65 protein-coding genes and 6 pseudogenes (1 of these 71 cut by a window edge) are annotated in these 56,153 nt (G+C 34.1%); 47 read left to right on the top strand and 24 right to left on the bottom strand.

All coding sequences use genetic code 11. The annotated features are described in order from the left end of the window. From DPQ31_RS28185 to DPQ31_RS28175, 3 genes are all read left to right on the top strand, one after another. Positions 1-509: the 3' portion of a replication-relaxation family protein gene (locus tag DPQ31_RS28185; protein ID WP_261797488.1), read on the top strand. 37 nt of this gene lie to the left of the window's left edge; only the last 509 of its 546 coding nucleotides appear in the window; its start codon lies beyond the left edge, outside the window; it ends in the stop codon at positions 507-509. Between the two features lie 19 nt (positions 510-528). Further along, complete coding sequence (locus DPQ31_RS28180) at positions 529-1,017, top strand: hypothetical protein (protein ID WP_208731371.1); 489 nt, start codon at positions 529-531, stop codon at positions 1,015-1,017. Between the two features lie 130 nt (positions 1,018-1,147). Beyond that, entirely contained in the window at positions 1,148-1,828 is a 681-nt protein-coding gene (locus DPQ31_RS28175) for an S-layer homology domain-containing protein (RefSeq protein ID WP_208731370.1), read from the top strand. Between the two features lie 248 nt (positions 1,829-2,076). On the opposite strand, the gene DPQ31_RS28170 is transcribed toward DPQ31_RS28175, so the two are convergent. Beyond that, entirely contained in the window at positions 2,077-2,406 is a 330-nt protein-coding gene (locus tag DPQ31_RS28170) for a hypothetical protein (RefSeq protein ID WP_208731369.1), read from the bottom strand. 337 nt (positions 2,407-2,743) lie between these two features. Between DPQ31_RS28170 and DPQ31_RS28165 the strand changes: the two genes are divergently transcribed. The 4 genes from DPQ31_RS28165 (at position 2,744) to DPQ31_RS28150 (ending at position 4,653) form a co-directional block, all read left to right on the top strand. Beyond that, positions 2,744-2,938 carry a hypothetical protein gene (locus tag DPQ31_RS28165; RefSeq protein WP_223268703.1) on the top strand — a complete coding sequence of 65 codons (195 nt, stop codon included), beginning with the start codon at positions 2,744-2,746 and terminating at the stop codon, positions 2,936-2,938. Positions 2,939-3,030: 92 nt separating this feature from the next. Beyond that, the gene (locus tag DPQ31_RS28160; protein ID WP_208731367.1) at positions 3,031-3,621 is read left to right on the top strand and encodes a DUF3967 domain-containing protein; all 591 of its coding nucleotides are present in this window, start codon (positions 3,031-3,033) and stop codon (positions 3,619-3,621) included. 168 nt (positions 3,622-3,789) lie between these two features. Further along, positions 3,790-4,200 (top strand): hypothetical protein, encoded by a 411-nt coding sequence (locus DPQ31_RS28155; RefSeq protein WP_208731366.1) that lies wholly within the window; start codon positions 3,790-3,792, stop codon positions 4,198-4,200. A gap of 141 nt (positions 4,201-4,341) precedes the next feature. Then, entirely contained in the window at positions 4,342-4,653 is a 312-nt protein-coding gene (locus DPQ31_RS28150; protein ID WP_208731365.1) for a hypothetical protein, read from the top strand. Between the two features lie 120 nt (positions 4,654-4,773). Here the strand turns inward: DPQ31_RS28150 and DPQ31_RS29565 are convergent. From DPQ31_RS29565 to DPQ31_RS28140, 3 genes and pseudogenes are all read right to left on the bottom strand, one after another. Continuing rightward, positions 4,774-4,980, bottom strand: a pseudogene (locus DPQ31_RS29565) (hypothetical protein); the annotation flags it as partial. 109 nt (positions 4,981-5,089) lie between these two features. Continuing rightward, on the bottom strand, positions 5,090-5,464 hold the full coding sequence (locus tag DPQ31_RS28145) for a DUF5388 domain-containing protein (protein WP_016084098.1): 375 nt from the start codon (positions 5,462-5,464) through the stop codon (positions 5,090-5,092). Between the two features lies 1 nt (position 5,465). After that, the gene (locus tag DPQ31_RS28140) at positions 5,466-6,287 is read right to left on the bottom strand and encodes a ParA family protein (protein WP_001018640.1); all 822 of its coding nucleotides are present in this window, start codon (positions 6,285-6,287) and stop codon (positions 5,466-5,468) included. Positions 6,288-7,934: 1,647 nt separating this feature from the next. Here DPQ31_RS28140 and DPQ31_RS28135 point away from each other — a divergent pair. Together DPQ31_RS28135 and DPQ31_RS28130 are read left to right on the top strand one after the other, a co-directional pair. After that, positions 7,935-8,483, top strand: a complete 549-nt coding sequence (locus tag DPQ31_RS28135) for a hypothetical protein (RefSeq protein WP_208731364.1) — start codon at positions 7,935-7,937, stop codon at positions 8,481-8,483. Beyond that, positions 8,473-8,946 (top strand): hypothetical protein, encoded by a 474-nt coding sequence (locus DPQ31_RS28130; protein ID WP_208731363.1) that lies wholly within the window; start codon positions 8,473-8,475, stop codon positions 8,944-8,946. Before DPQ31_RS28135 ends, DPQ31_RS28130 begins: the two co-directional genes overlap by 11 nt. Before the next feature lie 498 nt (positions 8,947-9,444). Here the strand turns inward: DPQ31_RS28130 and DPQ31_RS28125 are convergent, their stop codons facing one another. The 3 genes from DPQ31_RS28125 to DPQ31_RS28115 form a co-directional block, all read right to left on the bottom strand. Then, on the bottom strand, positions 9,445-10,359 hold the full coding sequence (locus DPQ31_RS28125; RefSeq protein ID WP_208731362.1) for an NADP-dependent oxidoreductase: 915 nt from the start codon (positions 10,357-10,359) through the stop codon (positions 9,445-9,447). Then, complete coding sequence (locus tag DPQ31_RS28120; RefSeq protein ID WP_208731361.1) at positions 10,356-10,520, bottom strand: hypothetical protein; 165 nt, start codon at positions 10,518-10,520, stop codon at positions 10,356-10,358. The genes DPQ31_RS28125 and DPQ31_RS28120 overlap by 4 nt, the downstream gene beginning before the upstream one ends. Before the next feature lie 91 nt (positions 10,521-10,611). Continuing rightward, a complete protein-coding gene (locus DPQ31_RS28115) occupies positions 10,612-10,950 on the bottom strand; it encodes a VOC family protein (protein WP_208731360.1) in 339 nt (112 codons plus the stop codon). 243 nt (positions 10,951-11,193) lie between these two features. Between DPQ31_RS28115 and DPQ31_RS28110 the strand changes: the two genes are divergently transcribed. Both DPQ31_RS28110 and DPQ31_RS28105 read left to right on the top strand, forming a co-directional pair. Then, positions 11,194-12,066, top strand: coding sequence for a LysR family transcriptional regulator (locus tag DPQ31_RS28110; RefSeq protein ID WP_208731359.1), 873 nt, complete (start codon positions 11,194-11,196; stop codon positions 12,064-12,066). Positions 12,067-12,266: 200 nt separating this feature from the next. Beyond that, on the top strand, positions 12,267-13,223 hold the full coding sequence (locus DPQ31_RS28105) for a VOC family protein (protein WP_208731358.1): 957 nt from the start codon (positions 12,267-12,269) through the stop codon (positions 13,221-13,223). A gap of 262 nt (positions 13,224-13,485) precedes the next feature. Here DPQ31_RS28105 and DPQ31_RS29920 read toward each other — a convergent pair. The 4 genes and pseudogenes from DPQ31_RS29920 to DPQ31_RS28090 all read right to left on the bottom strand — a co-directional run. Then, positions 13,486-13,554: pseudogene (locus tag DPQ31_RS29920) on the bottom strand (XRE family transcriptional regulator); the annotation flags it as partial. A gap of 174 nt (positions 13,555-13,728) precedes the next feature. Further along, the gene (locus DPQ31_RS28100) at positions 13,729-14,430 is read right to left on the bottom strand and encodes a hypothetical protein (protein ID WP_208731357.1); all 702 of its coding nucleotides are present in this window, start codon (positions 14,428-14,430) and stop codon (positions 13,729-13,731) included. A gap of 63 nt (positions 14,431-14,493) precedes the next feature. Then, the gene (locus tag DPQ31_RS29560; protein ID WP_261797487.1) at positions 14,494-15,219 is read right to left on the bottom strand and encodes a hypothetical protein; all 726 of its coding nucleotides are present in this window, start codon (positions 15,217-15,219) and stop codon (positions 14,494-14,496) included. Between the two features lie 143 nt (positions 15,220-15,362). Continuing rightward, a complete protein-coding gene (locus tag DPQ31_RS28090; RefSeq protein ID WP_208732129.1) occupies positions 15,363-16,148 on the bottom strand; it encodes a coiled-coil domain-containing protein in 786 nt (261 codons plus the stop codon). Positions 16,149-16,975: 827 nt separating this feature from the next. Between DPQ31_RS28090 and DPQ31_RS28085 the strand changes: the two genes are divergently transcribed. After that, positions 16,976-18,040, top strand: coding sequence for a hypothetical protein (locus DPQ31_RS28085; RefSeq protein WP_208731356.1), 1,065 nt, complete (start codon positions 16,976-16,978; stop codon positions 18,038-18,040). 345 nt (positions 18,041-18,385) lie between these two features. On the opposite strand, the gene DPQ31_RS28080 is transcribed toward DPQ31_RS28085, so the two are convergent. Continuing rightward, entirely contained in the window at positions 18,386-19,861 is a 1,476-nt protein-coding gene (locus DPQ31_RS28080; RefSeq protein ID WP_395933146.1) for a peptidase G2 autoproteolytic cleavage domain-containing protein, read from the bottom strand. A gap of 561 nt (positions 19,862-20,422) precedes the next feature. After that, positions 20,423-20,551, bottom strand: a pseudogene (locus tag DPQ31_RS29550) (Tn3 family transposase); the annotation flags it as partial. Positions 20,552-20,690: 139 nt separating this feature from the next. Here DPQ31_RS29550 and DPQ31_RS28070 point away from each other — a divergent pair. Together DPQ31_RS28070 and DPQ31_RS28065 are read left to right on the top strand one after the other, a co-directional pair. Next, complete coding sequence (locus DPQ31_RS28070) at positions 20,691-21,020, top strand: 6-aminohexanoate hydrolase (RefSeq protein WP_208731354.1); 330 nt, start codon at positions 20,691-20,693, stop codon at positions 21,018-21,020. 511 nt (positions 21,021-21,531) lie between these two features. After that, positions 21,532-22,167 carry a hypothetical protein gene (locus DPQ31_RS28065; protein ID WP_208731353.1) on the top strand — a complete coding sequence of 212 codons (636 nt, stop codon included), beginning with the start codon at positions 21,532-21,534 and terminating at the stop codon, positions 22,165-22,167. A gap of 647 nt (positions 22,168-22,814) precedes the next feature. Here the strand turns inward: DPQ31_RS28065 and DPQ31_RS28060 are convergent. From DPQ31_RS28060 to DPQ31_RS28050, 3 genes are all read right to left on the bottom strand, one after another. Continuing rightward, the gene (locus tag DPQ31_RS28060; RefSeq protein ID WP_208731352.1) at positions 22,815-23,264 is read right to left on the bottom strand and encodes a DUF5065 family protein; all 450 of its coding nucleotides are present in this window, start codon (positions 23,262-23,264) and stop codon (positions 22,815-22,817) included. A gap of 300 nt (positions 23,265-23,564) precedes the next feature. After that, entirely contained in the window at positions 23,565-24,836 is a 1,272-nt protein-coding gene (locus DPQ31_RS28055) for a helix-turn-helix transcriptional regulator (protein ID WP_208731351.1), read from the bottom strand. Between the two features lie 76 nt (positions 24,837-24,912). After that, positions 24,913-25,437 (bottom strand): hypothetical protein, encoded by a 525-nt coding sequence (locus tag DPQ31_RS28050; RefSeq protein WP_208731350.1) that lies wholly within the window; start codon positions 25,435-25,437, stop codon positions 24,913-24,915. Positions 25,438-26,093: 656 nt separating this feature from the next. Between DPQ31_RS28050 and DPQ31_RS28045 the strand changes: the two genes are divergently transcribed. After that, positions 26,094-27,248 carry a restriction endonuclease gene (locus tag DPQ31_RS28045; RefSeq protein WP_208731349.1) on the top strand — a complete coding sequence of 385 codons (1,155 nt, stop codon included), beginning with the start codon at positions 26,094-26,096 and terminating at the stop codon, positions 27,246-27,248. Between the two features lie 553 nt (positions 27,249-27,801). On the opposite strand, the gene DPQ31_RS28040 is transcribed toward DPQ31_RS28045, so the two are convergent. Next, positions 27,802-28,719 carry a hypothetical protein gene (locus DPQ31_RS28040; protein ID WP_208731348.1) on the bottom strand — a complete coding sequence of 306 codons (918 nt, stop codon included), beginning with the start codon at positions 28,717-28,719 and terminating at the stop codon, positions 27,802-27,804. A 526-nt stretch (positions 28,720-29,245) separates the two neighbouring features. On the opposite strand from DPQ31_RS28040, the gene DPQ31_RS28035 reads away from it, so the two are divergent. Next, complete coding sequence (locus DPQ31_RS28035) at positions 29,246-30,061, top strand: hypothetical protein (protein ID WP_208731347.1); 816 nt, start codon at positions 29,246-29,248, stop codon at positions 30,059-30,061. 169 nt (positions 30,062-30,230) lie between these two features. After that, on the top strand, positions 30,231-31,289 hold the full coding sequence (locus tag DPQ31_RS28030; protein ID WP_261797485.1) for a PD-(D/E)XK nuclease family protein: 1,059 nt from the start codon (positions 30,231-30,233) through the stop codon (positions 31,287-31,289). Between the two features lie 189 nt (positions 31,290-31,478). Here DPQ31_RS28030 and DPQ31_RS28025 read toward each other — a convergent pair whose 3' ends face one another. Then, a complete protein-coding gene (locus tag DPQ31_RS28025; RefSeq protein ID WP_208731345.1) occupies positions 31,479-33,194 on the bottom strand; it encodes an MORN repeat-containing protein in 1,716 nt (571 codons plus the stop codon). 212 nt (positions 33,195-33,406) lie between these two features. Continuing rightward, positions 33,407-33,681: pseudogene (locus DPQ31_RS29545) on the bottom strand (helix-turn-helix domain-containing protein); the annotation flags it as partial. Between the two features lie 97 nt (positions 33,682-33,778). Here DPQ31_RS29545 and DPQ31_RS28020 point away from each other — a divergent pair. Beyond that, the gene (locus DPQ31_RS28020; protein ID WP_208731344.1) at positions 33,779-34,021 is read left to right on the top strand and encodes a hypothetical protein; all 243 of its coding nucleotides are present in this window, start codon (positions 33,779-33,781) and stop codon (positions 34,019-34,021) included. Between the two features lie 1,082 nt (positions 34,022-35,103). Here the strand turns inward: DPQ31_RS28020 and DPQ31_RS28015 are convergent. Then, the gene (locus DPQ31_RS28015) at positions 35,104-36,351 is read right to left on the bottom strand and encodes a DNA cytosine methyltransferase (RefSeq protein ID WP_208731343.1); all 1,248 of its coding nucleotides are present in this window, start codon (positions 36,349-36,351) and stop codon (positions 35,104-35,106) included. 107 nt (positions 36,352-36,458) lie between these two features. Here DPQ31_RS28015 and DPQ31_RS28010 point away from each other — a divergent pair, with 107 nt between their 5' ends. From DPQ31_RS28010 to DPQ31_RS28000, 3 genes are all read left to right on the top strand, one after another. Further along, positions 36,459-37,331: an NgoPII family restriction endonuclease gene (locus tag DPQ31_RS28010; RefSeq protein WP_208731342.1), complete on the top strand. Its 873-nt coding sequence runs from the start codon at positions 36,459-36,461 to the stop codon at positions 37,329-37,331. 546 nt (positions 37,332-37,877) lie between these two features. Next, positions 37,878-39,221: a DarT ssDNA thymidine ADP-ribosyltransferase family protein gene (locus DPQ31_RS28005; RefSeq protein WP_208731341.1), complete on the top strand. Its 1,344-nt coding sequence runs from the start codon at positions 37,878-37,880 to the stop codon at positions 39,219-39,221. Between the two features lies 1 nt (position 39,222). Next, positions 39,223-40,368, top strand: coding sequence for a macro domain-containing protein (locus DPQ31_RS28000; protein ID WP_208731340.1), 1,146 nt, complete (start codon positions 39,223-39,225; stop codon positions 40,366-40,368). A 148-nt stretch (positions 40,369-40,516) separates the two neighbouring features. Here DPQ31_RS28000 and DPQ31_RS27995 read toward each other — a convergent pair whose 3' ends face one another. After that, positions 40,517-40,756 (bottom strand): YolD-like family protein, encoded by a 240-nt coding sequence (locus tag DPQ31_RS27995; RefSeq protein WP_208731339.1) that lies wholly within the window; start codon positions 40,754-40,756, stop codon positions 40,517-40,519. A 445-nt stretch (positions 40,757-41,201) separates the two neighbouring features. Between DPQ31_RS27995 and DPQ31_RS27990 the strand changes: the two genes are divergently transcribed. The 3 genes from DPQ31_RS27990 to DPQ31_RS27980 all read left to right on the top strand — a co-directional run bounded on the left by DPQ31_RS27990 (position 41,202) and on the right by DPQ31_RS27980 (position 42,802). Then, a complete protein-coding gene (locus DPQ31_RS27990) occupies positions 41,202-42,329 on the top strand; it encodes an AimR family lysis-lysogeny pheromone receptor (RefSeq protein ID WP_208731338.1) in 1,128 nt (375 codons plus the stop codon). 34 nt (positions 42,330-42,363) lie between these two features. Next, positions 42,364-42,516 carry a hypothetical protein gene (locus DPQ31_RS27985; RefSeq protein ID WP_208731337.1) on the top strand — a complete coding sequence of 51 codons (153 nt, stop codon included), beginning with the start codon at positions 42,364-42,366 and terminating at the stop codon, positions 42,514-42,516. A 148-nt stretch (positions 42,517-42,664) separates the two neighbouring features. Then, entirely contained in the window at positions 42,665-42,802 is a 138-nt protein-coding gene (locus tag DPQ31_RS27980) for a hypothetical protein (protein WP_208731336.1), read from the top strand. Positions 42,803-42,831: 29 nt separating this feature from the next. Here the strand turns inward: DPQ31_RS27980 and DPQ31_RS27975 are convergent, their stop codons facing one another. Then, positions 42,832-43,191 (bottom strand): helix-turn-helix domain-containing protein, encoded by a 360-nt coding sequence (locus DPQ31_RS27975; RefSeq protein ID WP_097927689.1) that lies wholly within the window; start codon positions 43,189-43,191, stop codon positions 42,832-42,834. A gap of 170 nt (positions 43,192-43,361) precedes the next feature. On the opposite strand from DPQ31_RS27975, the gene DPQ31_RS27970 reads away from it, so the two are divergent. The 18 genes and pseudogenes from DPQ31_RS27970 to dut all read left to right on the top strand — a co-directional run bounded on the left by DPQ31_RS27970 (position 43,362) and on the right by dut (position 50,456). After that, on the top strand, positions 43,362-43,559 hold the full coding sequence (locus tag DPQ31_RS27970; RefSeq protein ID WP_097927690.1) for a helix-turn-helix domain-containing protein: 198 nt from the start codon (positions 43,362-43,364) through the stop codon (positions 43,557-43,559). 62 nt (positions 43,560-43,621) lie between these two features. Beyond that, positions 43,622-43,720 (top strand): annotated as a pseudogene (locus DPQ31_RS29915) (DNA-binding protein); the annotation flags it as partial. Further along, positions 43,721-43,843: a hypothetical protein gene (locus tag DPQ31_RS29535; RefSeq protein ID WP_261797483.1), complete on the top strand. Its 123-nt coding sequence runs from the start codon at positions 43,721-43,723 to the stop codon at positions 43,841-43,843. 653 nt (positions 43,844-44,496) lie between these two features. Then, positions 44,497-45,027, top strand: a complete 531-nt coding sequence (locus DPQ31_RS27965) for an HNH endonuclease (protein WP_208731335.1) — start codon at positions 44,497-44,499, stop codon at positions 45,025-45,027. Positions 45,028-45,040: 13 nt separating this feature from the next. After that, positions 45,041-45,247, top strand: coding sequence for a hypothetical protein (locus tag DPQ31_RS27960; protein WP_208731334.1), 207 nt, complete (start codon positions 45,041-45,043; stop codon positions 45,245-45,247). A 1-nt stretch (position 45,248) separates the two neighbouring features. After that, positions 45,249-45,425, top strand: a complete 177-nt coding sequence (locus DPQ31_RS27955; RefSeq protein ID WP_208731333.1) for a hypothetical protein — start codon at positions 45,249-45,251, stop codon at positions 45,423-45,425. A 17-nt stretch (positions 45,426-45,442) separates the two neighbouring features. Further along, positions 45,443-46,060, top strand: a complete 618-nt coding sequence (locus tag DPQ31_RS27950; RefSeq protein WP_208731332.1) for a Sak single strand annealing protein — start codon at positions 45,443-45,445, stop codon at positions 46,058-46,060. 71 nt (positions 46,061-46,131) lie between these two features. Continuing rightward, a complete protein-coding gene (locus tag DPQ31_RS29530; RefSeq protein WP_261797529.1) occupies positions 46,132-46,266 on the top strand; it encodes a hypothetical protein in 135 nt (44 codons plus the stop codon). Further along, positions 46,266-46,487, top strand: coding sequence for a hypothetical protein (locus DPQ31_RS27945; protein ID WP_000472844.1), 222 nt, complete (start codon positions 46,266-46,268; stop codon positions 46,485-46,487). The genes DPQ31_RS29530 and DPQ31_RS27945 overlap by 1 nt, the downstream gene beginning before the upstream one ends. After that, the gene (locus DPQ31_RS29525; protein WP_261797482.1) at positions 46,488-47,285 is read left to right on the top strand and encodes a DnaD domain-containing protein; all 798 of its coding nucleotides are present in this window, start codon (positions 46,488-46,490) and stop codon (positions 47,283-47,285) included. Continuing rightward, positions 47,269-48,027: an ATP-binding protein gene (locus DPQ31_RS27930; protein ID WP_208732117.1), complete on the top strand. Its 759-nt coding sequence runs from the start codon at positions 47,269-47,271 to the stop codon at positions 48,025-48,027. Before DPQ31_RS29525 ends, DPQ31_RS27930 begins: the two co-directional genes overlap by 17 nt. A gap of 14 nt (positions 48,028-48,041) precedes the next feature. Beyond that, positions 48,042-48,806, top strand: a complete 765-nt coding sequence (dcm, locus tag DPQ31_RS27925) for a DNA (cytosine-5-)-methyltransferase (protein WP_098659458.1) — start codon at positions 48,042-48,044, stop codon at positions 48,804-48,806. 1 nt (position 48,807) lies between these two features. Beyond that, positions 48,808-49,071: a hypothetical protein gene (locus DPQ31_RS27920; RefSeq protein WP_208731331.1), complete on the top strand. Its 264-nt coding sequence runs from the start codon at positions 48,808-48,810 to the stop codon at positions 49,069-49,071. After that, the gene (locus tag DPQ31_RS27915) at positions 49,028-49,273 is read left to right on the top strand and encodes a helix-turn-helix domain containing protein (protein ID WP_395935087.1); all 246 of its coding nucleotides are present in this window, start codon (positions 49,028-49,030) and stop codon (positions 49,271-49,273) included. The genes DPQ31_RS27920 and DPQ31_RS27915 overlap by 44 nt, the downstream gene beginning before the upstream one ends. After that, positions 49,270-49,533: a hypothetical protein gene (locus DPQ31_RS27910; RefSeq protein WP_208731329.1), complete on the top strand. Its 264-nt coding sequence runs from the start codon at positions 49,270-49,272 to the stop codon at positions 49,531-49,533. The genes DPQ31_RS27915 and DPQ31_RS27910 overlap by 4 nt, the downstream gene beginning before the upstream one ends. 96 nt (positions 49,534-49,629) lie before the next feature. Then, the gene (locus tag DPQ31_RS27905) at positions 49,630-49,764 is read left to right on the top strand and encodes a Fur-regulated basic protein FbpA (RefSeq protein ID WP_097821312.1); all 135 of its coding nucleotides are present in this window, start codon (positions 49,630-49,632) and stop codon (positions 49,762-49,764) included. 64 nt (positions 49,765-49,828) lie between these two features. After that, the gene (locus DPQ31_RS27900; protein WP_208731328.1) at positions 49,829-49,996 is read left to right on the top strand and encodes a hypothetical protein; all 168 of its coding nucleotides are present in this window, start codon (positions 49,829-49,831) and stop codon (positions 49,994-49,996) included. Positions 49,997-50,009: 13 nt separating this feature from the next. Next, positions 50,010-50,456 (top strand): dUTP diphosphatase, encoded by a 447-nt coding sequence (gene dut, locus DPQ31_RS27895; RefSeq protein WP_208731327.1) that lies wholly within the window; start codon positions 50,010-50,012, stop codon positions 50,454-50,456. A gap of 215 nt (positions 50,457-50,671) precedes the next feature. Here dut and DPQ31_RS27890 read toward each other — a convergent pair whose 3' ends face one another. After that, positions 50,672-51,145, bottom strand: coding sequence for a CDI toxin immunity protein (locus DPQ31_RS27890; RefSeq protein ID WP_208731326.1), 474 nt, complete (start codon positions 51,143-51,145; stop codon positions 50,672-50,674). Positions 51,146-51,924: 779 nt separating this feature from the next. Here DPQ31_RS27890 and DPQ31_RS29760 point away from each other — a divergent pair. Next, positions 51,925-52,161 (top strand): annotated as a pseudogene (locus DPQ31_RS29760) (hypothetical protein); the annotation flags it as partial. A gap of 441 nt (positions 52,162-52,602) precedes the next feature. Here the strand turns inward: DPQ31_RS29760 and DPQ31_RS27880 are convergent. Further along, the gene (locus DPQ31_RS27880) at positions 52,603-53,004 is read right to left on the bottom strand and encodes a toxin-antitoxin system HicB family antitoxin (RefSeq protein ID WP_168387706.1); all 402 of its coding nucleotides are present in this window, start codon (positions 53,002-53,004) and stop codon (positions 52,603-52,605) included. A gap of 122 nt (positions 53,005-53,126) precedes the next feature. Here DPQ31_RS27880 and DPQ31_RS27875 point away from each other — a divergent pair, with 122 nt between their 5' ends. The 4 genes from DPQ31_RS27875 to DPQ31_RS27860 all read left to right on the top strand — a co-directional run bounded on the left by DPQ31_RS27875 (position 53,127) and on the right by DPQ31_RS27860 (position 56,105). Continuing rightward, positions 53,127-53,756, top strand: coding sequence for a Holliday junction resolvase RecU (locus DPQ31_RS27875; RefSeq protein WP_208731324.1), 630 nt, complete (start codon positions 53,127-53,129; stop codon positions 53,754-53,756). A gap of 138 nt (positions 53,757-53,894) precedes the next feature. Beyond that, entirely contained in the window at positions 53,895-54,266 is a 372-nt protein-coding gene (locus DPQ31_RS27870; protein ID WP_106080987.1) for an ArpU family phage packaging/lysis transcriptional regulator, read from the top strand. 909 nt (positions 54,267-55,175) lie between these two features. Continuing rightward, positions 55,176-55,523, top strand: a complete 348-nt coding sequence (locus DPQ31_RS27865) for a hypothetical protein (RefSeq protein WP_208731323.1) — start codon at positions 55,176-55,178, stop codon at positions 55,521-55,523. A 396-nt stretch (positions 55,524-55,919) separates the two neighbouring features. Beyond that, the gene (locus DPQ31_RS27860; protein WP_208731322.1) at positions 55,920-56,105 is read left to right on the top strand and encodes a hypothetical protein; all 186 of its coding nucleotides are present in this window, start codon (positions 55,920-55,922) and stop codon (positions 56,103-56,105) included. Positions 56,106-56,153: the final 48 nt, after the last annotated feature.

Below are 56,153 nucleotides of genomic sequence, written 5' to 3'. Positions count from 1 at the left end.
AAATCCAGGTACTTCATGATCTTGGCGGTGACAGGAATGCTTCTCGTGTAATGAAGGGTATCGAAGAATATGTGTCTAGCTTTAGAGATGGAGAAAAAGTTTATTATCTCAACAAGGAGGGGCGAGAACGAATCGGGAGCAAGAAGATACTCAAGCGTTCGAATCAATTTCGTCATTACATTATGAGGAATGATATCTACATCGCTTACGAATGCCCGAAGACGTGGAAGCAAGAAGTAAAGATGAATGTGAAAGGTATCGTTTCAATAATTGCAGATGCATTATTTACGGATAACGGTCGTTACCACATAGTAGAGGTGGACCATGAACAGAAAATGAGTGCGAACCGAGTGAAAATGCAGAAATACCGTAAGCTAATCGATTGTAATGTGTTTGATAAACCGCCTAAATTCACTTGGTATACGTGTACGGAATATCGCCGGAAGCAGCTGCAAAAGCTTTGCGAAGGATTAGATTGCAACATATTTACGGTTACTGATTTCCATTAAAAACAGGGAGATGGTCCATATGGCAACTGAGACAATGAGCATCAAGGATTTTATGGATGGTAACTATGGGGCGAAGAAAAAGTGGTGCTTGTTCAAAAAGAAAGCAAAAAAATACGCACCCGTGGCGGCGCGAATAAGTATTGTGATCGGTAGTGCTATTATATTCAGCAACATTATAGATATTCCTCATGTATTTGCCGACGGTAATAATCCAGATGTGGATGAAGTATTTAAAGATGTGCAGTCCAATGACGGGACGATAAAAAATTATATAGATGGCCAATTATACAATCGTATTGTAAATGCATTTGAACCGGTTATCTTTTTAATTAAAGCGGTGTCCTATCCGATAGCATCCGTTGTAGCGTTATGCGGTGGGCTGTTCATTATGGTCGGTAGCCAGGAACGGGGATTCAGTTTGATTTCACGGGCAGGGATTGGTTATATAGTTGTTCAAATGATTCCATTGTTTATGCGATTACTTGTTGAGATTGCAAAGGCTATATAATTCTATTAATTAAGGGATTATTATTGGGATTAATTTTTATAAATTCCTTCTTTTTCTAATCCCAAAATAGTTATATAATGATTGTTGGAATTATATTATTGACGTTTAACATTAAGGGGAGAGAATAGTAATGAAAAAATTAATTATTTCAGGTGTATGCGTAGCAGTATTTGGTACAACTTTTTTTGCAAATAATTCTTTTGCTGAGACACCAAATAATAACACAAATCTAGGCATAAAAGCTGCAAGTGCCCAATCTAGTACTTTTATAGATGTACCTCAATCGCATTGGGCGTATAAAGAGATTCAGTATATGGCTGACCATAAAATAATGCAAGGGTATGGTAATGGTTATTTCGGCGCTAAAGATAAAGTGACACGTGAGCAATTAGCAGCAACCATATATCGAACTATTAAAATTTGGAAAGATCCTTTAAACCAAACGCATCCTTTTAATGACATAGGTAATTCAATGTTCCAAAATGAGATTAAAGAATTATACGATAATGGAGTATTTGCTTATGTGGCGGATGGGAAATTTTACCCTAGTCGTACTTTAACGCGAGCGGAAGTTGCAGCTTCATTTAAAAATGCTTTTTGGTTAAATAAGAAGTTTGATCACCAATTTAACGATATGCAAGGTCACTGGGCAAATGAAGCTGTGCAAATTTTATACAGTAACGGTATAACTAATGGTGTAGGTGATAATAATTTTGATCCAAATGGATCTGTAACGCGTGAACAACTTGCGGTATTCTTATATAGAGTTATTCCTGTTTCTTCAAGACCAATTCAAGATGGACTTAAATAAAATAGTAAAAGCCAACTTATATAAGTTGGCTTTTTATAATAAAAATAGTTACTCTTCCCTAAATAAACAGCACACCCAATTGTACGGTCGAAGCTGGGAAGAGTTACAAGGATAACAGGCAATAATTATACTATGTAACCAAAGATGAATATAGAAGAAAAAAGCCCAACTTAGGGATTTTTTCTTCGCAATATAATCAGAATGTTTTTTAAGTCAAACCTTAGAGAGGCTGGCTATTCAAAATGGATTTACTTTTTCTTTACGTCTTCTAAATTTTTATATGTTTCTATAAAAAGGTCTTCATAATAAGGATGTTTAGTTGAACGGGCAGCGTCATAACCCTCAACAATATTTTTATAATATTCGGAGGATGGTTTATGTTTACATCCCCTCCAAAATTCGAATAGACATAATTCGCAAAGTGTAAATTCTATCTTTTCATTGTCAAATGGACTAGTGAAACCAAAGTACACGCTCATATTATGGAATAGATTTGATGTAAATTCATCATCATCTAGATCGAAAATACAAAATCGACCACACTTATTACAACAGAACTCATCGCCACGTTTAGGCATAAATAATCGCTCCATTTCGTATTGTTATATTAATTTTGTATATTTAGATTTAACAATAAATACATTAGCACGACTAATTTTTAATTGCAATTTAGATGAATTTAAAATGAAATATAAATTTATCCAATTGCATCCGTTGTAGCGTTATACGGTGGTTTGTTCATTATGGTTGGTAGTCAGGAACGAGGATTCTCGCTAATAATTCACCCGGGGATTGTTTATATTGTAGTTCAAATGATTCTGTTGTTTATGAAATTTCTTGTTAAAATCACCAAAGCGCTATAAAATATTTATATAGTAAAAAATGGAAATCGGAAAGTGTATGGAGGAAACTAGAATGAAAAAAGTCATTTCTGATAACTTTGCATCTTTCTTTTGTATAGGCTTATTATTATATTTGTCGATTGATTATAATAATATATCAATCATGGGCTATATCTTTATTGCAACAAGTATATTTGCATTTATAACATTCTTAATCAATCTAGCATTAACTTATCAGTTAGAGAAAAGAGAAAAAGAAAGTATATAGTTAAGTTGAAAAGGCCTGTATAGGTCTTTTTTTTATTTGCAGGAATTTCTTTGCCATCATGGAATACTCTCACTAGGAGGTGTTGTGACGTTATGACGGACGAAATTGTTTATTCTGCTAGTGAAGTATACAAACGACTAGGAATAAGTGATAGCACCCTTAGAAAGTACATGGAAGTATTGTCACGTGAGGGATTCGCTGTAAAGAAGGATAAGCGCGGCAGACGAGAATACTCAGAAGGCGATATTATGGTTATTGAGAGGTTAATTGAACTCAGCAAGCATGACGGTATGACGCTAGAAAAGGCAGCGAAGATGATTGCGCAGCAAATAGAGAAGGTTAATCCGGATCTGATTCAAGAAGAGGCTGAGGAAACGGATTTAGTGCCATTCCACATTAAACAGCAATTACAGCAGCAGTATAGCGTTATGGCGCAAGAAATGAATCATAGTATGTTAGCGATGGAAAAGCGATTAAGTGAGCAAGCGAAGCAAAGTAATGAGGAAATCAAAGCAAGTGTAGAAGCGCATAATGAGCGAGTGGAAAAACGATTGGAAGCGCGGGATGAAACGCTGATGAAGACATTGCGTGAAATGCAGGAAACGAAGAGGTTAATGCAGGAATTTCGGGATGAGGTTGCTGCTGCGAAAGAGAAGAAGAAGCCGTGGTGGAGGTTCTGGTAATAAAAAATCTCTAAGTAAGTAGAAAAGTAAGAAAGGCATGCTTTTCTACTTACTAATATTTTCTATAGAAGTAATTTTGAAGAAAAAAGAAAAAGTCTTTATATTTATTGTTTTATATATTAATATATTTTAGTTGATGAATAAAAAATAAAGAAAGGAGCGCTTATTTTGTCTAAAGTTGTAAGTCTTTTTAAGAAGATAATACTTGGTGTAAATACTCAATATCTTGTGAAATCATATTTTATTTCAATTTCTATAACGGTTTTATTTATTTACACGGAAGTAACGAGGTATAGTGGTGCGGATGTTAATGTTATTGCGGAAGTATCTAGTAGGACTACTCCATCAATCGGTGCAATCTTATATTGTTTATTAGCTTGTGTTTTATTCCCTTTTGCAACAATTGTATGGGATGATCTTATTACTACTATAACGAGTGGCAATATTCTTATCCTGCCATTCCCTTTTATGTTAATTTGGAAAACATTTAAAGTGCTTGTGCTATATGGATTTGGTCCATTCGTTGCACCTATTGGCATGATTTATATTTATTTTGGCAATGGCTACCATAGAGGATAAATAAGAGTGGATTCCTTGTGAGGATAGGGATCCACTCTTTCTTGTTACTGATAATGAGACACTATATCTGACTTACATAAATGTCCTATTTGTTCAAACTTGTCCTTGCTGATGGTACAATTAGGATAATGGAGGATTATTATGGGATATCTTAATCAGCTTTATGTAATACTGTATTTTATAAGCGGCATGGCAGTATTCTCATTCTTCAATTCTGATTCACTAAAAACTAAGGATAAAAATCTAACATTCATAATGGTCAGTTTAGGGGCAAATCTATGCGCAATTCCAGTGGCTTTATTTATAGGTGTGATGGCAACAGACTCTCCATATAGTACTGTACTTGATTTTTGGGGAGGATTTCTCTTTATTCAGGGAATGCCGCTCCTTCTGCTACTTGTAGCTTTAATATGGTGGTTTATCCAAAAGGTAAAAGGAAAAATCGACACATAGAATTTTAAAATGCCTTACGCTAACGATAAGTATGTAAATGAGCTAGCGGTGGCGGTTTTAATAAGAGGGGACATAAAAAAGAAGTATCCTTAATGAAAAACAGGGATACTTCTTTTTTCTTTATTTATTCTCTAGCGTCTCATAGAGGCGCTTATACATGTCTTTATATGCTTTAGAATGTCGGTTGACTAGTTGAGAATCTACATAATGCTCAACAAGCATGTCAATGATGTTGTTAATTGATGTTTTATCCATACCTTCTTGTTCCTTTATAAATGGTTTAAGGGTATTTAGCTTTAGCAAAACGGCTGGTGAAATTTTGGCTGTTTAATCCGTGTATTTAAGTAAGTGGAAGAAGGTTGATTAGGTATAGATATATTAAAAAAGTGGAAATATAGAAATATCCCTATTTCTAAATAGGGATATTTCTATATTTTTAAATCTCTGTTAATAGCTTGAATTTCCTTTTCTGTTCAGGTGTTAGCTCATTTTCTACATAGCGATCTATAAGTAAATCGATGATTTCATAAGCAAATTTTGTGTTTGTAAGTTTCATTAATACTTCTAGTTCTTCTTTTGATTGATTAGAAATTTTAATGCTACCTTGTTGATTTTTAAATTTCTTTTTTGATTCAATTTTTTCGTTTCTTTTTTCTTTTCGAGTTACTTGTTTTTCTTCAGTCTTAGGTTGAGAAGGCGTAGCTGGAACCTCGTTATTTTCCACTACAGCTTGTCCTTGCTCTGGTACATAAGGCTCAGTAGGTTCAAAGTTACTTTTCTTTCTACCTAGTAAACCAGGAGTTCTCGCCATTTTACACACCAACCTTCATTTTTTCGAACATATCAATACGAGATAGCAATTCATCACTAATCGTTTCGTATAGTTCAATTACATTCATATCATGTCTATCTTTTTCAGTAATACCATTCACATCAAATCGTTTAATACGTTCCATTTGAGGGACAATGTTTTTGAATAGGTTTTCTTCACCGAAAATTTCACGAGCGTTCTCCATGATATATTCGTCAACCTTACCGTTGTTTTTTAATAGGACAGGAAGAACGCCAACTACTTCAATATCAAGATCATATTGTTCCTTTAACTTGATAAGCTCATTAATATAGTTCTCAGCACCAGTAAGAGAACGTTCTTGTGTTTGCAGAGCAATTAGAACATAATCAGAAGCTACAACTGCATTTTTTGTAACTTCTAGTGACATAGGAGGAACGTCAATAAATATGTAGTCGTATTTATGCTTTATCTTTTCAAGCAATCCCTTAAAGTAATGATCTTCTTCAGCTTCCGAAGAACAATTTTTATAAAGGAATTTTGCGAAGTCCTGAAAATCAACATAAGAAGGAAGTAAATGTAAGTTCTCCATAATTTCCACTTCTAAGCCGTCTAGGTTTCCCTCTTGTATTCCCTTCATTAATGTTTTTTCTACTGTAACAATTTCATCAGGGTTAAGAATGGATTTTGTTAACATTAAAGACTTTGTTGCGTTACTTTGTGGATCAAGGTCAACAAGTAATGTACGCTTGCCCTTTTTAGCAAATTCATAAGAGTTCAATACAGCATTTGTGGTTTTACCGACTCCACCTTTGTAATTACCTACCGTAATTGTAATAGCCATTTTTAACACTCCAGTTATATTATTTGAAATTTCCCTATATCCCTTTATAGAAATAGGGAAAAATAGAAATAGGGAATTAGGGATATTTCTAACTATAGAAATAGGGATATTTCTATATCTTTAAAGAAATTATAACAATGAAGTACGGTATATGCAATAGAATCATAGAGTTAGTAATTAATAACAAAAACGTTGGTATCAAAAGATTCTTTTGATGTATGAAGTAGAAAGAGTTAAGAAATAAATATGTAATTTCATAGAGAAGTTAGTAGGTAAAAAAATAACTAAAATAGGGAAATATAGATATAGGGAAAAAGGGAAATATCCCTATATCTATAAGTGGAAATAGGGAAATAGGGAAATAGGGATATTATTCGGAAAGTGCGCAAATTCGCTGTTTACAAAGGATAAAGCTTGTTGTAACGTAGTACACAACAAGCACCATTCTACAAAACAAAACATAATTTGATATTTTACATAAACGAAAATCATGAAGATCGAACGAGATAAATTAAAAACAATTGAATATGAACAGAAAATAAAAAAGCCACTCCCATATACTAACGGCTACCAACCTTTAGCGGGAATGACTCAGTTCTAGTAATTGCTACCAACACTTACTAGACATAACCTGTAACCAAGCAGGACTTCGGTTTAAGTAGTGCACCAACACTATCCTTAAACAATTATGCCTTTCGACTAGGCTTATTTGATATACCCATTTTATCTGTGATTGGACTAAAATTCAACTAGTAAATACTAGATTTGATTATTTTGTAGTCTAAAAGATATATACCGGGCATCTCTAAACCTAGAAGTCTTGTGAATGTACAGGCCATTTAGGAATTGGAGGTGCCTTTTTGTTTTTGTTCGCGTGGAATTGCCTGATACCACGTAAATAAAAACTGATAAGCCGTAATTCCGTGCTGCCATACATTTAGCGGGAACGTGTTACGGCGTGGCTGGCTGTTGGTCGTGCAGGGGGTACAGAGTATACGCCTACAAAAACAGCGCCCTTCACTGGAATCCTGTTCTTCTGGTGAGGGTGGGCGAGAACGTGCCCAGGGACGATTCCCTAAAAGGTTCGGGTGGTTATCGTTAGCATTACGGTGCTAGGGAGTACATTCAGTTTGTCGTGTAGGGACGATATTACAAGGACAAGCCATAGAAAAAGGATGTATGCGGTGAAGATCGCTAAGTGAACAGGGTCTATACATACGGATACCTTATAAGTGACCGCATGGCGAAAACAAGACGCTTATCCATCTATTTTGATTGATTACTTTTTTTGTGATCGTTCAAAGTAGGGGATAAATCTGCCTTCCAGCCGTGTTCCTTAATTGTTCCCACATGATAAAAACCCTCAAGACCTTCAGTCAACATTAAATTCGAAGAAATGATGAAAAATATAGGATTGTTTAAGACTTGGGGGAATGACTCACTAAGATAGAGGAATAAATAAGGGAATTATAACTTACTTGGTTAGAGGATAAGGGGATGGATGTTAGAATATGTCTTATTGCAGAATTTGGTTTTACATATTAGATAGAGTACGTGAAATTTTAAACCTTTGTTTTTTATTTATTACTAGTGATAAATATGATAGATTTGTAATAAGGATAAAATTGTAAGGTGATGGGGAGTTTTATGGGGAAAATTAAGGGGATGAATCATTTATTTATTCGTTTTTTGTATTTAGGGGTTGCTTGGTTAGTTGCTTTAAGACCAATCTTCTCACTTGATGAAACGACTAAGACTGCATTTTGTGCAACCTTGTTTTTATTTTTTGTACCATTAATTATTGATTATTTTGGTTTTGAGGATAATAGTAAGACTGGAATGTATTTAAAAATGATTGGTGGTTATACAAGTTTATTTGCACTTGCTGTAGTTGTAAGCGTATCTTTTGATGGTATTGGGATAGATATGAAGAAAAAATTATTAATGGGTTTATCTTTTGAGAATATTTGGTGGTTTCTATTTTTTTGGGTTGCATTATCTTTTGTAGATTGGATTTATTTTAGTAAGAATCCTTATGAAAAACAATTTACAGAGGAAGTTGTTTCGGATTATAGAAAGGAAACTAGTTATGATTTATCGAATACAATAGAGAGTAGGACAGATCATCATGAGAAACAATTTGAGGTGGAATTAGCTGCTACAAAATTAGGGGAGGTGTCAACAGATGATGATTAACTTAAAAGAAGTATTACTGATTATTCTTGGTTTGTATTTGGCATTTTCACTAGGTTCATTTTTGAAATTAATTCAGTTTGGTATGAATAGCATTTTTACAATTCTGTTGTCAATTATTACTCCGATTATGTTGATTAAAATTACTATAAAAAATTTATTTATAACAATTTACGAAGAGGGATTTTTCAGAGGAATGGAATATTTAAAAGTTAGTCTTACTAGCTACCCTTTGTATGTAAAGTTAATCGGGGAAATATATGCAGAATTTTATGCTAAACAAGTTGCTAAAAGAAGAGTAATGAAAAAGTATGGATTAACAACTAGAGGTAATACTAATATTTTTTCGAAGTTAAGTAGTAATGTTAACGATTTTATAGATTTTGTAATTAAATTTCCTAAGAAGACTACCTTTAAAATATCTACGAAGATATATGATGATACAAGAAATCATAAACTTTCATAGTTTTTTTACAGTAAAGCGCTTAAATTCTAGTTATAGAGTTTAAGCGCTTTTTTAAGATAGTATTAGTTTCATAAAAAAAGACATCCTAAGGTGCCTTCCTCCGACTTGAACCACTTTAATTTTAATAATATGTATTGGACTCCCATCCGAATATTATTTTACCATGTTAAGTAATATTGGTCATTGAGAAATAGGATTCACATCTATTTTATTTGGGTTGAATTTTAGACATTAGTTCAGGGAGAATTTTTTCAATTACACCAATTTCGTCCATAAATCTTATATATTCATCATTTAACTCAGGAGGCATGTATTTAATGATTTTATGTATTGCTGATGTACAAAAAGCCCTTGCTGTTCCTTCGTGAAAACCTATATTTACATCGCTTCTAATAGGTCTTAATGAAAAATCATTGTTAATTAAATCAGGGGATAAAAAAGAGAGCCGTAGCCCTCATTGGTAAGAATGGTGAGGATTTGCCAATTCCATAGTACACTTTAACCAAGTGTAAGAATCACTTTTCCTCGGCCGTGGCCACTTTCGATCTCTCGATGTGCGTCTGCGGCTTGGTGTAGCGGAAATGACTTCCTGATGTGGATATGCAATTTCCCTTTGGAGTAAAGCTCTACCAGCTGAGCAAGCCGATCCACGGACCTTTGGCTACGTATGGGGCGAACACCAAGTTCCTCTACAAGGTCGAAAGCAACAATTGTGCCTATTCGATCTTTGTTTTCGACAAGCTCCAACGATGCACGCAGAGCATTGTCCCCAGCGGCATCAAAGGCTACGTCCACGCCATTCGGTGCTAGAGCACGAACTCTATCAGCAAGACCGTCTCCATAAGTGACAGGGATCGCTCCCAGCGATCGAAGGTAATCATGGTTGCGTTCACTGGCCGTACCGATGACAGTTGCTCCCCATGCCTGGGCCAGTTGTACAGCGAATGTACCAACTCCACCAGCTGCAGCGTGAATCAATATGGTATCTCCCTTGTCAACACCAAGTTCCTGTAATGCGGTGTGAGCGGTTTGACCAGAAGCTGTTATTGCACCAGCCTCCTCCCAAGGCATACTCTGTGGCTTATGCACAATCTGGTCAACACTAACCACCACATATTCTGCATAGCAAGCCAGTAAAGCCCATCCAAGGACTTCATTGCCGATAGAGAACTCTGTAACTTTATCCCCGACTTGATCAATAATCCCTGCGAATTCGTTACCGAGAATCTGTGGATACCGCACCACCAAACCGGGTGGTGCCCAGCCACTACTACGCACCGCCAAATCGAACGGCTGGATTCCAGCAGCCTTAACCCGGACCCGAACTTGCCCTGCACCAGCATGAGGGGTATCAAATTCCATTACTTTCAAAACATTTGGAGGACCAGAAGTAGAAATTGCAGCGGCTTTCATGCTTTATCCCTCCTTAAAGGGTAGTGGTTCCAGCTTATGATGGAGCGGAATTGAGCATGAATTAGGTAATTAAACTTTTTACCAGCCAGACAGGCGAAATTTAAAATCTCTTTTTCTTGTTTGAAAAGATTAATTGATTGAATCGTCTGATCTTTATTCATAGATAATCATCCCTTTACATTATTTTAAAATGTAATCTCAGGATTACGAATTGACATGTTCTTCTATTGAACGATTATTGAATGTCTTTATTCAACTAAGCACCTCAATGGTAAATCCACCCGGGGCCTTAACATAGAATGTCCAGCGATGGGCCCTTTTTGGCGGTTTTACATCAAATCCATCATTCTTCAAGTGTTGATAGATCTCGTTCACCCGTTCTTCGCTCTCCTGTGAAAAACCGATATGAAAGGACTTCGGATAACTGACCTGAGTACCTTTCATCAAAGCGAGCAATAATCCATTTTCGTCTAATAGTACAGCGAATGAATCGCCATGCGTGCTCTTAGTTTGTAGGTTGAAGTATTTCTCCAAGAACTTTCGAGCAGCGTTAACGTCAGTGACCGTTAGATTGATATGGTTTAGTTTCAAAGGTTCCACTTCCTCTCTTTAGGTATAATACCTTCATCTCTATATTCACTCTTTAAAAATGCCCTCCCAAAATGGGAAGTAGTTAAGAAAAAATACTCATAATCAAAACAGTATAATCCTTTAAAATCTTTGAAAGTTTTTATTGCTTACATGTTTTATTCTATAATTGATTATTAATAAATAAAAAGACATTTTAATATATCTCTTTATATACTCGAGTATATGAATAAAGGAGTGATGAATGTGGAACTACTGCAACTGCATTATTTTCTAAAAGTCGCTAAGTTGGAGCATATGACGCAGGCTGCGCAAGAGCTTCACATCGCGCAGCCTGCTCTCAGTAAAACCATCTCTAGGTTGGAAGAGGATTTGGGTGTACCATTATTTGATCGCCAAGGAAGGAAGATTCGACTCAACTCATTTGGAAAAGCGTATCTAAAGAAAGTAGAAAGGGCACTCATGTTGCTTGAGGAGGGCAGAAGAGAAGTTGAAGATCTTGCGGCAATGGAAAGAGGGCGTGTTTCTTTAGCAACAACAACTCATAAATGCTTTTCTGATGTAATAGGTACTTTTATATCCTTGCACCCTAATATCAAACTTCAAATCAATCAAGCTTCAGAGAGGGAAAAGGTGCAACAGCTCCGAAGTGGAGATATCGATTTTTGTATCACTTTCCCTCCTATTGAGCAGCCGGGGATAGAGGGATTGTCTTTTCTCACTGAAAAAATCTTACTAGCTGTTCCTCATACACATCGATTTGTTAATCGGAGCAACATTGACTTGAGAGAAGTGGCTGATGATCCTTTCATTTGTATAAAGCAAGGGAATCCATTTCGAGAAATGACGGATGAATTTTGTCAAAAAGCAGGATTTACTCCGAACATTATATGTGAAGTTGACGAACATTCTGCAGTAAGTTATTTCATCCGTATGGGAATTGGTATTGCTTTTATGCCGGAAACCTTAATAGAAAAAATAGAGACGTCATTTCATTTAGTGCATATTGATAATCCTATTTGTCAGCGTACCTATCAAATCGCATGGCTTGAAGGGCGCTATATGTCCGTGGCGGAACGTAAATTTCGGGAGTTTTTTGTCCAGAGCTTTACTGGATAAAGGAAGTAATAAACCTTTAGTTTAGATTCGAACTTTATCAGCCTAAAGCTCTAAATATTAGGAACCGGAGGTAAAAGGTTGAACTTGACTGTCTCCTTTCTTAGTTTGATGGCTATGTGTCTTTACCCTAAATTGTTTAATACAATTAAAATAAACTTTTCTTTTGTCACAATTATTGAATTCAAGGAGAGTGGATGCAGATGTATGCTGAAATCAAATTCATTCATCACGTCGGTCATGTAGTTTCCGATATGGAAGCTGCACTCGAGGTGTACAGAAAACTGGGATTTGTCTGTTCACCGCCGTCCTATCCGGCGATGGCCGAAAATGAAGGAGAACCCCCGAAGCCATTTGGGGCAGCCAATTCGCATGTCGAGTTTTTAGGAAGCTTCATCGAAATTGTAACGGTTGCCGAGAAAGGCGCGAAGATTCCGAGCAATGCAAAACTCGTTCCGTTGCAGGCATCATCGGATGTGCTCCAAGTAATAATCGGGAAAATCAAACGTACTGTTGATACTATCTCCAGATGTCTGTTCCGTTATGAAGGAGCGCATATTCTTTGTTTCGGTACCGAGGACGCCGACCAGACAGCGGGCCGTTTCCAAAGGAATGGAATCAGTCATAGTGGCGTTAACACTGTGCAGCGACCTCTTGAGATGTCTGGGGGAATTCAACTTATTCCCGTGCGCTATATGGAAATTGATGGGGACAACGTGCACGAAGGTCGTCTGGCTGCAGCGGAAAACCCAACCTCAGCCATAATGGAGGAGCAAATACCTCCGAATCATCCGAATGGGGCGACGGATTTAGTCGAATCAATCTTATGTGTAGACGATGCTGAACTGGACGAATTCACTATGAGATACAGCCAATACTTGAAACGTGAGGCCCGGACCGATGGAGTGACACACAGCTTTAACTTGGAAGGGGCTCGCATTACGATCGTTCCCGGATCGCGGTTGTCAGAGTTGCTACCAGGAGAGGTCGCACCCCCAGTCCCGGGATTTGCCGGGTACACGGTAGCAGTGAGTGATATCTCCCGCACTCGAAGTTATCTCGAAGAGAGTGGTTTCCCGATAGCTGAGACGAATTCGGGCGACCTTTTTATACCGGCAGCCTCGGCGCTTGGCACTGCTATCGTATTCAGGAAATCGTAGCCAGGAAAAGCAAACAATCTACTTTAAATTGAAACAGAGGTAGATTAAGACTTAAAAAATACTAATTTCCTATAAGTGGTTTAAAAGGAACAAAACAACTGTTTACGGTATAAAAATGGTACTCTTACCAAGAGTGATTTTTTACCTCCCCTTAGGATAATAGCACTACAATACACTACATTAAAAAATACTTTTGTTTTTCTTTTATGATGAAATCAAAGCATAGTACATCTTTGTTGTTTTGCAGCATTTTCACGTACAGTCAAACTCGCTTAGCAAAAGGGATTTGTTGACGTCCATCAAGCTCCGCATAAGCTCTTTGGACGTCGTTACTAATTGTAAAAAAAGAAAATATTGATATATTGCCGTAAAAAAAGACACCATAAGGTGCCTTCCTGCGAATTGAACCATCGTATAGTAATTATGGTATCGGATGCCAATCCAAATATCATTTTACCATATTAAATTGTTTTATATATTGAGAAATATGATTCAAGTCTATAGTTTATCTAAAAGCGTCCATTTGCACTTCTTCATAAATAAAGCCAGCTTCTTTGGCTGTAATTCCAAACCGTTTAGCAGCTATTTCAGCAACTTGAGGATCATGTATTTCAGGGATGTAGTCTTCGTCATTGTTTGTGAGGATTCTGTACTGTTCTTTCATAAAATCAAATATAACCCTATAGTTCATTCCATTACTAGCAAATTTCTCTTTCTTTTGTGGTGTGTATTTAGAGGTATTATCGGAGTTGGCTTTATAAGTGCTATTATCTAGTTCTATGTCATAATCACGCTTTGAATATTTTTCGAAATCGTTTATAACAAGCATTTTATCAAAAATGTCCATAACAAATGTATCGTCATCATACAATAATTTAAGTTCCTTGTAACGACAGGATCTATTCTCTCCGCAATAAACATCATTAAAAGAACCCATAATTTGATCGAGCGTAGTATACATGATTTGGTATTTTTCCATGGTAGACAAATCTGAGAACCTTTCATCTACGTTTACGTGAATATTTACTGGTGTAGTATCTTCTTCTTTTTTATCAGCTTTATAATCGACCTTTTCAATATAAGGGCCTAAAGGACTATCTTCTAATTTTTCCTTAGTCTCATGTTCTACATATTTCATATTAGCTGAGCAACCAGAAAATAATAGACATGTAGCAAGTAGTAATCCCATAATAAATCCCTTTCTCATGCACATCACCCCTAATGTTATTTATGACAGGGAGTAAAATAAAAGCACCCTTTCGAGTGCTAATTATTTCTTATTTAATGCAGGGTGTTCCCAATATTGATTAGCTATATTAGGTAAGTTGTTATGTATGAAGTTATCGTAATTGATCTTGTCTAGCGTTTCACGATTAAGTGTGATTTTCATGACATTATCCTTTTTCTCGTTACCGTATTGGTCCACTAGTGGGTATGTATAAAAGAAAGCAATTTCGCTTATGTTTTTTTCATTTTTTAAATCTTTTAATATAGATATTGTAGCAATCCACATGCCTTTTTTAGTGTAATTTGCTGATACGTTTTCTTTGGCTTCAGCAGTTAATAATACAATTTTATCGTTTGGATCTTCAGTCCCTAAGTTGTCATTCACTTTAACAGATTCAACTTTTCTCTTGCCAAATTCGTTGCTAGCCAGCTTTTTAACCTTATCTTCAAGTGATTCCTCTTTTTTCTCTACAGGTTGTGCAGCGGCTTCTTTTTCTTGTTTCCTTTTCTCTTCTTCAGCATTCGTTTTATCTTCATCTTGAGCTTTTTTTATTGCTTCTTGTCTTTCTTTTTCAACATCAGCAGTTACCTGTTGTGATTCTTTTTTATTGCCTTTAAATCCATCAATGATTCCACCGATAATAGCTAGGTATACAAAACATGCAACAACCATTTTCCACTTAGTGCCGGAACGGAACCCTATAATTTTTTTATACCACTTTCCTTGTGAACGTTCATTTTGTCTTTTTTCTAATCGGTTGTTGCTCATATTGTTTCCCCTTTCAAAATGTAAGATTTCTTCCCTCATGGTAGCAAACAAGTTATTTGTATACTGTCATATTTTGTCGGGTGAAAATAAAAAAAGACACCCTAAGGTGCCTTCCCCTGACTGGTACCACTTCAAATAAATTCTTATTGAATATATGTTTTGATTTTTTCATATAATTCATGGTACTTTTCGATTAATTCATCACAATGCAAATCTAATTCTTCAATTCTTTTTCTTTCGTCTGTGAATATTTCTTCTCCGTTTATAATATCTTTATTAAATTGCAAGTAAAGATCTATATAGCTACGCTCTGTAATGTTATGCTCGTGCATTAAATATTGGAATTCGTCTTTGTCTTCATTTGAAAGTTCTATCTTGAACAATCTTATATGTTCATTAATGGTGGTTATAATTTGTTTCATGAATTCTGTTTTGAAGTTAATATTTTTGAGGAGTAAATCCACCTGTTGATTAAAGATAGTTGAATTTAATAAGTCTGTAAGTTCCTCTTGTTTATCTTTGAGTTCCTCAATTTTTTCTTGAGCTATAGTTGCTACTGACTGAGATTGTGTAATTAATAAATTGGCAGTTTCTATTTGTCTGTCAGATTCTTGTAGTTTTAAGTTAGCTTGTAAAATCTGTTCTTGAGCTAACGAAATTTGCTCCTCGCCTTGGTCCACTTTTTTCTGAGCTTGTTTGTTTAACCAGGCTACATAACCAAAAACTAAAGCGATAAAACCGGCAACGATTGTTATAGGCGTCCATATATTAGCTATTTGATCATTTAAAAACGATATCTGGCTATCTTTCGCCGAAATAATCTTATCCTGTACGTCTTTTATAGTCTCCAAGGATTCAACCTTCGTTTGTAATTTGCTCAATTGTTCTTTAATTTGTTCGTTAGATATTGTAAATAAAGTCAGTTTCACTGTTCAATCCCCTTTTGTGTATTAATTCATAAATAAAAGCACTCTTTTGAGTGCCTGTTAACGTTAACACCTAATTTTGATTCAACTTCAGTTAAGATAGCTACAGCATTGATTAACTTTGGATCAGAAAGCTTGGTTGATTTTTGAGCTATTAATTTGTCATATTTTGTCGAAATATAAAAAGACACCCAAAGGTGCCTTCTTCCGACTTGAACCACTTTAATTTAATATAAACCTATCCGTATTATTCCCTTGTTATACGTGTAAACACATCCTATAAAACAGAATCGTCTATATACACCAGATTGTTAGCTCACAAAATTCAAGAGATTTGAGATCAATATGTTAAGCCTTTCAAAAGAATCTGCTTTATAGAATGTGTCCACAATTTATATTTTACTACATGTAATATTCATTTAGTGTGACTTTTTCATATATGTATAATTACATAAAGTTTATGAGAAATAGAGGGTATAATTCGGTATTGTGTAATAAAGATAAGGCCCACCTACGGAAATAGGTGGGCCTTATTATTGGGTATTACTACCTCAGTGCACAAAAGGGAATTTGTATTTAAATAATAGCATATCCTTAAAGTTCTTATATTGAGAAATAAAGAAAAGACACCCTCCGGTGCCTTCCTCCGACTTGATAACCACATGTTATGTATTGGGAAATCGTCTCGGAATTTGGCTTATTATTGTAAATCTGTATTTTTATTATGCTGTTTCGAAAATATGAGATACATAATTACTATTTATTTGTGGGAACTTAAGTTTAGCCAATTCACCAAAAAAGATTGGGCATAATTTAAGGAGATGATTTTATTGGGAATGAATGGTAGATTCGGATCACTTCCTCCTATTTCTGCTATAGATCAACGAGAAATAGCAAGAAGGCGTATTGAAAATCCAAATATGTCTGTTAGTGAAGTTATAGAGCGAATGGACGCAGAAAGACGTGCTGAAGAGTATAGAAGAATTTTTAGAGTTCCAGATATGTCTGTTTCTGAAATTATAGAGCTGTTGGAAGCAGAAAAAGCAATTAAGGCTCAGTATCATAAGCTAGGCAGTAATAGCGTTTATGGCGTACTTGGTGAACCGAGTGGTAAGATGGTTAAAGAAAGTGATGGAGTTTATTCGCAACAGTATCAATATGGAAAAATTTTATCAAAGACCGATATAGCAATACCTAAGGTAGAACCATATTATATATGTGATATTTTTATAGGTGCTATTAAATGTTTTGGTACTGAAGATGAAAGTAGTGATGATGAACCGTATTTAATCATTACTAATATTAATACATCCTCAGCCTTTCTTGAAGGATATGAAAGAAATATTGCGAGAACATGGAAATCTCCAACATTTAGAGGTATTGAAGAGAAAGAGGTTTTTGGTCAAGATCTTGTGGTTTTTAATGGTGTTCTAGTTGGTCCGTATGGTGTGCGTCTCAAAATTGCTTTAATGGAACATGAACATGGTAATGAAGAGCAATTGAGACAAAAGGTGGAAGAAAATGCGAATAAAATAGCGAGAGATATTAAAAATGTAGCGTCTGCACTTTCAGGTGTTAATGTTGAAGATGCTTCTCAAAATCTGGATAGTGAGATTCTTGATGCATTGGGCGATCTTTCACTTGACGTGATTACAGATATTTTTAAAGATGATATAGTCGATGAAAAAGAATGGGTAATTGATGGTACTATGCTAAAACAGTGGGTAGATGAAGGTTTGACAGCGACTTCAGGCGTGAACCATCCTGATTTACCATCAAACGTAGAAACAAATTTTCCACGTGATAATGAGATGACAAGGTTGTTTTCGGGTGGTGGTGGTTCATATAAGGTTTATTTGAGAGTAATCCCTTGGAAAATATCCCCGCAAGCTTGATTTGTATTGAATAAATAAGGTTACTTGATTTTTTAACAAGTATTTTCTTTAGAATTTTAAACTAAAGGGGTATTTGTAATGGTTTAGTACCAATTATAAAAAAAAGACACCCTCCGGTGCCTTTCTCCGACTTGAACCACTTTAATTTTAATAATATGTATTGGACCCCCATCCAAATATTATTTTACCATGTTAAGTAATATCTGGGTACCGCCAGCATTTTTGAAGAAAAACACGCTAAGCCAAAAAATACAATAAGCTGTCCATATGGACAGCTTATTTACATAATTCTCGTTAATGGAAGTGAAAATTATAAATTTAATATGTTATATGGTCGTTTATCCTTTAGCGAACTAAAATCATGATTTGATTTGGTCCTGTACGTTTCATAACACGATATCCTTTAGCTGATGTTGTAGCAATTCCCTCATCATTAGATTTACAATAACCATCTACTTGACAGGTACCATCATCACGAACCAGAAGTTTTCCAACAAGACCTACAGGAACCCATTCAGGTCTTTGCAGTCGCGAAATATACTCTTGTGAAGGGTCCCATTCAGGGTTTAATATCGGTTCGGTTTTTGTAAAAGCTGGTTGAATTACTCTTCCATCGTCATCTTTTTTCTCTGGTACAACAACTTCATGATATTGAGTTCTGCCCCATTCATCTTTTACGAAGAGGTTATGCCAGCGTAAATCACTTGCATTTGCAATCATTGCTGGTGTTGCACTTACTACTCCTAGAATATAATCATCATTTGCATGTGCTTTTCGGATTTTTTCCCCGTATAAAGTCACAAAATATCCGACATCAATGGAGTTTCCATCAATGGTTTCAAACATTTCTGCATAATCCGCAGCAGCAGGGGACAATACAACACCGTCTAGGTAAAGGTTTCCTGTTGCTCCTTCAATTACAGCAGAATTTAATGATGGTCCAACAGCAAGGCCATTTGCTAAATGCCAAGAAAAAGGGAATCGTGTAGTTCCATTTTGCCCCATAATATGAGAACCTTGATGAAGTACATCTACAATGGTATTTAGACCTTCCGCATGAGAAAAACCTCCACTTGCTGTTGTATTAAATCCTTCCGCATGGGAGCTATCTCCGCTTGCTGTTGTGACCGTTCCTTCCGCATGGGAGCTATCTCCGCTTGCTGTTGTGCGGTTCCCTTCGGCGTGGGATATATTTCCACTTGCTATTGCACCAGAACCTTCCGCATGGGAGCCATCTCCACTTGCGGTTGTATTAAACCCTTCCGCATGGGCGGTAGTTGCGCTTGCTAATGTGAAAGCTCCTTCGGCATGGGAGATACCCCCACTCGCTATTGTGCCTGATCCTTCAGCATGAGAAGAACCTCCACTTGCGGTTGTATTAAACCCTTCCGCATGAGAGGTATTTTCACTTGCTGTTGTGAACGACCCTTCGGCATGAGAGGCAAATCCACTTGCTGTTGTGAAATCTCCTTCGGCATGGGAGCTATCTCCACTTGCTGTTGTAGTATTGCCTTCAGCATGAGAACAGTCCCCGATCGCCTGGGTGTTACATGCCTCCGCATGGGAGGCAAACCCACTTGCAACAGTACCACTTCCTTCTGCCACAGAACACCCATTATCGGGGTCAGTTCTAATACAGATTGTTGCGGTTGGTCCTGTAGGTCCGGTGTCTCCCGTAGGTCCTGTAGGTCCCGTTGGTCCTGTTGGCAAAGTAAAAGAAGGAATAGGTGGTAATGTAGGACCAATCAAATTTGGATCTAATGCAGCGGCACTTAATAAATCATCCGGTATAAGACCATCCCATTTCTTTTTATTAAACATGATTTACCTCCAAAAACTTTTATCCTAATTAATAAATGTATTAAATAAACAAAATAAAATTAATAAAAAAACGTTATACCATTTTTATGACGCATGTTATAAATAAATAATCTTTTTTATAAACTAGTTTCATATTTTTAGTTTTGTATACCATATAAATGTGAAGTTAACATAACGTCCTAAATTATCGGTAGCAAGGACAAGGAGGAATCCCTACTTTCACAAGGGAACCTCCTTTTATTGTTCTATGGATCTATGCATTTTTATATACATTCCTATCCTGGCGCGGTTTTAAGGTTCTCTTTTGTTACTGGGCTCGTCGAAGAACTGTATAAAACCTTGCATACTCTTAACTTGTTTTTTCTATGGAACGCTGTCGATACCTTTTTAATGCATAAAGAAAAGACACCCACAGGTGCCTTCCTCCGACTTGAACCACTTTAATTTTAATAATATCGGACGCCAATCCAAATATTATTTTACTATGTTAAGTTGTTTTGTTCATTGAGGGGTATCATCATATCGCCATCTACCTAAAAGTACTTACTACCCATTCTTGTTATAAATATTATTCCACATACTAATTGCATTAATTAAGAGGTTTAGTGCACTACTTCTTGGAAGTTGATCTTGTAGCGCTCTTTCTCGTAATTCACTATGTTTTCCAAAGAAAATAGTGAAAGGCAAGGCGATGAATACATTTACAAAATGACAAAACTGTAAGAATACACGAATGTTTGTAAGAAAGTTCGATGTTTTCCTTTTTCTTTTTTTATTATAGTGAAAAAGAAGAACGAAATATTCTCTTATGTAGGAAAGGAAGAGAATAATGATTGATCTATTAAATAAATGGATGTTAGAAAGTACAGGCAATTTCAATATCGTTGTAGGACTTACAGCACTTCTATTTTTGGGTTCAGTAATTGCACTTATTATTATTTACAAAAAAATTTGTAAACCCTATGAAAGAACAAATGCTATTTATTTAAAAATTACTTCTCGTATGTTTACTATTCAAATTCTAATGAATGCTATATTTATTTCTTTAGTTGGTAAAGATATTGAGAATTTCCGTCAAATCTTTATATTATTTGAAGCTGTTGTATTCTTTATTGGAGCTATTTATTCGTTTAAATTATATAAACAGGAATGCAAATAATTCACTTATAAGAAACAATAAAAAAACAGTAGTGATTTTATACACTACTGTTTTTTTATACACTACTGTTTTTTATTGTTCATTTTCAAATGTAAACTTTTCATTTTTAGTTAACTGTATATTCTATACATATGAGGTTAACATAACGAATTATTCTAGGAAGTTATCCTTTTCTTTTACTTAGTGAGTAATCCAATAACAATTAAGATGATTGCTCACATGATAAAATGTTTGTTTCTTTTTAAAAATTCTACTCGTTTTTTGATTTTTTATATGTATATAGTAATTGTATTAACCAGATAATCAATAGAATTATTGGTACTATGATTTTTTCTTTAGTAGTTGGGGCTAAATAAAAAATAATTATGGAGCTTATTATTAATATCGGAATCCCAAAGTTTATAGTTCTTTTGAATTTTTCAGAATAAGATAATTTATGGTAAAATTTCATATATTCCCCTCCTATTTATGGTAATATATATATATACTACCACAAATAGGAGGGAATTTTATGAAAAAAGCTTTTGTTCTTTTTTTAAGTGTATTCTTAGTTTTATTTTCTTTCAGTTCTTCTTCAAGTGTTGCAAACGCTGAAGAAAAATCAATTAAGGATAATATGCAAATTGATTTATTAAAGATTAAGAATTTCAATGATGTACTTGATAGTTTATCACAAGATAAAAAGGATATAATTTCATCATTTTGGTTCGATGAAACAATAAAATCAGGTGTTATTAATATTTATAATAAAGACGAAAATAAATACTATAATTTATATGTAGAGAAAGATAGAATTACATATTACAGTACTCAATATTATATTGATTCAAAAAAAGAAGATGCTAATTTTGAATTATATTCAGTAAATAAAGATAATAGTTTTGTGTATGAGTTTACTTCAAGCATCGTAAAAGAAACTGGTCAAGTACAGCATTCTATGGCTAAAGCAGCTGTCAGTAACTCTGTTTATAAATGGGCTTGTATTTTCTCTAGTCGAGTAGCATGTGTTGCGGCTGCAGGTACATTAGGTTTTGGAGTAGCAGGTCCATTTGGTGCTACTGCAGCAGTAGCTGCATGTGGTTATTTGTTTGGCACATTAGTTGAAAAATATGGAAGTAAAGGTGCTGCTTGTAAAATTCTTTCATAAAGGTATAGTTACTTGAGATAAGGATTACTATATACATAGTAGTATTTTACACGATTGTTTTTTAATTCTTTTATCGCTAAAAAAAGGAAATTATCAAAAAAGAGAAAAAGAAATAAAGTTCTTCTTTTAAGACTAGTATTTTACTAGTCTTTTTTATTTTCAATTGCGATAAATCTTTTCTTCATCTCATTTCGAACTCTGGCTAATTTTTATTTTTCATTAAGCCAAAACACCAATTCTTTTGTTTAAAGTATGATTCTTTTTCCATAGGGATCAATGCTATGTGGAATTTTACTCCAACAAGATTAGTTAGCATTCACACCGAAGAACAAGGGGGGAACCGTACTCCCACAAGGGAACCTTTTATTGTTCTATGGATCTATGCATTTTTTTATACATTCCTATCCTGGAGCGGTTTTAGGGTTCTCTTTTGTTACTGAGTTCGTCGAAGAACTGTATAAAATCTTGCATACTCTTAGCTTGTTTTTTCTATGGAATGCTGTCGATACCTTTTTAATGCACAAAAAAAAGACGCCCTAAGGTGCCTTTCTCCGACTTGATAATTATATTTTATGTATGAAACCATCACTGTAGCATCTAAGATGAGGGTGAGCAGTTTATGCCGTCTGGTTTAGGACGATAAAGAATTACTTGTTGATAGTGAATGTGTCACTGTGCCAATGAGCGCCTGCAATGTATGCAACTGCAACGTAAGTTCCTGGTCCATAAGCATCAGTAATTTGAGTTTGCCATACGATTTTTTCTGCTCCAATTGGCATAGAAGCAATCGTTTTGTAGCGGTTCAGAGAAGCATCGTCTTCTACTTTGTAGATTTTTACGATGTCATCACTTGTATAAGCGCCGTATTTCTTTAGAGAGATAGTAAATAAGTCGCCAGTTTTATAGCTCTTCTTTACTAATTGATGCATCTCAGCATCCATGTGGTAGATATCAGCGAAATCACCAAGATATCGAAAACCCCAGTTATCTTCAACTACTGGTCCTGCCGCTGCTGCTGGTTTTGCGTCTAATGTTGCTAAACCTGTGAAACCACCTAATGCTAATGCTCCGACTAATGCTAATTTTCCTAATTTCATTATTGTTTCCCCCTAAATATTTTTATAATTACGCAAATTCTAAAACCATATATAATGATATAATTAATTGTATAATATTTCAATTATTTTCTAAAAATTGTTATAAAATCGTATAAAAAAAGACACCTAAAGGTGCCTTCCTCCGACTTGAACCACTTTAATTTTAATAATATGTATTGGACTCCCATCCAACTATTATTTTACCGCTTCAATTATTCTGTTTTTTATTATTTTTAATGTCTGCTAATGCTTATTGCATGATTTGGCTTTATTGTTATACAAAGGCTTATCGTAGCTTTTTTATTTCATTATATGGTGTTTATAATGCCACTGATAATATTGGGCTGTTTCTTTATTCCAATAAGAACAAGGTTTTTGGTCATATTTTGCAAGCAATGTGCCTAAACGTCCTTCATAGGGAATCTTTTTATTTATTACATCAGTACGTTGGAAATAGCCATGTGAATTGACGACAAGGAGGCCTTTTTCAAATAACATGTCACATCCTAAGTAACAAAGTGGCATCACAACATTGACATCTAGTTTTTCTTCTGTTGAACAGTGCGAGCGTTTTTTAATATGAGCTGTTGCAAAAAATTCTGGTGAAAGTTTTGTTTGGCAGCAGGCACATGTAACTTCTTCTTTTCCATTAAATAAAAATTCACGTAATAAACTTTGTTCAATGCGATATTTTCGTTTTGTATCACGGTCAAGTTCTTTATTATTTTCTAAATTTAACAGTGCTTTCAAAATATCTTCACGAGATTGTTTTCTGTCAGTTAATTTAGTTGGAGAATAATCAGCTTCAATATCAAATGCATCAATAATCTGTAAACTTTGTTCACGGTTTAAAACGCGGAATGCCATTACTGGGAAATCTTCTGATTTTCCATATACAATTTCATTAAATCGTATAACGGATAAGTTATATGGTTGAACATCCTGTAGAAAGTATATGTGCTCAAAAATAGAGGTTCCCCATAAATATTCACTTAGTTTAGGTGAATGTATTTTATATGCTACAATTGCACGGTTATAAAAATGTTTATCTTGATAGAATAGTACGAAATCACCGAGAGTTAGTTTATCGTATTGCTTTTTTGTTGTGTCATTGGTACCCGACTTTACACCCCAAACGGCGCATTGTCCTTCTGGAAAGATCGTATGTAAATCAGTTAGCTCGTTTATTTTCACATACTCAGAAAATTCCTCAATATTTCGCAGTTTACGAACTGTATTCTCATAATTTGTACGCGCTATTTTATCACTGGTTGGCTGTAGCACAACATTAAAATCTCCATACATGTTAAGTCCATTATGGACAATTTGCATCATTGGCGTTGCATCTTTTTCAATGACACTAATTGTATCAGCAGTAAGTGGATTTACTAAATACTCTTGGGATACTTTATAGTGATTTGCGAGTCTTTCTAAATGTTTCTTGGGAATAGTGCCTTTTTTTGTCCATAGTGAAACTGCTTGGGTAGAGATGTCAAGAATCTTCGCAATATCTTTGTTTTTTTGCCCTTTGACATTCATTAAATAACGTAAGCCTGTCATTATTTCTGTCATTTTAGTTGCTCCTTTTAGTACTTCTAGTATAAAATCGTGACCAGAGAATTAAGTCCTTGGTCACGATTTTGTATATTTATAGTAATTTCAATAAAGCCGTTGCTTCTTCATCAACACAAACTTTCATACCATATAATCTATCTTGCTTTGATTCTAATACTTCATTCACTTCAAATACAGATAGGTTGATATTCTCTAATGATTCAACAGGGCAAAAATATAAGTTGTTAAAATTGCGACCTTTTTCATCCTGATCTTTTTCCCAGAGAGTGCTTGCTACTTTTGGATTATGGAACTTACAAGCTATTTTTGCATGTGAAAAATAATTACGTTGCTTATAAAAAAGAACGTGAAAATAATTTTCAATTAGATTATACCGACTAGCTGTAATTCCGCGATCGTGTACTCCCCAAATTAGAAATTCCTTATTTGGGAACATTTTTTCTAAATATGTATATTGTACATCTGTTAAAGCCTCAGCTATATCGTCTAAATGAACTGCTTTAAGTATTGTAAGTTTTTCATTGCCTTGTTGACCTAATGGTTGTAGCACAAGTCCTATTTTCTTGCTTCTTATTTCTTCATTTTGATATAATTGCATTTTAATGTTACCTCCTAATATTTGTGTGCAACACCAATTCACATACATGGCGGTGTATAAATATGTTGGTGTTATAGACTTTGTGGCGAAAGTCTATTGTGAAAAACAAGTTTTTTCATGTGTCAACTTGATGAACTCAGTATACAATGTAGGTATATTAAATGCAATAGGTAATTTTTTTTGGTGATTTTATTTTTAAAACAAAACCCTATTAAATCAACGTTTATTGTAGATTTAATAGGGTTTTGTTTTTTTTTATTTAAATTTAAATTAACTATATAACCTTACATTAATCAAGTAATTACTATACCTATCCGGTTTGGATTGTTAGTGGGGTATAGAAAGATCTATCAAGCTAAAATTTTAAAGTACACCTAAACGGAAATTTGGTGTTTTAATAACACCGAAGTTCATTCTTATCGTTTTGGGGGAAGAAATCGGTTCTTAAATTCGTATCGCTGCGGTGGGGGATTGTAGGTACGCGGTATATAGTTTTTATGAGGTTAGTATTTAAAAGATGCTTTACTTTTTATATTTGAAAAAAACAATATTATTATGGTGTGATTTTCCTGTTAAAATATAAGGAGTTTTTAATCTTGTTTTTTTAATAAAGATAGTCTTATAAAAAGAATAACTCGTCAATGGGGGCAATTATGTTGGGAAACTTATATAGGTTAGGACATGAATACATAGATAAAGCTTCAACCCGTAATGAAGAAGACCAGTTTTCACGTTGGATAAACATAAAGAACAGTGGTATGAGAAATTCGCCAGGGATTCGCCCTTTAAAATATGTATCACGATTCAGTGATGCACCTGCATATCTAATATTGGTGACAAGTGATACAAACTCGGGGGAAAGTAATCCCTGGCATGATATTGTAGATTTATCTGGGGGAGAAATTTTATATTGGGGTGATGCAAAATTCAATTATGAAAAGAGATATGATGACTTTGAAGGAAATCAAACGCTTGAAGTTATCAATCATTTAATATTAGATGGTAATTTTAAGCATGTCCCCCCAATACTACATTTTTCAAAAACAAGGAAGGGAATTGTAAGGTTTAATGGACTTTGTATATTAGATAAACTTGAACTTACTTGGTTTGTAGATAATAAAAGTGGTTTACCAATAAAAAATTATAGATGTCACCTATCAATACTTGATGTTGAAGAAGTAGATATTACTTGGTTACATAATCGAGCAAGAGCAAATGATTTTGAGGAGATCAACTTTATAGATAAAGATGCACCTTCTTCATGGAGAGAATACAAAAATGGTAAAATAAACAAATTACATGTATGGAAAAATAAAATAAGAACTAAAGATAGTCAATTACCCAAAGAAGGAAGTTCAAATGCTAAAATATTGGAACAGTTAGTTTCGCTATCTTCAATACAATTTGAAGCAGTAACGGTAGCTTTATTTCGACAGTTAAAAGATGTAACGCACTCTATTACGCAAACAAGGCCGACTAAAGATGGGGGATTTGATTTTATAGGACATTTTAGCTTACCATATCCCTTGTCCTATGATATAAGTTTTCTGGGAGAAGCAAAAAAGTTTGGCAGGAAAAGTGGAGTTGGGCCAAGGCATTTATCACGCTTAGTGGCACGTTTATCTCGTGGACAATATGGTATCTTTGTTACAACTTCATATTATACAAAACAGGCTCAGAAGGAAGTATATCAGGATGGATATCCTGTAAAGATATTTTCAGGGGCAGATTTAGTTTTTTTGTTTAAAGAGTTACGGTTGGTTCAAGGTGACCAAATCAAATCCGAATGGCTTAATGAAGTTATTAAGTAAATGTGACTTAATATTTCGAGAGGCTATCTAGACTAAGGATGAAAGAAACTTTATTAACATATGGAACGATTATTGAAACATATTAGTCTAATTTAAATTATTCCCTTTCATCAATGACACCCCTATTATATGGATTTTTAAAGAGTAGTATTTTAATTTTGCTACTCTTTTTATATAACCTTAAAGCCGTAATTTGATTACGTTAAGATAGTGAGTTCAAGTTTGGAGTCAGTAGCTAATCTTGGAAATATGGTTGTATTCGCATGTATTGCCAAAAATACGAGAAGATGCAGTTAACAAAATAGAAGAGATTTTGTAGGGAATGTGATCACTGCCTCTATAGAGTTTGAATGTAAATAATAAAAAATCGTATCAAATTTTAATTTGACACGATTTCTACAACTATGCCCCGGAGAGGATCGAACTCACGATCTTCACTCTGTCAAGGGAACGTCCTTATTTATATTTTATTAATGGACTTTGCTATTTTCATCAGCTATATGCTACTGAAGCATTTTTTAATTATATCTAAGAAGAACAAAGAAGTTTAGAATCATTGCTTGTGTTTTTTTCTAAGTAACATCTTCTGCTTATTTTCTTTGTCTTTTTCTATATATCTAGCCATTCGTTCATACTCATAGTAGGTACCTCTTTGCTTAAGTTTCTTAAACATTAATGCAAATGCATCATCTGAAGGAACCTCTGGGAATATTTGTGAATATTTATCTATGTACACATCTGTTTCCATATCTTCATTAAACCAATACCGATAATAAACTTTTAATTTCAAGTTATGTCTATAATCTTCTTTAAGCTGCTTCATCATTGCATAGCAATAAAGACAAGGCTCTTTAACGGTATATAATTTTATATCTAACTCCTCATTTTCTTTAATATAAGGACCCTCACAAGGATCTTTCGGATGATGAAAAGACCAAATTATATTCTCAAAAATTACACGTTCTGAACATGTTCTATACATATTTGCTTGTTTATCGCTAACCAAAATAAAACCTTTAGAATCAAAAAACTCTAAGTCTTCATTCAACCGGTGAAAAGGTAAAATTTCAAAAACATAACGTTGAACACATAGAATTATATTATGCTTATTTCGTAAATGCCTAAATAATGGATCAATATCCCACCGTTCACCTAAATTATCTTTCATCTCTACACTTGCAGCTAAAAAAAGAAACGATTTACCTTCCGAACGATACCAAGCATATGCTAAATTGCTTGTTTTAAAGAAACTTTCAACATATTTTCTGGATTTAACTTTTAATCTCTGATTCTCTTCAAGTTCTTTTTCTTTCCTTAGGACATCTTCATTAAAAATTGTATCAAATTCTTTTTCTACAACATTAAGTAGATATTCCTCCAAAGCTAACTGGTGTGAATCCCAATTTTTTTGATATTCTACAGAAAAAATTTGTTCGAAGAATTGTTCATTGTTGTTTATTATGTTGGACATTTTGTTCTCCTTCCTTCTTATGTTTTAGTGTAGCAGAAATTAGATATCGATCATTTGTTAATGATTATTGACGTTACTAATAATCATTATTTTCTCAAAAAAGTAGTAGACCTTATTATAACATCCTATGAAGACGATAAACTTCATAATGGGCATTTTTTACATCACATAAACTGGTTGATCGCAAATGAATATGATGAGGAAACCTGGACTAATCTGTTAAATGATATCGTACCGTATACTAAAATACATTGGTATGCTTTTTACTTTATTTAAACTATATCAATACTGTTGGCTTTGAATTAAGTTTGTTTAAAATATAAATGAAATAGAAAATTATTACAAATTTCTTCAAAACATAATGCTCATATTACAAACTAGCATCAGTTTTTTTGCGATTTCTAAAATAGGAGGGGGATAGCTCTCGTCATTCAAGTTTTAATACATATTTGATATAATTCATATATACGTTTCATTTTTCAACGTAATCATCAATATATCCTTATATCTAAACGGGGGTTTTTAAATGAAGTTTATAGAACAACATCGAGATTATCAAACTTATGAAAGTGATGAGTATTATACTGATGAAATTCCTCGTGAATTTTTAGGTGCAATTAAAGGCTATATTAGCGGTCATATAACTAACGCTGGTGAATTTAGACATATCATCGCTATAATTGCAAAATATGTTCCTTGTGATCCGGGTACTAATTGGAACTTTCCTTGGATAACTAGTGATTTAGATGATGTTATATGGAATTTGTATCAGAAGAAACGTTTCCCAAAATTCATGGATTGTATTGGAGAAATTGTAGAGAATTATTTCCAAGATGAATTGGATGATATAAATGACATGCTAGAGGATGCATCAATTGGTTATACCCTTAGTCTTCTTGAACGAGAAGGATCGATTTGGGAAATTAGAGATAGTGTTGAAAATCGGACTGAAACTGTATCAGAAGCTTTGGGAGAATTGCTTTTTACATACGAAAATACCAGTCAACATTTAAATCAAGCAAAAGAACAGTTAGGTAGAATGGAAACTCCAAGAGCAAGAAAAGACGCACTTAGAGACTGTGTTTCAGCTCTTGAATCTCACCTTAAATATTTATCTGGAAAGAATGATTTTAGAGCTTCGGTAGCTGAACTGGTCAGCAGAGGTATTGGTAGCAAGAAGGCTATCAAAGATGCATTAACTATTTGGTCTTATGTTCATGAAGATATACCGGATGTTAGGCATGGTCACACTGAAGATATCTCACTTTCTTCAGAGGAAGCACTTTATTGGATTGATCGAATTATGGCCCTTATTAAATATTTATCAAGAATCACTCAATAGTGCATTCATATTCCACTGAATATAATACTATTCTGAATAGGGCTTTCGATTTACATCAAACACGATAAACTATTCGTTAAAAATGTATTTAAAGTGAAGAATAGAAGAAAGTATTTTTCTATTCTTCATATATAATCAAGTTTTCAAGCATGAAAGGATGCTAATTACTATGAATTCTAATTTTGTAGATATTGTTGGATATCAATTTGAAAAAGTTCATACAGCTGTTATAAAATGGTTGTTAGATTCTAACAATACTTCGATTAAGCACAACGAAAAATTCAATGTGCTTCGCAATATATATATAATGTGCAATATCCCCATCCCTTTCAAAAGTCTGGATATTAAGTCCATACAGTGTAAAACAGAAGTTTCTATTGGCAAAGGAAAACGAGTGGATCTTGTCGTTGAAATATTACTTAAAAGTGGAAACAAAAAATATATAGTAATTGAAATGAAGGTTGATACTATAGCGAAAAAAGACCAACTTGAAGCAACCTATAATGGTTTTCACGGGAGAGAAAACGCTATATTTATTCTTTTTCTATTTGGCTCTTCTCAAATATGTCAGGTCCCTAAACATGAGCACTTTAATACTTTCCGCTTAAATGATATCGCATCTGTATTTAACAATATTAATTGTAATCACTATATTTACACGGATTGGATAGAATCTTTGCAAAAAGAGCTAAAAAGAAGTCAAACTATTAAAGGTGCATTAGCTAATCTGACTTATATCAGAAACAAGGACTACTGGCGAGAGAACGGATATCGAACGCATTTCACGGCGTTTTATTACCTTTACCATCATCTTAAATCCAATTCAAAAAACGAAATAGAGTGGAATATTTACAGTGGTAATAATAATCCGATTATGAATTGGGAGCCGGGATGGCTAGATAAAACTATTTCTAATAAAACAATTACATTCTATTGGGAATTTAATTATGAGGAACTTATCTTAAAAGTTCAATTACCTAAAGAGGAATATATTTCAGGTGACAAATTACATCAATTAAAAGAAAATATTATTTCGATAGTTTCTAATATCCCCACGATTCAAGGGAATAGAGTTCGCATGCAATCAAAACCCAAAATATATAACTCCCTTTATAAATGGAAGTTCAATTTTTTAGAGGGAAATTTTGAAGATATAATGAAGAAAACAGAATTTATTATCAAAAATATACATCCCCTATTAGAGACATCAAATTGGGAGTTTAGATAATATAATTCATTATTATTCAATTCATTCACAAAACATCAAACTGTTCGTTAAAAGTGTATTTAACGAACACATAAGTGATTTGAAAAATAACATTCTATGAAAATATAGAATGCTATTTTTCCTCATTATATTAATAGACATTTAACTACTAGGTTATTAAAAATATACCCTTACTTCTACCTTCTACCTTTATCCTCTTGCATCATAAATTTTTATATTTCTCTCGTTTATTTCGCTCACAATTGCTTTCTTATCTATCCAATCAGCTTCAATATACTCATTATATACTCCATAATTTTGACGGTCACGATCATTACTTTCTTTTGCCTCATTTTCTAACTGTTGCTCAATATCTAGTACATTCATTTCTACTGGATTTTCATATTCATATTCAGCTTGTTCCAATGACATCTGTTCGTCATGCTCATACGCTTTTAAATCTCTTCCTTGGTAATCAAGGTGAAGAATTCTGCCGTGTCCTTTAATTGGTTCCCCGTTATATATTTCTCCTGTGAAATTTTTTACTTCGAATAAAATGTCATAGTTCGTTGTTGTTCCACTCCAAGGTTTTGCTTTCTTACCAGAAACAGTGTTACGGTCATTGACTATTTTAAATTCCCCTTTAAACATAATTTTATTATTTGAATATTCAGTTCCAATGTAGATATAATCTTCTTTCCAGATGCCTTTAAATTCTATTTCCTCATTATTGTTATATGATGTCCCGTCCCCTTCCCTGTAGCCGTCTTTAAATTCCCCTTGATAAATAATATTGTTTGTATAACTATTAAATAGAGTTGAAAATCCATCATAAATCTTACCCTGTTTATATTTGCCGCTATAATAGTAAGTATCTGTTCCATCTTTATCAAGCTGATATACTATAACATGTTCCAATTCATCAGGTGCAAGTTGTCTAGAATAATTAACAGTGTAAAGCTCTTGTCCTGGAGAATAATATCCATAGATTAGTCCTTTATCAAATTGTTTTTCTTTAAATTCCCCTGAGCATTTTACTTCTTTATTAGTATTATAAATTTTCCCGTTTCCTATAAATGGTTCTTTATGATCTCCTGAGAAGAAAAGATTCCCATCCAAAGTTATCTCATAAAGTCCAGTAGATTCATTTTTTTGCACTGGCGGTCTTTTGGATGGTGAAAATGTTAAATAATATATTTTTTTCAAAATAACATATAAATCAATATTTACTAATTCATTTGCTGAAGAAACATTATGCCTTTCAAGTATTTGAAGAGGTATAAAATTAGCAAAAACCTCTTCAGATAGTATTTTTAGTTGTGTTTTTAATGCTTCGTCAGGTTTGTTAGGATCATGTTTTTCTAAGAGGTTTTGTAAAGCATGAAATTGTTCATATAATTTGTATACTTTATTTAATTCTTGTTCTGTAAGTTGATCTCTTAGATTTGCTACATTCTTTATCCAATCTGTACTGAAATAGATTTTACTCGGCTTAGCTTCTATTCCTTTTAGCTCGTAATTTATGTAGAGTTCTTGTAAGTTTGAAATTCCTCGTTGAAGGTCATAGTATACAATAAGTGCATTTTCTCGGGAAACTTCTTCTTCTCGTTGGAATTCTAAATTTTGTAATCTCTCAGAAACCACTAAGCTGCTTTTACTAACTTTCCATACTAAATAGCTAAAAAAGAATGTAGTGCCAAAAGTATAAAATGCAAGAAGAATTGTAAATATATAAGATAAAGATGTTATAGAACTTGCTGTAGCATTTGGTTTCCCTCTGTACGCCCACATTTTTGATAGAGCCTCTAAATAATTACCAAAAATCATATAGCCGATAATAAGACTAATAATTAGAGGTACTAGAAAAAAGCAGGTGATCATGATTGTTTGTTTCTTGGAAATTTTAAATTCATTTCTTACTTGCATGGTACATTTCCTCCGGAATTTTTTAATGTGAATAATATAATATTTTTGTTTCAATTATGTAAAAAGGTCTGCTTCCTTTTTGCAGACCTTTTATGAATAAAATACATGAAATATTATTTTGATTCGTAATATACTTTCATTTTATGGTATGTACTGTAAGGTTGCAATATTTTCACGTACAATGAAACTTGTTTTGCAAAACGACCTTGTTAACGTCCATCTGGCTCTTCGTAAGCTAGTAATTCTCTAACGGGTCTTCTTTTGTATTTTCAAAGCTAAGGAGGCGGTCTATAGAGGTGTTAAAAAATGACGCAAGTACCTTTAAACTTTTAAGATCTGGTTCGTGACGATTTGTTTTCCTGAGTGATAATTCAGTCCTTTCTGATAGCTGTTCTTGCGTTAAACTGAAAGACTATCTAAGATTTTTAATGTTTGTATTATAAAATGGTTTGATGGCATATTTAAGTGGAGTATATTTAAATAACATGCCTATTTTACTTAAAAGTAAGGATTGTAAAAGTGGAGTGTTTTGCTATATAATTTTATTAATCACGCAAATACTCAATTGGTTTGAGGTGGTATATATGAAATATCCTGAATTAGTCCCAGGTCAATATGTTAAAGTTACTACTGATACATGTGAAGATTTTAAAAAAGGTGAATATGTACAATTTATAGAAGAAGATTATCTTGGAATCCCTGATGTTCATCCGATATATAGATGCTTATTCACATTTGAGAATCACGAAAAAAAGAGAGCACAATTATATTGTAATGAATTTGAGATTAATGATGTTAGGATTGCTAGAGTAAAACGTATTAATTAATCCTAACAAATGGGTGCGTGATACCATATGAAATATACCAGACTATGCAGCAGTACCTATACAAAAGGAAGAGGTACTCACTTTACTATATTTAAGGCCCTGTTATTTGGATAACAGGGCTTTTGTTAATTATTTAAAAAGGGAAGCATTATTGTAAGTGGTATTTTTCAATGAAATGGTACAAAAATAAAATTAGGGAGATTAAAAAAGACACCCACAGGTGCCTTCCGACTTGAACCACTTTAATTTTAATAATATGTATTGGACTCCCATCCAAATATTATTTTACCATGTTAAATTGTTTTGTTCATTGAGAACAAGATAAGATACACGAGTCGTTTTTCCTTCTTCTCGATCAACTACATCTGGTTCTGCTACTAATATATTTTCTCCTCTGTAATTATATATATCTATCATACTATTTAATTGTCAGAGGGTTTTCATATCATTATTCAAATTTATTAATATTTATATTTTTAAATACATAGCTGAAAAAGAATTCAAGACACAATACAAATAAGTTCCTATAGCAAAGAATGCTAGTAAAAGTCTTAATAATTTGTCCTTACAATATATACTTACTAGTATTCCAAAAGGAACTAGTAAAATTAGTGGTGCGCACAACAATAAAATGCCTTTATATAAGCTGTCAGTTGTAAGCTGATTAATAAGTTCTATATAGAGTGACATATGGTGTTCCTTTCTAAAAAAATCTATTTATTGTTATAATACATTATATATTCCGTAAAGAAAAGACACCCAAGGGTGTCTTCCTCCGACTTGAACCATCTTAATTTTAATAATAGGGGTGAACTTCAAGCTAGATGGCTTGCTTTTATTCTGTATAGTTAACCTCTGTTACACGATCATGTTTGTTTACAATCATTCGTAATTGTTTATTCCCTTACTTATAGATATAAATTTGAGTATCGTCAACTCCCACTTGTGCATCCGAGGTTAATGGAGGAATACTGTCATACTTCATAAAATTTAATCCAATCACAATTTTGTTAGCTACTTCCTGGCTCAACTGGTGACTTTTGTTATATTCGGGGTCACCATATTATGAATTTAATTCTTACTTAAATAATCTCTTCATATAAGAACTTAATAATTGGACGAACCACTTTTTCAGCTAGTAAGACTGGTACTGCATTGCCAATTTGTTTGTATTGTTCATTAAGTTTATGGTTATTCGTAACATTTTCTTTATTCCCATTTGAAAACTCGAACCAGTTAGGGAAAGATTGAATTTTGGCAACTTCACGAACTGATAAACGACGATTAAAATCACCTTGAAATTCCCAAGAGTCTTTTCCGATTTTCCTCATAGGCTCACCGTGAGGGTGCATTGGAGCTTGTCTACCACTCGCTTGAATAGTAAAACTTTGCTCGTTCCAATTCTTTTTTCGATTACGACTCATATACATACTTGAAAACGAGCCTTCGTAAACGTCTTTAGCATCTAGAGGTAAATTACTAATTGTATCTTTCAAAGTGACATATGGTATCTTCCCTTCTCCATGTGTCGGTTCGGGAACTTCATATTCAAAACCATATTTTTCATGAATATCATTGCGGATTCCAACAATAAATACTCGTTCACGAAGTTGTGGAACACCATAGTCACGAGAATTAACTAAATGAGCAGTAACGTGATAACCCGCAGCTTTAAAGTCCTCTATCATTTGACTAAGGACTTGTCCTTTCGCCATTGTCATCAGACCTTTTACATTTTCAGCAACAAAAAACTCGGGTGTACTTTGCACTAAGGCACGAATGTAATGGACGTATAGAAAGTTCCGTGAATCATCGAGTAATCGAGGACCGGAACTACTAAAACCGGGGCAAGGAAATCCGCCGAGCATAAGGTTACAGCTCGGAAACTCTGCTACTTTACGAATATCCTTTGCGACTTTAGTAACAGTAGGAGCAAAATTATTAACATAAGTTAAGTTTGCCGAGGTAAACATATCATTTGAATAAACAAAATTGCATTTTACTTTACTACGCAGCTTCAAATAGTCTTCTTTGTTTTCAAAAGCTCTGTATGCTTTTTCTTCTCCAAATTGAACGACCATACTTGAAAGTTCTACTCCTAAATCCAATCCACCTGCACCCGAAAATAACGAAACAATATTCATTTTTCCTTCGGCATAATGAAGTTTTTTTAGCATTTCTTTTTCTTCTAATCTGTCTTGTTCAGTGATATTGGTTTGAACAAGTTCGTTTTCTTCCTGAATTTTCTCAAACAAAATATTTTGTACTTCTTCAGGCGTGAAAGTAAGCGAAGACACAAAAGTTCTTTTTTCTCTTTCAGTACCTACCATAAGAAACCACTCCTTTTCAATATATAGCATCTTACCATAATAGTTTGGATTTGGCCAGTCTTTGTTTCTATGAGAAAATAAAGGAAAAAAACAGAAGGAGAAACGGAATGGTACAATCACCTACAACAAATGTATTATTGGCTTTAAAGAACATTCTCGACAGGAATTCAAGTATTCTCACACCTATTTTTCGATCAAACGGTTCAGCAAATGCTGCAGGAGATAGCCTTGAATTTTTCGTAAAAGATATGTTTTGCACAGGTGCTAGTCAATACCAGTATGAACATGAAAAAATGAGGAAGTACAATGAATATCTAAGTTGGACAGGTAATTCGTCTAACTTCCCTGATTTTATTATTAAGGGTGGGGTCGGTGTTGAGCCGAAAAAATTAAATAATCAGAGCTATTCTTCTCTAGCGTTAAACAGTTCGTATCCAAAAGACTATATATATCCAGATAGCCAGAACTTACCTAGAGGGATTGATGAGGAAGAGTGGGAGAAAAAAGAGGTCATTTACGTTGCTGGGAATTTAAACACTCAAAATAACAAACTTCTTTCACTTTGGTTTGCTTACGGGAATACGATGATAGCTGATCGCTCTATCTATTTAAATCTGATTAATGAGATTAGGGATGCAGTAGCAAGCACAAATGCAACATTGATTGATTCTAAGGAATTGGCTCGTGCCAAGGGGATTGACCCATTAAAACTATCAAACCTAAGAGTTCGAGGAATGTATGAATTAGAGCACCCGCATAAAGTATTTAATGAATATATTACAATGGGTGATATCCCTACTGATGCATCAAAAATATTTGTAGTTATGCTAATGGACGATTACATTGCACTTGAAGAAAAACCGGATTTTTCCACACATTTCGCTAGTGGAAAACTAAAAAAAACTGAAATATATATCCCAAACCCAAATAACCCGAGTGAAGAGCTCGAGGCAATTTTATTCGAAGGTTGGACTGATTAAAAAATATAAGTAGATAACAATTCGGGTTACGACAAGTATGTTAATGCATATAAGGAAAACGAACACCTTAAACAAAACATTTTAGTCTTAATAGAGGTCCCGCCACATCGCTATCAAGCTAAAAAGAACGGGTTACTTCAAAACGATAAAAACGAGCATAATACACAAAATTTTCGTTTTAGAGTATTTCAAAATATTAAGTTGATGGATATGGGACGGGACCCCTTATAGGTGTAATCCCTGCACAAAGTATGGGGATTTTTTCAATTCAGAGGAAGACACCCAAAGGTACCTTCCTCTGAATTGAACCATCGTATATTAATATGATATCGATCAATATACTAAACTATATAAATGATTTGTTATGCTAGCTTATACTCTAGCTGCTATAATGTATAAGGGAATTATTGGTTAATTAGTATTACACATATATTAGGGCGATAACAACGATGGACAATGACAAGTTAATTTGAAAGTGACACTAGGAAAATATATTTGTGGAAATATCGAGTTATTTTAAAATCTTTTAATTTAAAGGAGAGTACTATGAAAATTCCAAAAAAATATAAAGGAAAATATTTTTATCACTTTACACATATTAATAATATTAAATCAATAGTGAAACATGGTCTTTTATCCACCAATGAAAAGGAAAGTAAAAGTGTTGAACATGTTGATTTGGCAAATGAAGATATTCAACAAAGGAGGAGTCAAATGGATGTTCCGCTAGAACCTTACGGGAAAATTCATGATTATGTTCCTTTTTATTTTACAACAATAAACCCTATGTTATTAGGTGTACTTAATAGGAAAAATATTGATCAACCATTAGTAGTATTTATTGCAATACCAATAGAAAAAATATTAGAAGAAAATGTATTGTTCACTGATGCATCTGCAAACACTTTGAGACTTCCTAATTTTTATAGTAATCCTGAAGATTTAGAAAATCTAATATGGGACTTAATTGATAGTAATAAATGGAAAAGTGGTACCAATGAAGAGTTACATTCTCGAATGGCTGAAGTTCTAATATACGAAAGAGTTCCAATTGAATGGATAGACAGCTATGTTGTTTTTAATAAAGTTTGTAAACAAGAAATTAAGAAGATTTATCAAGAATTTGGACTGAAATCACCAAATATTTCATATACACCATTTAATAACAGACATTTCTATTTTACAAAATTCTTTATGGATGATAGGAAACAAGAAACTTTAATAACTGGTCCGATTTTTCTTAGAAGCTATTTTAATGAGGCAATTCGATATATTGTAGAAAAAAGGGAAAGTGAAGAGCCAAAAGCAAATGCTTTTCAGGACATAAATGATGCATTATCTAAAATAAAAAAGAATTTTTGTATTTTAAAAGAATTAGAAGATATTTTTGAATTAGAGACCGATAATAGAGTACATTCTGATAATGTTAGCGATCATACACTTAAGGTGGTCAGTAATTTAAAAGATAATGAGCATTATAGAAACCTTTCTGAAGATGATAAAAAGTTAGTTGAATTATCTGCGTATTTACATGACATAGGTAAAGGTCCTAAGTCAAAATGGAAAGGTGGAATTCAAACTGCATATCCAGATCATCCAGCAGATTCAATTCCAATGTTAAAAAGAATTTTAGTTGAGGAATTTAAAACAATGTCAATAGATGAAATCCGGAAAATTTGCTTATTGGTCATCTATCATGACATAATTGGAGAGATTCTTGCTAAAGGCAGAAGTGAAAAAGAATTATTAAGTCTAAAAATAGATGATAATGAATTAAATATGTTAATTGCCATATCTATGGCGGATATTTCTGCAATTAACCCTTTTTGGGCTTTTAATATCAATAGAATGTTACCAGGTTTTATAAAAAAAATAAGTAAGGAGATTTAAAATGTTAAAGTTCGTATCAGGTGATTTTTTTGATTATGATGCTGATATCCGAATAAATACTGTAAATTGTGTAGGAGTTATGGGTAAAGGGGTTGCTTTAGTTTTTAAAAAAAAGTTTCCAGGTATGTTCATTAATTACCGTAATGCATGCAATAGAAATGAAGTTAAACCAGGTAAACCCCATGTGTGGAAGGATGAAAATTTATTTTCTTCATGTACCATTATTAACTTTCCCACAAAAGTTGACTGGAGAAACCCTTCAGAATATGAGTATATAGAAGAAGGCTTAATTTGGTTAAGACAGTATCTCTTAGAAAAAGAGAATTCCACTGTAACTTTACCTGCTTTAGGCTGTGGACATGGCGGACTCGACTGGAATAAAGTTAAAATTATGATTAATAAATACTTAAGCGATCTAAATGCACAAATCCTAGTATTCGAACCCAGTAGTTCAACAAGAACATCTAATTTTAAACTAAACGATATACAACTGAAAGATCAAAATATTCAGAGGCTATTACCTAACGATGGGGATTATCCACCTAAACTAATAGGACATTCTACACCCGAAATATATTGTAAGGGGAATACTAAATTATTACATAAAAAGAATATCGCTATTGTAGCAAATTATAAATCAAGTGATAGAGAAAAGAATGCTTTATTAAAGGTGATAAATGAACTTCCAATAGGTGAATTTGTTTTTACCCTTGGATGGGGAAGTAGCTATGAAAAAGATTTAGCAAAAGAGATACTTTCTAAAGGTTTTGATGTTATATTAGTTATTCCTTTTGGGATTTTACAACTGAAAGTTCGTAAAGATTTAGAATCGTTATGGAACTACGATAAAATTGTTGTACTGTCAACGACAAACCCAAATCAGGAGTGGAAGAACTATGAAAGTGTTAATTCGCTGAAATTACGTATGAAACTTGGGAATATAATTGTTTTCAATAGCCTTAATTTAGAATATATGGTGAAATTCGCAAAAGATATTAATGAATTGGATAGGGAGTTTTTCTATATAAATTACTGGGATAGTGAAATTGATTTTTTAAAAAATAAAACAGCACAAAAAATTGGGATAAGTCCTGTAACAAAGAAACCCAATGTTTTACCACTGTTAAATTCACTAAGTGAAATATAAATAGGATAGACATAGTTAATGTTAGTTTGTTATAGTAGGTCTTCACTAAAGAACTTAATAAAAAACAAATCATTTGCTGCGCAGTACAAAGACTATATGTAATATAGAAGAACCGATTTTTGTGGAATCGGTTCTTTTTATGTAGTGGTTATTTTACATCTATTATATTAGAAAATTGTAGTGTCATCTTATTATAAAAATCATCGATATATATAATAGCGCTATGTTGCTGATCACTACCGATAACAGTCATATAGATAGAGAGCAAATGACCATCCTCATAATATGTAATTAGTATTTCTTCTTCAGATAATAAGGAACATAACAACATGTTCTGGATTAGTTCTTTTTCTTCAGCAGTTAAGAGCGGCCGCGTTACCCTATACATTTCTTAATTATTTCAATTGTATCCAAAATCACGAATGAAAAAGGAGACCCGTAGCTCTCATGGTTAATACGTTAAAATACGCATAGAGTACTTCATACAGAAAGATGCACTATTGCATATTCTCATCCGTAAGCGTGAGAAAGCATTGATATAAAGCTATTTCCAAACTTTCTCAACATTTTTCCGATAACCACACGACTGAATTTTGGCAAAAATATGATATTATGAAAATAATAAAATAAACGGACGTAAAAAAGACTCACAGCGTGTATAAGTAGTGCGCTAACACTCTTAAACCGCTTTCCCTAAGCCAGCTAGGGAAAACACTTACTGCAAGTCTTACATAAATTATAACACACCTTTTGAATGTAGTGACGCGTTTTCCTTTGAAAGTTAAAAAATGGGTATAACGTGTCTTTTGTTCCGAAAAAAGGGGAGCAAAGTTATGCAAAGTGTTTTGAATAGAATAAACGATGATCTGTATGCGCAAAAAATAAGTAACAGACAGCTATCTACAATACTGGATGTAAGCCACACAACCACGAATGCTATGCTATCAAACAAAAGGGAGTTTGATTTTGTTCATTTTGTTAGGGTATTACAAATGCTTTATCCTAATGATGTCAATTTACGAAGAGAATGTTTAAGAGGATTTATAAATAAAATTTCTCCTAAAAATGTAAGGTTAGGAATGGAGTTCTTAAATTTATATGGCGAACTTGATTTGCAAAATATTTTAGTTGAAAAATCTGCTCAATCTTCAAATAGAGTAAATAGACAATTAGCTGAAGTATACGAATTATTGCTCCGTAGAAGTGACGAAACGATCACACGGAAAGATTTTCACCAAGAAGTTGAAAAAAAACGAAAAGAGAAGAAGATTACCAGTAACGAACTCCGTATAGTCTCTGACTTCGCGCTAATTTATTCATTCTTGGACTATAAAAATTATCAAATGGTATTAAAATATACAAAGGAATTAAGAACTTATATTGATGAAATTAAGAATAAGTCGTTATCTCATTCTTTCTTGATAAGAGCAAAAGAAATGGAAGCAACAACTAACCATCGAACTAATAATATAGAAGATGCTCGTACGTTTTGCCAAGAGATAATTAATGATAAAGAGAATATCTATATTGGTACAACAGCTAATGCTTATTGCATTTTGGCAGAAACATATTCTTTTACAGATTTTAAAACAGCCAAAACGTTCTTAGAGCGAGGTATCAGATTACTTCGTAATCCAACGAATAAGAAGCTAGTAATCAGAAAAGCTGTTTTAGAAAACACTCTTGATTTTTTACGTCTGCATTGGGGAGAAGAGTTAGGTTTGGTGAAACCACACCATGCACCAGAATTAGCTTTTCTATACATTAAAAGTAACCGTAAAAGTGAAGCTATTGCGATTTTGGATAAAATCAAAAGGGAAAACGGTTCATTGTCACCTATGCAAGAATACTATATGGGATTAGCGACAGGGGATAAAAAACACTTCGAAATCTCCGTAGAAAAATTTGAAAAAACAGGGGATTTTTTCTATATTTCATTACCTAAATATGCCTTGAAATGATATAATGGAAACATAAATAAAGGTGGTGAAATGATTGAAATCAAAGATCATTAAATCAATTTTAGCGATTGCCGCTGTAGCTTGTTTTTCTTTTACAGCAGTAAAAACAGAAGATACACAACAGGTTGGAAAAGTAGAACAGCCTGTACTATATATGCAAGTTGATCCTGGCGGCGCCGGGGGGTAATTAAATAGATATTAAGAATGACACTATCATAGCGATAGTGTCATTCGTGCTTTTAGGGAGTGGAACGCTTTTTAACAAATGTGCAAAAACGTTCCTAATGTGAAAAGTTCACAAACTACTATGAAGAGAAAAGGATGGGGGATTTAAAATGGAGGATTGCAAACAAGGGATTCAATCGTTAATTGAAATGGTTAAAAATGGGGATGAGCAAGCAGCGTTAATTTTAAAGGAGATCGATATCCTTTTAGATGAATGTGAAATGAATATGCTAAAGAAAAAAGGATGATTGTTAGCTATAGCCATCAATCATCCTTGCTATTTATCGTCTTCTATATCTAATCCAGAAATTAATGCTTTTATCTTTTTAATAGCAAATTCTTTTGTTTCATCATCGAATGTCTCCACTCTGTCTATATAATGTTTTAGCTCTAACATAACATCCGATACGGAAGGTTCTTCGTTATTTTTATTATCTGATAAACCCATAATGTAGTCAGTCGATATGTTTGCTAAATTAGAAATTTTAGAAACAGTTTCCCTAGATGGAGTCTTTTTACCTGATTCGATATAAGATACCATCGGTTTACTTATATCTACGCTATCTGCAAATTGTTGTTGCGTATACCCAAGCGACATTCTTATCTCTTTTATTCTTTTCCCAATTATATTTTCCATAACGATCCCCTTTGTATTACCCTAGTATTACCTGATACATAAAATATAACAGAAAAGTTGACTCTAAGACAACTTGGTTTTTATAAAATGAATTTTTTGAAGGAAATAAGTTGACTTGTTGTTAACAAATTAGTATTATGAAGATATCGAAAGAAACAAGGGTGATGTTAATGACAAAACTTAATGCAGAACGCGCAAAAGAATTGAGGATATCACTAGGTTATACGCAACAATTTGTGGCGGATTACCTATGTTGTTCTAAAAGTGGTATTTGTTATATGGAAAAAGGTAAAAGGCAACCGAGTCTAGAGAAATTAGGTAAATTATCAATATTATATAGTGTGACAACTGATGAATTGTTAGAGTAAAGTTAACTATAGGTTGTCGTTTTTTTAAAAATACAAGTTAACCTAATGTTAACAAATGGAGAGAAATGAATACTCGTTGGACGCGAAAAGGAAGATTGTTTATTCATGAAATACTAACGAAACGCGGAATTATTCCAGAAATGGATAGGGAGGCAATGTAAATGATGGAGGAAAGTATATTAGCGCTGGCGATTGTATCAGCAGCTATATGTCTATCAGCATACCTAGTACACAGAATTGATGTCTGGGATAAAAAGACAGGATGGTCACAAGATGACAAATAAACAGCAGCGTGATGAATACGAACGAAAGAAAATCTTGTGGATCATAAAGGATTTAAGAGCGAAGGGTGTACATAACAGCGCAGATAAGGTAGGGGAAGCATACAAGAAGTATATCACTCTAGCTAAATGATAAAAGCCCTACAGGGGATGTAGGGCAAGACTAAGGGTATTGAAGAATTATCGATTCTAAAAGTAAAGGACTTCTTGGAATGTTATAAGTTTAACATGAAATTCAATAAAACATTATATAAAGATGTTACGAAATTATGAATATAAAAAACAAAGATAAAAATTATGAAAAAAGTTGATAATCCATAGAAGCTATAAGGGATTATGTTTGTAATGACGTCTTTACAAAGTTAATAGGACAAGCCTTCGCTTGTCGTAATATTCAGGAATCAAATAGAATGCCCGACCTAATAAACCGGTTCCTGGATATTCCGATGCGCGAAAGCATCAAATAAGCCCGTACAGAAGCACAGGCGAGTTGATACACATATCGGTAACTAAATTTTAACAGATTGTTAGGTAGTTATCTATTAAAAATGAAAAAACGCTCGACGGCATCGAGCGCTGTAGAGAAAACATTCCCTAAAATTAGCTACACCTATTATACCATAAGTTTTCTCTCAGTAAATAAGGAGGAAGGAAGAATGAAACGTATGAAAAATAACTACGAAATTTACTGTGATGCCACGGTTGTTCATGTGGTAAGCAAGACACATGGAAGGCAAGAAATCTTAATTGATACGGAAGATCTGGAGAAACTTTTAGATTTTAAAAAGACATGGTCAGTATATAAACCGGCTAGAAGTCATACCCATTACGCAACAGCAAGAATAAAAAAAGGCGATAAATGGGGAAATATTGATCTACATCGATTTCTAATGAATCCAGAAAAGGGTTTAGTGGTAGATCATATCAACGGGAACGGATTAGATAACAGAAAAGAAAATTTAAGGGTAGTAACACAAGCGCAAAATAAACAAAATCTTAGAGGAGCTCAAATAGATAATAAAACCGGAGTACGTGGTGTTTTCTTTGATACAAGAAGAAATTGTTACGTCGCGCAAGTGCATTCAGAAGGAAAAAGTATCTTTTACAAAAGCTTCAAAAGTCTTGATGAAGCAGAATTGGCAGTCAAAGAAGCTCGAAAAAAATACTTTCAATTTTCTAATGACTAAAGGGGGCAAAGATATGAACTCAATTGAAAATCCAATGTTAATTGGCAATCATCATGATTCATCAGCCAATGATTCTATCGGAAATTGCGAAGGGTGTTCTCAAGAGATTTATTTAGGTGAAGAGTATTTGGATTTTGATGGAGATTACATACATAACTCAACGGAATGTGTTGAAGAGTATGTAGTTGATCATTCAGTTATGAAAGTGGCAGGTGAATAAAATGAGCCTGCAAAGCAAAATTGAAGCTGAAATTCAAATTATGAAGAGTTTAGTTGAACGATATAAGCAAAGTAAGGAACCTAACGCTGCATCGATGGTTGTAGCTTATGAATACGGATTACAGGCACTTACGGAAGTATATGAAGTTAGTAAACAAACAGAAATATCACCATTTTAAAGGAGAGGAAGATTCATATGACAACTGAAAATTACTTTTCTAAATTAGCTCAAATAGATTGCACAGAACATGTTGAAAAGAAAGGACGCTTTAACTACTTATCATGGGCATGGGCAGTTAAAAAACTTCGTGAGGTAGATCCAACAGCAATATGGGAAGTAAAACGATTTAATGGAGCGCCTTACCTCAAAACAGATTGTGGTTACTTTGTAGAGGTTGAAGTAACTGTACAAGGAATACCACTAAGTCAGATTCACCCAATACTAAACAATCAGAACAAGCCGATTGCAGAGCCTAACAGCTTTGACATTAACACAAGTATCCAACGGTGCTTAGTAAAAGCAATTGCACTTCACGGATTAGGATTATACATCTATGCAGGGGAAGATTTACCAGAGATCCAAGAGGAAATGATTACTGCTCAACAAGTTGGTGCAATCAAATTAAACATAAAAAAATTAGCTACTCTTCGAAAAGTGGATGAAGACACGATTAAAGGACACTTAAGTATTAAAGAAGTTGGCGAATTGACATTAAAACAAGCTGAAGAAGTACTTAAGAAATCAACAAAGTGGGTTAAACAGGCTGAAAAAGAAACTTCTGAAATCGAAGAACAAGAACAAGCAGAAAAATAGAACAAACAAACTAAGGAGGTGCTAAGCCTATGTTAGACAAAAATCAATCTAAAGTCGTCCTTCCGAGGTGGGTGTGGAAGGGCGCACGGAATGAAAAAGAAGCAAGAGTAAAGGCGATTGAGTACATTACTCACGATCGCTATCCAGGATACAAAGTAATTAAGGTTCAAGGCGACATAGCGGTATGCGAAAGGGAGAATGCGTGATGTTTAAGATACCTGTAAGGCGTGGATCGATGAAAGAGATGTTAATAGCAGTTCGTGATTTAGAAAAACGAGGTTATGACTATGTAACGCCGATCAAACGAATATATAGGGCAGAAAGAACTTTTTATCATGAAGGTAAGTTCAGGGGGAGAGAAAAGGTTCGGTTTACTGGCATGGAAGACAATGTGAGTTACGAATGTTGGATGAAGAAGGTGAACTAAATGAACAGTAATATATTTCAATTAGAAACATTTGCGAGAAGCGGATATATGGTGAGACTCGCCTATGTTGATATAGCAGAGGATTTAATTGCTGGAATTTTATTAGGACAAATTGTTTATTGGTACATGCCAAACGAACAAGGAAAGAATAAGTTGCGAGTTAGGAAAAATGGAGAGTTTTGGCTTGCCAAGGGCCGCGAAGACTGGAAAACAGAGATAAGAATTACACCTAAACAATATGATAGGGCAATTAAAATCCTGATAAATAAAGGATTTGTGGAAGTACAAAAATTTAAATTTAATGGTGCACCTACGAATCATATTAAGTTAAACATTTCTGAAGTTACCCAAAGGGTAAAATCCATTTTGACCTTTGGGGAAAATCCAAATTACCCTTTGGGTGAAATGGAATTTAACGAAACAGTAACTTCTTTAACAGAGATTACTACAGAGAATACAACAAAGAAAGTAAGTAGTAGTAATATCTTCGCATTCTATGAAAATAACTTCGGCATTCTAAATCCGTTTGTAGCTGACAGTATTACGCAATGGGCTAACGATACAAGTGAGGAACTTGTACAAGCAGCTATGGAACGTGCATTAAAGCAACAGAAGAAATGGAATTACGCTGAAGGCATCTTAAAACAATGGGCTAACAAAAACATTAAGACTTTAGATGATGTGGAAGCCTTAGAAGCTGAATACCAAAGAAATAAAGGAGCGAAGAACAATGCGGAGAGCGGTGGCAGCAATACCAACCGATATAGCCAAAAAGGTGAATATGACTATGGATTCTGATGTGTGTGATAAGCATGGCATGAATAAGATGACTTTTAATGGACAAGTTGTTTGCCCTCGTTGCTTCCTTGAAAACGAAAGTAAAAAGCTTCAGCAACAGGAACAAGCGAAATACGATGCGGATAAAGCAAATGAGAAGAAATTTTCATTTCATCAACAAAGCATGATTGCCGATAGCGATATTAAGAAAGCAAACTTCAAAAACTATAAACCTACTAGCGAGGAAGGAGCGAAGAACCTTGGACTTGCAAAGGTTATCGCAACAGATTACCTCAATAGAAAGGTATTTAATACGATTATGGCCGGGAATTGTGGAGCAGGGAAAACACATCTTGCTTACGCTATAGCAGAAGAACTTGCAGGTGCGGGGATATCAGTTGTCTTCGTCACAGTTGGTGAATTGCTACGGAAGATTAAAAGTACATTTAACAAGGATTCCTCCTTAACTGAGGATTCAATCATTCGAAGTTTAGTAAAAGCGGAAGTTTTAATAGTCGATGATTTGGGAGCGGAATTAGGTGCATTAGATGCCAATACGAAAGCAACAAACTTCATTAATAGAGTGTTATTCGATGTTTTTGATGGAAGGCAAGGCAAATCTACTATCTTTACGACAAACCTTACAGGAGAGCGTTTAGAGGGTGCATATGATGAAAGAATTGTATCACGTATCTTCAATAACTTTAGACCGATTGTTTTCAAAGATACAAAGGATTTCAGAAGAAAAGCATTGCCATTTTAAAAGGGGGACGGAATATGCAAATGCTTGATCTATTTTCAGGAATCGGTGGTATTAGTTTAGCAGCGGATTGGGCTGGAATTGAAACGGCAGCTTTTTGCGAGATTGAACCATTCAATCAAAAAGTACTAAATAAGCATTGGCCTATAGTACCAATCTTTTCAGATATACGAAAACTTACAAAGCAATCATTAGAAGAACGAGGTGTTGATGTTGGAACAATTAGCATTGTGGCCGGAGGATATCCTTGCCAACCTTTCAGTGTTGCCGGGGACAGAAAGGGCCAGGAGGATGACCGTCATCTCTGGCCAGAAGTATTCCGCTTATTACAAGAAATCAGACCAACTTGGTTTATTGGTGAAAATGTTGCTGGACACGTCACATTGGGGCTCGACAATGTGCTTACTGACTTGGAAAGTATCGGCTACACCTCACAACCGTTTGTTATTCCGGCTTGTGCCATCGGTGCCCCGCATAGAAGGGACAGAGTCTTTATTATCTCGTTTCTTTCCAACTCCAACTGCGTCAGATATCAGGGGTCTCAACAATTACAAGAAAACATTAGCAAAATTGAAAAATGGGGAAAGGGCTCATTTGGGACAACTTCCAAACTATTTGATGATATTGACTGGGAAAAGAGGGCGTTCCAATCCAGTTTTTTGGGAAGAGCTGATGGGGTTCCCAACCGGATGGACAGAATTAGAAGCTTAGGTAATGCAGTTGTACCTCAGCAAATGTATCCGGTATTTGCAGCAATCGCAAAGATAGAAAGGGGAAATTGAGATGTGCGTATGTAACGGAATGGGAGTAATTCAGAACGATATGGGGAATGGATGTTATCAATTTGCACCGTGTATTTGCGAAGCAGGGAATCGCAGTCCTGAAGAAGTGGATAGAAGACGTCATGCCGTTATGGCGGAACTAAGAGAAATTCATCAATTACAACTGGAGGGGAAATGGGATGCCACGACTTGGAACGGATTTAGAAAAGGAGAATTATACAATGGCGTTGCAGCAGGGAAAGTACATGAAGAAATCGCGTCGTAACTTATATATCGCCTTAGAAGAGTTGGACTTATTGTTTGATGAAAATGAAGTGATTCGATTACGAGAAATGTGGGATGAGGATAAAGATATTCTTGAAATAGCAAAAGAGCTAGGAAGGCATCAATTAGAAATCGCTGCATTAATCATGGACCAGGCAGATAAGAACAAAATTAAATCTCGTCCAATGGGGTTAGGGGCATGAAACAACTAACACTGGAGGATGTAGTAGGAAGTTTTGATTATAGCGCAACAAGTACAGCGGAAAGATTTTTGAAGAGTAATAGCGTTATGACGTACTCAGTAGAATTTTACGATAAAGACGAGAAGTGGAAGCTTCGTTGGTTTGAGGCGAATTCCGAGGGCGCAGCTATAGAAATGGCTAAAAAGAAATACGGAAAGATACAAATCATTACTACTTATATTTCGGATAGAACCTTAGAGGAAATCATGAATTTGGATTAGGAGGCATAGCGCCATGACGATAAATAGATGGAATCCACAAAGGGCAGCGACTACACCTATAAGAAGAGCTACGAAGAAAAGAAGCTAGGAGGCAGCATGGATAGGAAACAAATCTACATTGATGTATTACTACAAAAGGGAATTTATAAAGAAGAAAAGACAGGGCGACAACTTTATGAGATGACTGAACAAGAGTTGTGGAATCTAATAAAAGGAGTGTATTCAGAATGATGAAAATGGAGAACGGTGTATATGAAATCACGAAGTTAATTAGCGAAGCAAAGGGAAAAAAATAATGAAAAAAGAAACTGTGGTGCAGGTGCAAAGTGAGATTAAAGCTGTAGAAAATGAGATACGTAATTTGGAATACCACCTAGTCATGATGGATGGCGAAAGACAGAAGACAAAGTGTTCTTTGGAAGAGCTGAAGAATCGAAAAGAGAAATTGGAAAGTTATTTATAAGGAGCGGAACAGAATGAAGTTAAGAGTGAAAATTAAACGATTGAAAGATGTAGATTTACCAAAGTATGCACGGGAATTCGATGCTGGTTTTGATCTAGTGGCAGCAGAGGACACGATTGTTTGGCCAGGAGAAACAAAGGTTGTACCAACGGGATTAGCTTTTGAGATTCCACCAGGATACGAAGTGCAGGTGCGCCCGCGTAGCGGTATGACGCGTGATACAAAGTTACGCGTGGTTCTTGGAACTGTGGATAGTGGTTTTAGAGGAGAGGTTGGTGTACTAGTTGACAACATTGAAGTCCCTAAAGAGACAAGTATGCAAGCTCATGTAATTGAAAGAGGGACTCGTATTGCTCAAGGTGTCATAGCGCCAGTGGAAACAGCTCATTTTGTTGAAGTAGATGAGCTATCAGAATCAGAAAGAGGAAAGAATGGTTTTGGAAGTAGCGGGATTAAATAAAAAGGGCTAGGATTTTCTCCTAGCAAAGAGTTATGTCGTACAGAAAGGTAGTTGCTTACAAACCTGATGTTTGCTGTTTTATTATATAACGTTTCTAAGGTGGAAGGATTGAATCATAGCAATCTTTACGTAATTTTTACATGTGATTGAAGTATTTGATTAAAACATAATTTGAATTTTGTAGAACAGTAGAATGTAAAAATATGCTTAGAGTATTAGCGAAATCCAACCCTAATCAATTCTTCATCGTTTATTTCAATTACGAATCTATACTCTTTATCTAATAGCCAGTAATAAAAACTGACTGCATCAACGTCAACTAGTGATTGGAATACTTTATCAAGATTTGTACTTACTACAGGGATTTCATAGTTATCCCATATTATAAAAATCTGTTCATCAAAATCTAGTTGGTTTGCTTTAATAAGGGAAATTAGTTGTTCTTTGTTCGAAGCTATTAATTGATTGTCTATCTGTTCCCAATCTATTCTTCCAGAAACAGTTATAGGAAATAAATTCATTAAATTAGTAGCAATCTGTTGGCTTTTTTCCTGAGAGAAGATGAGAGTTTCGTCTCCTAGGGATTCAAGGCATTCATTAAACAGAGGATTTGTATCATTTCTATTTTTTGTTTTCAGTTCTCTTAACTTTTGTCGCATTTTCCATTGTCTTGATGATCTATCATCCATTTTTAACATTCCTTATACAATTATTTAAGAATGAGTATAGCATATAATGGCAGGCCTTATGAAAATGAACTTTTTAAATATAAATTAAACAAAAGCGTTATTTGAAAAAAAGGACCTCTTATGGAAAGATAAGAGGTCATCAAAAAATGTTGTATTTGAAACACGCGATGTTTCATAATGACATTATAACATAAATTTATATATTGCGTATAATAAATGTAATGGTTTGTGAAAAGAATAAAAGCGCATAAAATCCGTATTCAAATAAAGAATCCCTAGGCTTAGGGGACTAGGGATTCTCAGTTTGGTATATTTCACACGGTATTATAAAAAGAATAGAACGTACTGAAGATAACACATGAATGTTTCGTAAATGTATCAAAAAAGTGAACAAAAAAGATATTTTAATTGGTGCAGCCCCTTGGAGGGCGCTCCAATGGGCTAAGATTCGAGAATGTTTAAACTCTTGCTTAATTACATGAGAACTCCCTAAGGAGTATATATGGAATTTTAACACTTAACTAATAATTTATACAACTATATATTAAGGTTTTTATATAAAGTTAATAAAAAATGGCCCCTACTACTATGTAAGAGCCCCATAAACAGAGAAAAAGTCGTATGTGACTCTATATGAGAATCACAATAATATTTTAACATTTAAATATATAGTTGTCTATACATGTTGAGTGTAATGGAAATGAAAAAAATATTATTTGAGAGAATTGTGATTATTCAAATGTGTTTCAGCCATTCCCGCGCCAATAATAGTAGCAATAATTAGTACACAAGCAATTAAAATACCTAAAATTATCAAAATAGCAAAAGTGATTTTTTTCGCTGTATCTCCTTTCGGAGCAAGAATAGCTAAAAGAATTGAGATAGATAGTATAAAAATACAAGTTAAAAGATCAACGTGTATATATCTAGAAAATGAACCGAAAAATAAGAATGAAGTTAAAAACATTGAAATGAAACCAAAGTATTTTCTCATTGTTTTAGCCTTTCTTGAAAAAATGAATTATACAGATTATACCATAAATGTAGTGAATCAAAGTGAGTTTGTAATAAAAACACTATTTTAGTAGAGAACATTTAAAAGGACCCGATTAGGGGAACGGGTCCTTTTAGTGAAACACTAAACCTTTATGGGATTACCAATACATTACCATAAAAGGTAGTTAATTTCCATGTGTTAGGTATTGAGAAATCTTTTTATAAATACTTCATTTTGTAGAAATAAGAAAACTAAAAAAGAGCACCATGCATCAGTGCTCTTTAAGATAGGAGGTAACACTCTGAACGGCTAGATTAGAGATATATGATGTGAAAAAGAAATAAGAACAAAATTTTATTATAGACCTAATAAAAAAAGGCAGCTAGCAAAAGCTAACTGCTCCAATCATGGAATATGGTTAAGAAATGGGTTGTCTGCATTATTGACGAAATATTTAGTTTTAAAACCAGTATTCATAAACATTTTCTGAATTTAATTTACGATTTAATACTTTTTTGTTTAAATTTTTGTTCTTATCTTTATTGTCATATGAAGAGTTACTTAATAAAGATTGAACAGATGCATTAGAGTATTCTTCACCACTTTGATCATTAATAATCTTATTTTTTCGAATCCAATCCTGTATATCTTTAGTAGTGAAACGGTCTTTTAATTTTTTAGTTTTACAAGCATGTCTGATTTTATCAATTAAAGGAATAACTCTCGGCGCTACAGTGATGTTTAAGTCTTTTTCAATTAAAGATTGAATGTAACTTTGTAAGGATAAACCGTCGTTAGAAGCTTTAACAGATGCACCTTTATGTAATTCTTCAGGCAGTCTTAATGAAAATGCTTTTTTCAAGTTAATCACCTCCTCACGTAGTATGGTATCAAATGTACAAATGAACGTCAAGTAGTTCGGTGTCATTTCTACGTGATTTTTAAGATTTAAATAATCCTTTTAATAGAAAGCGAGGAATAACAATGGGACAAGGTAACCGTGGAATGGCATTTGAAATGCTTATCAATCTAGCGAATGAAATGTACCAACGCGAGGGAGTGGCGCTTATAAATAAGCGTCCGACTCCTGTGAAGGTATTAAAAAGTAAAGGTGGCCGTGTACTAAATGGTTTCTATGAAGCTAAAAGTACAGTAGATTATGACGGCGTGTATAAAGGACGAGCTATTGCATTTGAAGCAAAGTCCACAGAGAGTACAACACGATTTGATTTAAAGAATATTGCGCAGCATCAATTGGATTATCTGGAGAAAACAGAAAAGATGGGAGCAATATGCTTCTTCCTTATAGAGTTTAGTAAGGATAAATCAGTATTTGTAGTACCACTATCAATCATTCAATCTTATGTAAGGATGTCTCATCAACCGAAGGGCAAGAAGTCTATACCAAGAGCAGACTTTGATATTTATGGGTACTTAGTAGAGCAGACAGAACGAGCACCAGTTGATTACTTGCAATACGTTGATGAAGCAGTAGCCCCAGTTATGTTTGATGGAATGATTCAATTTGATCAGGAACATAAGAAGGTAGCAAATAACATTGAAGCAGCAAAAGAGAAGATGGCAAATAAGACACGTAAATTATTAAAGGCTTAATGGATAACGGAACCATGCAGAGTGGATGGTGGGGGCTACTAGCTATGCATGTTTCCTTCATTCAACAAAGAGATATTAAAATTTCACGTACCTGATGTGATGTTAAAAAGACAAATTCAGAAATAGGGGGATTCCTTCATGGAGAGACAATTAACTTTATTACCGGCTATCAATGATAAGAAGGTACAAAAGGAAGTAGTAAGCGTATTAAAGGAATACAGAGCACTCAAGATGCGATTCAGTAATGATGTGGAGCAGGAAGGAATTAGTTTATTCCCTGAGTTACGTGATTCAAGGAATACGAGTAAATGGAAGGTGCAGCAGGTAGAGAAAGCACTTAACAATTTATTAGATGAAGATGAACGGAATATCGTTGAGCGTAAGTTTCTGACAAACGAGAGAGTAAAAGATTCAGATGTTTATCATGATCTACTGCTCAAGAAGACATATTTCTATGAGAAGAAGCAGAGTGCGGTTAAATTGATTGCTACAGCGCTAGGAATCATTTGAAAATAGCGAACAAAACGCGAACTTTTTGGGGGACTAAATAAAATGACAAAAATTATAAATTATATGTACAAGCCCTTTGACAACCGCATATTGAAGAGGATTAGTACACCTATAAGTAAAACGTTCTTATGCGAGAATGTCACGGTAACGTATACCGCATAGTAGGGCGGGCAAGGCGGTAAGAACCCGTGATAAGACGAAGAGACCAATGAATGTATAACTATGACATATTCCAGTGTGGCGGGTGTGAGATAACTCGCATTCGTCATGCTGTTTCTATTATGTTTAGTGTTCAGCTCAGAGACCGCCATGTCCTCTGGGTTGATAGTGAATATAATAATTCTCTATTCTTTGTTAATGTCGTCTCTTGAAAATGAAATGGGGGTGGTTGCTCATGATTGAGTGACACTTGTATTAAATTTTTAGAGCAACATTGATTTAAAAATTACATCAGTAATTACTCACGATCTTTATTGATGTAGAAAGCAAAGAGCTCTCCACTCTTTGTTTGAGCCAATACAGCGGAAACATTCCCCTTCCGTCCCCTTAGTGTATTGGTTCAAACAAGGCGTCGGAAGTAACACATACGTCTTGATATAAACACATTGTGTAAAGACTATAGGTCAGTGAAGGCTATGCGACGGCTGAAGTATTGACCGACTCCACGGAGTATAAACGAGAAGATTCTTCGCCTTCTCCCAGTCACCGAACGTTAAGCGCGTAGCTAATAAGAGCTAAAAAATTACATGATGCGGTGGCTTGGAGAAGGTTGAGAGTACTCAGCCTTGAATGAAGAGATACTTATTGCCATTTGTTTTCTCTCTTTTCTCCCATCCCCTTGAAAGCTGTCACTTCGGTGATGGCTTTTTCTGGTATAATTAGTATATAAAATTATAAGGGGGAAGTAATATGACTGTTTTGAATCATCCTCAAATGATATCTGAAATGCGAGAGTGGTTGAAAGAATTGTCTCAAAAACAAGGGGAGAGACAAAGGGAATTGACTGATTTAACAAAAGAGTCAGAAGTTGTTGACGAAAAAGTGAAGTGTCTATTGAAAATTACAGTAGATGAACCAAATCAGCAACATGAACTTGATGAAATGCTAAAACAACATGGTCAACAACAAAAGAGCTTTAGAAATGAAATAGAAAACTTAGAAAAAGAAATCAATGTAAATGAAGGTTTATACAAAAAGATATCTAATAGAGTTGAAATGATGATAAAAGAACGAGAAGAGCAATACACAACTAGATAATTAGATAACAAAGAAAAGTGCATCCATAACGGGTGCTTTTTTCTTTGTTATATAGAAATTACACATTAAACGTATTTAATGAATCTGTTAGGTATAAAGATAAGCGATAATCAATACAATGAAATGGAAGGATCTTTTCTAACGTGTTAGTTACCTCAAAGTATATGTATCTATTGGCGCCTGGGCGAGGGTGCTTTTTTTATTGCACATTATGATAAGGACAAGCATATTATGTAGTAGGACGAGTTCTTAGTGTCCTATTCAATGCTCAGGATAAAGCCCAATTCACATTGAGAGCATCCTCGATATTGGTGCTCTATTTTTATTGAAAATTATATATAAATATATATAATATGATTGATGGATTAATATTTCAATCTGAGGGGTACAAATTCGATGCGACGTAAAAAGGATTTGTTGAAACAATGGAAGGTTGATTTGCAAGCTGTTCAAGAAGAAAAGAGGATGAAGAGGAAGGTTAAAAAAAAGAAATATAGCATTCCTGGTAATACAGTTGACTTCATGAATGGAAAGAATACTTATCGTAAAGAGAATGGGGTATGGAAGCAAAGAAATAAATGACGTGAGGATAAATAAGTTGATTAAGTGTATAGGAATTATTGTAGGCGC

This window comes from Bacillus sp. COPE52, from assembly GCF_003355115.1.
Taxonomy (GTDB): Bacteria; Bacillota; Bacilli; order Bacillales; family Bacillaceae_G; genus Bacillus_A; species Bacillus_A toyonensis.
This window is presented reverse-complemented; position numbering and strand designations above follow the sequence as displayed.

Excerpts from the sequence above, each read along its gene's own strand:
- DPQ31_RS28035 (WP_208731347.1), top strand. The coding sequence starts at position 29,246 with ATGAAGTTTATAGAACAACATCGAGATTATCAAACTTATGAAAGTGAT.
- DPQ31_RS27960 (WP_208731334.1), top strand. The coding sequence starts at position 45,041 with ATGAACTCAATTGAAAATCCAATGTTAATTGGCAATCATCATGATTCA.
- dut (WP_208731327.1), top strand. The coding sequence starts at position 50,010 with ATGAAGTTAAGAGTGAAAATTAAACGATTGAAAGATGTAGATTTACCA.
- DPQ31_RS28130 (WP_208731363.1), top strand. The coding sequence starts at position 8,473 with ATGATGATTAACTTAAAAGAAGTATTACTGATTATTCTTGGTTTGTAT.
- DPQ31_RS28040 (WP_208731348.1), bottom strand. The coding sequence starts at position 28,719 with ATGTCCAACATAATAAACAACAATGAACAATTCTTCGAACAAATTTTT.
- dcm (WP_098659458.1), top strand. The coding sequence starts at position 48,042 with ATGCAAATGCTTGATCTATTTTCAGGAATCGGTGGTATTAGTTTAGCA.
- DPQ31_RS29525 (WP_261797482.1), top strand. The coding sequence starts at position 46,488 with ATGAACAGTAATATATTTCAATTAGAAACATTTGCGAGAAGCGGATAT.
- DPQ31_RS28125 (WP_208731362.1), bottom strand. The coding sequence starts at position 10,359 with ATGAAAGCCGCTGCAATTTCTACTTCTGGTCCTCCAAATGTTTTGAAA.
- DPQ31_RS27875 (WP_208731324.1), top strand. The coding sequence starts at position 53,127 with ATGGGACAAGGTAACCGTGGAATGGCATTTGAAATGCTTATCAATCTA.
- DPQ31_RS27930 (WP_208732117.1), top strand. The coding sequence starts at position 47,269 with ATGACTATGGATTCTGATGTGTGTGATAAGCATGGCATGAATAAGATG.
- DPQ31_RS27860 (WP_208731322.1), top strand. The coding sequence starts at position 55,920 with ATGCGACGTAAAAAGGATTTGTTGAAACAATGGAAGGTTGATTTGCAA.
- DPQ31_RS28100 (WP_208731357.1), bottom strand. The coding sequence starts at position 14,430 with ATGAGAAAGGGATTTATTATGGGATTACTACTTGCTACATGTCTATTA.
- DPQ31_RS28150 (WP_208731365.1), top strand. The coding sequence starts at position 4,342 with ATGGGATATCTTAATCAGCTTTATGTAATACTGTATTTTATAAGCGGC.
- DPQ31_RS27905 (WP_097821312.1), top strand. The coding sequence starts at position 49,630 with ATGGATAGGAAACAAATCTACATTGATGTATTACTACAAAAGGGAATT.
- DPQ31_RS27890 (WP_208731326.1), bottom strand. The coding sequence starts at position 51,145 with ATGGATGATAGATCATCAAGACAATGGAAAATGCGACAAAAGTTAAGA.
- DPQ31_RS28025 (WP_208731345.1), bottom strand. The coding sequence starts at position 33,194 with ATGCAAGTAAGAAATGAATTTAAAATTTCCAAGAAACAAACAATCATG.
- DPQ31_RS27965 (WP_208731335.1), top strand. The coding sequence starts at position 44,497 with ATGAAACGTATGAAAAATAACTACGAAATTTACTGTGATGCCACGGTT.
- DPQ31_RS28080 (WP_395933146.1), bottom strand. The coding sequence starts at position 19,861 with ATGTTTAATAAAAAGAAATGGGATGGTCTTATACCGGATGATTTATTA.
- DPQ31_RS28060 (WP_208731352.1), bottom strand. The coding sequence starts at position 23,264 with ATGAAATTAGGAAAATTAGCATTAGTCGGAGCATTAGCATTAGGTGGT.
- DPQ31_RS28000 (WP_208731340.1), top strand. The coding sequence starts at position 39,223 with ATGTTAAAGTTCGTATCAGGTGATTTTTTTGATTATGATGCTGATATC.
- DPQ31_RS27950 (WP_208731332.1), top strand. The coding sequence starts at position 45,443 with ATGACAACTGAAAATTACTTTTCTAAATTAGCTCAAATAGATTGCACA.
- DPQ31_RS28140 (WP_001018640.1), bottom strand. The coding sequence starts at position 6,287 with ATGGCTATTACAATTACGGTAGGTAATTACAAAGGTGGAGTCGGTAAA.
- DPQ31_RS27910 (WP_208731329.1), top strand. The coding sequence starts at position 49,270 with ATGAAACAACTAACACTGGAGGATGTAGTAGGAAGTTTTGATTATAGC.
- DPQ31_RS28020 (WP_208731344.1), top strand. The coding sequence starts at position 33,779 with ATGAAATATCCTGAATTAGTCCCAGGTCAATATGTTAAAGTTACTACT.
- DPQ31_RS28030 (WP_261797485.1), top strand. The coding sequence starts at position 30,231 with ATGAATTCTAATTTTGTAGATATTGTTGGATATCAATTTGAAAAAGTT.
- DPQ31_RS29535 (WP_261797483.1), top strand. The coding sequence starts at position 43,721 with ATGATGGAGGAAAGTATATTAGCGCTGGCGATTGTATCAGCAGCTATA.
- DPQ31_RS28135 (WP_208731364.1), top strand. The coding sequence starts at position 7,935 with ATGGGGAAAATTAAGGGGATGAATCATTTATTTATTCGTTTTTTGTAT.
- DPQ31_RS27915 (WP_395935087.1), top strand. The coding sequence starts at position 49,028 with ATGGCGTTGCAGCAGGGAAAGTACATGAAGAAATCGCGTCGTAACTTA.
- DPQ31_RS27990 (WP_208731338.1), top strand. The coding sequence starts at position 41,202 with ATGCAAAGTGTTTTGAATAGAATAAACGATGATCTGTATGCGCAAAAA.
- DPQ31_RS28160 (WP_208731367.1), top strand. The coding sequence starts at position 3,031 with ATGACGGACGAAATTGTTTATTCTGCTAGTGAAGTATACAAACGACTA.
- DPQ31_RS28065 (WP_208731353.1), top strand. The coding sequence starts at position 21,532 with ATGAAAAAAGCTTTTGTTCTTTTTTTAAGTGTATTCTTAGTTTTATTT.
- DPQ31_RS27980 (WP_208731336.1), top strand. The coding sequence starts at position 42,665 with ATGGAGGATTGCAAACAAGGGATTCAATCGTTAATTGAAATGGTTAAA.
- DPQ31_RS28005 (WP_208731341.1), top strand. The coding sequence starts at position 37,878 with ATGAAAATTCCAAAAAAATATAAAGGAAAATATTTTTATCACTTTACA.
- DPQ31_RS28175 (WP_208731370.1), top strand. The coding sequence starts at position 1,148 with ATGAAAAAATTAATTATTTCAGGTGTATGCGTAGCAGTATTTGGTACA.
- DPQ31_RS27870 (WP_106080987.1), top strand. The coding sequence starts at position 53,895 with ATGGAGAGACAATTAACTTTATTACCGGCTATCAATGATAAGAAGGTA.
- DPQ31_RS28145 (WP_016084098.1), bottom strand. The coding sequence starts at position 5,464 with ATGGCGAGAACTCCTGGTTTACTAGGTAGAAAGAAAAGTAACTTTGAA.
- DPQ31_RS28180 (WP_208731371.1), top strand. The coding sequence starts at position 529 with ATGGCAACTGAGACAATGAGCATCAAGGATTTTATGGATGGTAACTAT.
- DPQ31_RS27945 (WP_000472844.1), top strand. The coding sequence starts at position 46,266 with ATGTTTAAGATACCTGTAAGGCGTGGATCGATGAAAGAGATGTTAATA.
- DPQ31_RS28050 (WP_208731350.1), bottom strand. The coding sequence starts at position 25,437 with ATGCAATTATATCAAAATGAAGAAATAAGAAGCAAGAAAATAGGACTT.
- DPQ31_RS27995 (WP_208731339.1), bottom strand. The coding sequence starts at position 40,756 with ATGTATAGGGTAACGCGGCCGCTCTTAACTGCTGAAGAAAAAGAACTA.
- DPQ31_RS29560 (WP_261797487.1), bottom strand. The coding sequence starts at position 15,219 with ATGAGCAACAACCGATTAGAAAAAAGACAAAATGAACGTTCACAAGGA.
- DPQ31_RS27955 (WP_208731333.1), top strand. The coding sequence starts at position 45,249 with ATGAGCCTGCAAAGCAAAATTGAAGCTGAAATTCAAATTATGAAGAGT.
- DPQ31_RS28070 (WP_208731354.1), top strand. The coding sequence starts at position 20,691 with ATGATTGATCTATTAAATAAATGGATGTTAGAAAGTACAGGCAATTTC.
- DPQ31_RS28055 (WP_208731351.1), bottom strand. The coding sequence starts at position 24,836 with ATGACAGAAATAATGACAGGCTTACGTTATTTAATGAATGTCAAAGGG.
- DPQ31_RS27970 (WP_097927690.1), top strand. The coding sequence starts at position 43,362 with ATGACAAAACTTAATGCAGAACGCGCAAAAGAATTGAGGATATCACTA.
- DPQ31_RS28015 (WP_208731343.1), bottom strand. The coding sequence starts at position 36,351 with ATGGTAGGTACTGAAAGAGAAAAAAGAACTTTTGTGTCTTCGCTTACT.
- DPQ31_RS27920 (WP_208731331.1), top strand. The coding sequence starts at position 48,808 with ATGTGCGTATGTAACGGAATGGGAGTAATTCAGAACGATATGGGGAAT.
- DPQ31_RS27975 (WP_097927689.1), bottom strand. The coding sequence starts at position 43,191 with ATGGAAAATATAATTGGGAAAAGAATAAAAGAGATAAGAATGTCGCTT.
- DPQ31_RS27865 (WP_208731323.1), top strand. The coding sequence starts at position 55,176 with ATGACTGTTTTGAATCATCCTCAAATGATATCTGAAATGCGAGAGTGG.
- DPQ31_RS28105 (WP_208731358.1), top strand. The coding sequence starts at position 12,267 with ATGTATGCTGAAATCAAATTCATTCATCACGTCGGTCATGTAGTTTCC.
- DPQ31_RS28165 (WP_223268703.1), top strand. The coding sequence starts at position 2,744 with ATGAAAAAAGTCATTTCTGATAACTTTGCATCTTTCTTTTGTATAGGC.
- DPQ31_RS28120 (WP_208731361.1), bottom strand. The coding sequence starts at position 10,520 with ATGAATAAAGATCAGACGATTCAATCAATTAATCTTTTCAAACAAGAA.
- DPQ31_RS27900 (WP_208731328.1), top strand. The coding sequence starts at position 49,829 with ATGAAAAAAGAAACTGTGGTGCAGGTGCAAAGTGAGATTAAAGCTGTA.
- DPQ31_RS28170 (WP_208731369.1), bottom strand. The coding sequence starts at position 2,406 with ATGCCTAAACGTGGCGATGAGTTCTGTTGTAATAAGTGTGGTCGATTT.
- DPQ31_RS28010 (WP_208731342.1), top strand. The coding sequence starts at position 36,459 with ATGGTACAATCACCTACAACAAATGTATTATTGGCTTTAAAGAACATT.